The 57,671-nt window shown below is 62.4% G+C and carries 52 protein-coding genes (2 of these 52 running past the window's edge); 33 read left to right on the top strand and 19 right to left on the bottom strand.

Annotated elements, in window-relative coordinates:
• From HBF25_RS00930 to HBF25_RS00920, 3 genes are all read left to right on the top strand, one after another.
• Positions 1-840, top strand: partial view of a LysR family transcriptional regulator gene (locus HBF25_RS00930; protein WP_166945687.1) — the 3' portion only. The gene continues 69 nt to the left of window position 1, outside the view; 840 of the gene's 909 nt are visible here — the last part of the coding sequence; the start codon falls outside the window, past its left edge; the stop codon is at positions 838-840.
• Between the two features lie 48 nt (positions 841-888).
• Positions 889-2,421 (top strand): MFS transporter, encoded by a 1,533-nt coding sequence (locus HBF25_RS00925; protein ID WP_208392353.1) that lies wholly within the window; start codon positions 889-891, stop codon positions 2,419-2,421.
• A gap of 116 nt (positions 2,422-2,537) precedes the next feature.
• Positions 2,538-3,761 (top strand): MFS transporter, encoded by a 1,224-nt coding sequence (locus tag HBF25_RS00920; RefSeq protein WP_166945676.1) that lies wholly within the window; start codon positions 2,538-2,540, stop codon positions 3,759-3,761.
• 8 nt (positions 3,762-3,769) lie between these two features.
• Here HBF25_RS00920 and HBF25_RS00915 read toward each other — a convergent pair whose 3' ends face one another.
• The gene (locus HBF25_RS00915; protein WP_166945674.1) at positions 3,770-4,552 is read right to left on the bottom strand and encodes a winged helix-turn-helix domain-containing protein; all 783 of its coding nucleotides are present in this window, start codon (positions 4,550-4,552) and stop codon (positions 3,770-3,772) included.
• 146 nt (positions 4,553-4,698) lie between these two features.
• Between HBF25_RS00915 and HBF25_RS00910 the strand changes: the two genes are divergently transcribed.
• Positions 4,699-5,448: a hypothetical protein gene (locus tag HBF25_RS00910; protein ID WP_166945672.1), complete on the top strand. Its 750-nt coding sequence runs from the start codon at positions 4,699-4,701 to the stop codon at positions 5,446-5,448.
• Between the two features lie 9 nt (positions 5,449-5,457).
• Positions 5,458-6,615: a serine hydrolase domain-containing protein gene (locus tag HBF25_RS00905; RefSeq protein ID WP_166945670.1), complete on the top strand. Its 1,158-nt coding sequence runs from the start codon at positions 5,458-5,460 to the stop codon at positions 6,613-6,615.
• 246 nt (positions 6,616-6,861) lie between these two features.
• Here the strand turns inward: HBF25_RS00905 and HBF25_RS00900 are convergent, their stop codons facing one another.
• The 5 genes from HBF25_RS00900 to rpmH form a co-directional block, all read right to left on the bottom strand.
• Complete coding sequence (locus tag HBF25_RS00900) at positions 6,862-7,905, bottom strand: virulence RhuM family protein (RefSeq protein ID WP_166945668.1); 1,044 nt, start codon at positions 7,903-7,905, stop codon at positions 6,862-6,864.
• 274 nt (positions 7,906-8,179) lie between these two features.
• Complete coding sequence (gene mnmE / locus HBF25_RS00895; RefSeq protein WP_166945666.1) at positions 8,180-9,511, bottom strand: tRNA uridine-5-carboxymethylaminomethyl(34) synthesis GTPase MnmE; 1,332 nt, start codon at positions 9,509-9,511, stop codon at positions 8,180-8,182.
• A 52-nt stretch (positions 9,512-9,563) separates the two neighbouring features.
• A complete protein-coding gene (gene yidC / locus HBF25_RS00890) occupies positions 9,564-11,252 on the bottom strand; it encodes a membrane protein insertase YidC (RefSeq protein WP_166945664.1) in 1,689 nt (562 codons plus the stop codon).
• Between the two features lie 65 nt (positions 11,253-11,317).
• A complete protein-coding gene (rnpA, locus tag HBF25_RS00885; RefSeq protein WP_166945662.1) occupies positions 11,318-11,698 on the bottom strand; it encodes a ribonuclease P protein component in 381 nt (126 codons plus the stop codon).
• Positions 11,699-11,712: 14 nt separating this feature from the next.
• On the bottom strand, positions 11,713-11,847 hold the full coding sequence (gene rpmH / locus HBF25_RS00880) for a 50S ribosomal protein L34 (protein ID WP_045828244.1): 135 nt from the start codon (positions 11,845-11,847) through the stop codon (positions 11,713-11,715).
• A 192-nt stretch (positions 11,848-12,039) separates the two neighbouring features.
• Between rpmH and dnaA the strand changes: the two genes are divergently transcribed.
• The 9 genes from dnaA to HBF25_RS00835 all read left to right on the top strand — a co-directional run bounded on the left by dnaA (position 12,040) and on the right by HBF25_RS00835 (position 22,506).
• Positions 12,040-13,410, top strand: coding sequence for a chromosomal replication initiator protein DnaA (gene dnaA, locus HBF25_RS00875; RefSeq protein WP_166945660.1), 1,371 nt, complete (start codon positions 12,040-12,042; stop codon positions 13,408-13,410).
• A gap of 214 nt (positions 13,411-13,624) precedes the next feature.
• The gene (gene dnaN, locus HBF25_RS00870) at positions 13,625-14,725 is read left to right on the top strand and encodes a DNA polymerase III subunit beta (RefSeq protein ID WP_166945658.1); all 1,101 of its coding nucleotides are present in this window, start codon (positions 13,625-13,627) and stop codon (positions 14,723-14,725) included.
• A gap of 89 nt (positions 14,726-14,814) precedes the next feature.
• The gene (gene recF / locus HBF25_RS00865) at positions 14,815-15,897 is read left to right on the top strand and encodes a DNA replication/repair protein RecF (protein ID WP_166945656.1); all 1,083 of its coding nucleotides are present in this window, start codon (positions 14,815-14,817) and stop codon (positions 15,895-15,897) included.
• Positions 15,898-15,966: 69 nt separating this feature from the next.
• Positions 15,967-18,408 (top strand): DNA topoisomerase (ATP-hydrolyzing) subunit B, encoded by a 2,442-nt coding sequence (gene gyrB, locus HBF25_RS00860; RefSeq protein ID WP_166945654.1) that lies wholly within the window; start codon positions 15,967-15,969, stop codon positions 18,406-18,408.
• 277 nt (positions 18,409-18,685) lie between these two features.
• Complete coding sequence (locus HBF25_RS00855; RefSeq protein ID WP_243852912.1) at positions 18,686-19,978, top strand: tetratricopeptide repeat protein; 1,293 nt, start codon at positions 18,686-18,688, stop codon at positions 19,976-19,978.
• Positions 19,979-20,299: 321 nt separating this feature from the next.
• Positions 20,300-20,848, top strand: coding sequence for an energy transducer TonB (locus HBF25_RS00850; protein WP_425483421.1), 549 nt, complete (start codon positions 20,300-20,302; stop codon positions 20,846-20,848).
• A 60-nt stretch (positions 20,849-20,908) separates the two neighbouring features.
• Entirely contained in the window at positions 20,909-21,658 is a 750-nt protein-coding gene (locus HBF25_RS00845) for a MotA/TolQ/ExbB proton channel family protein (protein ID WP_166945650.1), read from the top strand.
• A gap of 20 nt (positions 21,659-21,678) precedes the next feature.
• A complete protein-coding gene (locus tag HBF25_RS00840) occupies positions 21,679-22,092 on the top strand; it encodes an ExbD/TolR family protein (RefSeq protein ID WP_166945648.1) in 414 nt (137 codons plus the stop codon).
• Positions 22,093-22,098: 6 nt separating this feature from the next.
• Complete coding sequence (locus HBF25_RS00835) at positions 22,099-22,506, top strand: ExbD/TolR family protein (protein WP_166945646.1); 408 nt, start codon at positions 22,099-22,101, stop codon at positions 22,504-22,506.
• A 196-nt stretch (positions 22,507-22,702) separates the two neighbouring features.
• Here the strand turns inward: HBF25_RS00835 and HBF25_RS00830 are convergent, their stop codons facing one another.
• Complete coding sequence (locus tag HBF25_RS00830) at positions 22,703-23,446, bottom strand: pyridoxine 5'-phosphate synthase (RefSeq protein WP_166945644.1); 744 nt, start codon at positions 23,444-23,446, stop codon at positions 22,703-22,705.
• A gap of 142 nt (positions 23,447-23,588) precedes the next feature.
• Entirely contained in the window at positions 23,589-24,206 is a 618-nt protein-coding gene (locus HBF25_RS00825; RefSeq protein ID WP_166945643.1) for a 4'-phosphopantetheinyl transferase family protein, read from the bottom strand.
• A 92-nt stretch (positions 24,207-24,298) separates the two neighbouring features.
• On the opposite strand from HBF25_RS00825, the gene HBF25_RS00820 reads away from it, so the two are divergent.
• Complete coding sequence (locus HBF25_RS00820; RefSeq protein ID WP_341778004.1) at positions 24,299-27,760, top strand: PAS domain-containing hybrid sensor histidine kinase/response regulator; 3,462 nt, start codon at positions 24,299-24,301, stop codon at positions 27,758-27,760.
• 74 nt (positions 27,761-27,834) lie between these two features.
• Here the strand turns inward: HBF25_RS00820 and HBF25_RS00815 are convergent, their stop codons facing one another.
• Both HBF25_RS00815 and acs read right to left on the bottom strand, forming a co-directional pair.
• On the bottom strand, positions 27,835-28,500 hold the full coding sequence (locus tag HBF25_RS00815) for a response regulator transcription factor (RefSeq protein WP_341778003.1): 666 nt from the start codon (positions 28,498-28,500) through the stop codon (positions 27,835-27,837).
• 11 nt (positions 28,501-28,511) lie between these two features.
• Positions 28,512-30,452: an acetate--CoA ligase gene (gene acs / locus HBF25_RS00810; protein ID WP_166945640.1), complete on the bottom strand. Its 1,941-nt coding sequence runs from the start codon at positions 30,450-30,452 to the stop codon at positions 28,512-28,514.
• Between the two features lie 189 nt (positions 30,453-30,641).
• On the opposite strand from acs, the gene HBF25_RS00805 reads away from it, so the two are divergent.
• The 6 genes from HBF25_RS00805 (at position 30,642) to HBF25_RS00780 (ending at position 41,168) form a co-directional block, all read left to right on the top strand.
• Positions 30,642-32,117 carry a hypothetical protein gene (locus tag HBF25_RS00805; protein ID WP_341778002.1) on the top strand — a complete coding sequence of 492 codons (1,476 nt, stop codon included), beginning with the start codon at positions 30,642-30,644 and terminating at the stop codon, positions 32,115-32,117.
• 12 nt (positions 32,118-32,129) lie between these two features.
• On the top strand, positions 32,130-33,788 hold the full coding sequence (locus HBF25_RS00800; protein ID WP_166945639.1) for an MFS transporter: 1,659 nt from the start codon (positions 32,130-32,132) through the stop codon (positions 33,786-33,788).
• A 174-nt stretch (positions 33,789-33,962) separates the two neighbouring features.
• Positions 33,963-34,673: an MgtC/SapB family protein gene (locus tag HBF25_RS00795; protein WP_166945637.1), complete on the top strand. Its 711-nt coding sequence runs from the start codon at positions 33,963-33,965 to the stop codon at positions 34,671-34,673.
• Positions 34,674-34,981: 308 nt separating this feature from the next.
• Positions 34,982-38,173 (top strand): TonB-dependent receptor, encoded by a 3,192-nt coding sequence (locus HBF25_RS00790; protein WP_166945636.1) that lies wholly within the window; start codon positions 34,982-34,984, stop codon positions 38,171-38,173.
• Positions 38,174-38,359: 186 nt separating this feature from the next.
• A complete protein-coding gene (locus HBF25_RS00785; RefSeq protein ID WP_425483419.1) occupies positions 38,360-39,424 on the top strand; it encodes a PA0069 family radical SAM protein in 1,065 nt (354 codons plus the stop codon).
• A gap of 238 nt (positions 39,425-39,662) precedes the next feature.
• Positions 39,663-41,168 (top strand): class I adenylate-forming enzyme family protein, encoded by a 1,506-nt coding sequence (locus HBF25_RS00780; RefSeq protein ID WP_166945633.1) that lies wholly within the window; start codon positions 39,663-39,665, stop codon positions 41,166-41,168.
• Positions 41,169-41,230: 62 nt separating this feature from the next.
• Here the strand turns inward: HBF25_RS00780 and HBF25_RS00775 are convergent, their stop codons facing one another.
• From HBF25_RS00775 to HBF25_RS00765, 3 genes are all read right to left on the bottom strand, one after another.
• Entirely contained in the window at positions 41,231-41,584 is a 354-nt protein-coding gene (locus HBF25_RS00775) for a hypothetical protein (protein ID WP_166945631.1), read from the bottom strand.
• Between the two features lie 562 nt (positions 41,585-42,146).
• Positions 42,147-42,803, bottom strand: a complete 657-nt coding sequence (locus HBF25_RS00770; RefSeq protein WP_166945629.1) for a glutathione S-transferase family protein — start codon at positions 42,801-42,803, stop codon at positions 42,147-42,149.
• Between the two features lie 95 nt (positions 42,804-42,898).
• Positions 42,899-43,867: a GlxA family transcriptional regulator gene (locus HBF25_RS00765; protein ID WP_166945628.1), complete on the bottom strand. Its 969-nt coding sequence runs from the start codon at positions 43,865-43,867 to the stop codon at positions 42,899-42,901.
• 115 nt (positions 43,868-43,982) lie between these two features.
• Between HBF25_RS00765 and HBF25_RS00760 the strand changes: the two genes are divergently transcribed.
• From HBF25_RS00760 to HBF25_RS00750, 3 genes are all read left to right on the top strand, one after another.
• Positions 43,983-44,384, top strand: a complete 402-nt coding sequence (locus HBF25_RS00760) for an MAPEG family protein (RefSeq protein ID WP_166945626.1) — start codon at positions 43,983-43,985, stop codon at positions 44,382-44,384.
• Positions 44,385-44,484: 100 nt separating this feature from the next.
• Positions 44,485-44,622, top strand: a complete 138-nt coding sequence (locus HBF25_RS00755) for a hypothetical protein (RefSeq protein WP_166945625.1) — start codon at positions 44,485-44,487, stop codon at positions 44,620-44,622.
• Positions 44,623-44,798: 176 nt separating this feature from the next.
• The gene (locus HBF25_RS00750; protein WP_208392352.1) at positions 44,799-45,704 is read left to right on the top strand and encodes a haloalkane dehalogenase; all 906 of its coding nucleotides are present in this window, start codon (positions 44,799-44,801) and stop codon (positions 45,702-45,704) included.
• 390 nt (positions 45,705-46,094) lie between these two features.
• Here HBF25_RS00750 and HBF25_RS00745 read toward each other — a convergent pair whose 3' ends face one another.
• Complete coding sequence (locus tag HBF25_RS00745) at positions 46,095-46,697, bottom strand: NADPH-dependent F420 reductase (protein WP_166945622.1); 603 nt, start codon at positions 46,695-46,697, stop codon at positions 46,095-46,097.
• A 203-nt stretch (positions 46,698-46,900) separates the two neighbouring features.
• Between HBF25_RS00745 and HBF25_RS00740 the strand changes: the two genes are divergently transcribed.
• The 4 genes from HBF25_RS00740 (at position 46,901) to HBF25_RS00725 (ending at position 50,083) form a co-directional block, all read left to right on the top strand.
• Positions 46,901-47,815 (top strand): LysR substrate-binding domain-containing protein, encoded by a 915-nt coding sequence (locus tag HBF25_RS00740; RefSeq protein WP_166945621.1) that lies wholly within the window; start codon positions 46,901-46,903, stop codon positions 47,813-47,815.
• 30 nt (positions 47,816-47,845) lie between these two features.
• On the top strand, positions 47,846-48,295 hold the full coding sequence (locus HBF25_RS00735) for a GNAT family N-acetyltransferase (RefSeq protein WP_166945620.1): 450 nt from the start codon (positions 47,846-47,848) through the stop codon (positions 48,293-48,295).
• A 102-nt stretch (positions 48,296-48,397) separates the two neighbouring features.
• Positions 48,398-49,171, top strand: a complete 774-nt coding sequence (dsbG, locus tag HBF25_RS00730) for a thiol:disulfide interchange protein DsbG (RefSeq protein ID WP_166945618.1) — start codon at positions 48,398-48,400, stop codon at positions 49,169-49,171.
• Positions 49,172-49,432: 261 nt separating this feature from the next.
• Positions 49,433-50,083 carry a winged helix-turn-helix domain-containing protein gene (locus HBF25_RS00725; protein WP_166945617.1) on the top strand — a complete coding sequence of 217 codons (651 nt, stop codon included), beginning with the start codon at positions 49,433-49,435 and terminating at the stop codon, positions 50,081-50,083.
• Between the two features lie 93 nt (positions 50,084-50,176).
• Here HBF25_RS00725 and HBF25_RS00720 read toward each other — a convergent pair whose 3' ends face one another.
• Positions 50,177-51,124, bottom strand: a complete 948-nt coding sequence (locus HBF25_RS00720) for a LysR family transcriptional regulator (protein ID WP_166945615.1) — start codon at positions 51,122-51,124, stop codon at positions 50,177-50,179.
• A gap of 91 nt (positions 51,125-51,215) precedes the next feature.
• Here HBF25_RS00720 and HBF25_RS00715 point away from each other — a divergent pair, with 91 nt between their 5' ends.
• Positions 51,216-52,091 (top strand): NmrA family NAD(P)-binding protein, encoded by an 876-nt coding sequence (locus HBF25_RS00715; protein ID WP_166945614.1) that lies wholly within the window; start codon positions 51,216-51,218, stop codon positions 52,089-52,091.
• Between the two features lie 140 nt (positions 52,092-52,231).
• Here HBF25_RS00715 and HBF25_RS00710 read toward each other — a convergent pair whose 3' ends face one another.
• The 4 genes from HBF25_RS00710 to gcvA all read right to left on the bottom strand — a co-directional run bounded on the left by HBF25_RS00710 (position 52,232) and on the right by gcvA (position 55,051).
• Positions 52,232-53,434: a DUF2252 family protein gene (locus tag HBF25_RS00710; protein WP_166945613.1), complete on the bottom strand. Its 1,203-nt coding sequence runs from the start codon at positions 53,432-53,434 to the stop codon at positions 52,232-52,234.
• 174 nt (positions 53,435-53,608) lie between these two features.
• On the bottom strand, positions 53,609-53,878 hold the full coding sequence (locus tag HBF25_RS00705) for a hypothetical protein (protein ID WP_166945611.1): 270 nt from the start codon (positions 53,876-53,878) through the stop codon (positions 53,609-53,611).
• A 29-nt stretch (positions 53,879-53,907) separates the two neighbouring features.
• Entirely contained in the window at positions 53,908-54,054 is a 147-nt protein-coding gene (locus HBF25_RS00700; RefSeq protein WP_166945610.1) for a hypothetical protein, read from the bottom strand.
• Between the two features lie 82 nt (positions 54,055-54,136).
• Entirely contained in the window at positions 54,137-55,051 is a 915-nt protein-coding gene (gene gcvA, locus HBF25_RS00695; RefSeq protein WP_166945608.1) for a transcriptional regulator GcvA, read from the bottom strand.
• Positions 55,052-55,191: 140 nt separating this feature from the next.
• Between gcvA and HBF25_RS00690 the strand changes: the two genes are divergently transcribed.
• The 4 genes in view from HBF25_RS00690 to HBF25_RS00675 are tightly spaced (at most 7 nt apart) and all read left to right on the top strand, a layout consistent with a single transcriptional unit that may run on beyond the window.
• Positions 55,192-55,548: a carboxymuconolactone decarboxylase family protein gene (locus HBF25_RS00690; protein ID WP_425483418.1), complete on the top strand. Its 357-nt coding sequence runs from the start codon at positions 55,192-55,194 to the stop codon at positions 55,546-55,548.
• Between the two features lie 7 nt (positions 55,549-55,555).
• Positions 55,556-56,209: a cupin domain-containing protein gene (locus tag HBF25_RS00685; protein ID WP_166945606.1), complete on the top strand. Its 654-nt coding sequence runs from the start codon at positions 55,556-55,558 to the stop codon at positions 56,207-56,209.
• A complete protein-coding gene (locus HBF25_RS00680) occupies positions 56,203-57,318 on the top strand; it encodes a flavin monoamine oxidase family protein (protein ID WP_341778001.1) in 1,116 nt (371 codons plus the stop codon). Before HBF25_RS00685 ends, HBF25_RS00680 begins: the two co-directional genes overlap by 7 nt.
• Positions 57,315-57,671, top strand: the 5' end (the start) of a protein-coding gene (locus tag HBF25_RS00675; RefSeq protein WP_166945604.1) for an SDR family oxidoreductase. The gene runs 384 nt beyond the window's last position; only the first 357 of its 741 coding nucleotides appear in the window; the start codon lies at positions 57,315-57,317; its stop codon lies beyond the right edge, outside the window. The genes HBF25_RS00680 and HBF25_RS00675 overlap by 4 nt, the downstream gene beginning before the upstream one ends.

Below are 57,671 nucleotides of genomic sequence, written 5' to 3'. Positions count from 1 at the left end.
GCAGGGGTGGAGCTGTCGCTGTCCACCTCGGCCATCAGCTATGCCATCCGCGGGCTGGAGGAACGCCTGGGGGTGACCCTGTTCCACCGCACCACCCGCAGCGTCTCGCTTACCGAAGCGGGGCAGCGCCTGCTCGAACGCCTGCAACCGGCCCTGCGCGACGTGGGCGAGGCGCTGGCGGAAATGAACGAGTTCCGGGGTACCCCGGCGGGCACCCTGCGGATCAATATGCCCAGCGTGGCCGGTCGGCTGCTGCTGCCGCCGGTGCTGCCCATCTTCCTGCGCCGCTATCCGGACATCCATTTCGAGGCGGTGGACAACAACGGCATGATCGATATCGTCGCGGATGGCTACGACGCAGGCGTGCGCTTCCATGAGTCGATCCCCGAGGACATGGTGGCCGTGCCCTTCGGCGGGCCGAAGCGCAGCATCTGCGTGGCCACGCCCGAGTACATCGCCGCGCGTGGCATCCCCACGCATCCCTACGACCTGCTGTCGCACGATTGCATCCGTTTCCGGTTTCCCAGCGGCCGTCTTTATCACTGGGAGTTCGAGCAGGGTGAAACGAAGCTGGAGGTGGATGTCCGCGGGCGCTGCACCTTCAATGCCTTCGAATCCGCACTGGATGCCGCCCTTGCCGGCATAGGCTTCATGCTGGTCTTCGAGGAACAGGTGGAAGCATTCATCCGGCAGGGGCAACTGGTCAGCGTGCTGGACGACTGGCTGCCGCCCTATCCGGGGTTCATGCTGTATTACCCGCGCCAGCGCCAAGTCACCTCGGCCCTGCGCGCCTTCATCGACCTGCTGCAGGAGCTGGGGCCAAGCTTAGGTAGAAGCTAACCAACTGCCACCCTGGCGGCAATGCGATGAACGTGGACGACTGCTGCAATGGGTTTCCCATCGCTGCACCTGCCGTCCATGAACCCCTCTGCCGCCCAACGCGCCCTGCTGATCGTCGCCTCCGCCGGCTGCGCGCTCACCGTGCTCGATACCAACGTGGTCGGGGTCGTGCTGCCCACCATCGCACACGACCTGCACGCCTCCTTTGCCGACATCGAATGGGTGATCACCAGCTACGTGCTGTGCTTCGCCTCCCTGCTGCTGCCTGCGGGCGCCATCGCCGATCGCTATGGCCGCAAGCGCGTATACCTGTTCGGCCTGACCGTGTTCGGCCTGTCCTCGGTGGCCTGCGGGCTCGCGCCGAGCGCAGCGGCCCTGTACCTCGCACGCGCCGTGCAGGGCATCGGCGCCGCCTTCCAGATTGCACCGGCGCTGGCCATCATCGGCCACGCCTTTACCGAGCCCCAGCAGCGCGCCCGCGCCTGGGCGGCCTGGGGTACGGTGATGGGGCTGACCATGGTGCTGTCGCCGCTGGCCGGTGGCCTCATCAATCGTTACGTGGGCTGGCCCTGGGCCTTCCACATCAATGCACCGATCTGCTTCGTGCTGGGCCTGGCGGTGCTGCCAGTCATTCCCGAATCGCGCGACCCGGTGCCACGCACGCTCGACCTGCCCGGCATGCTGCTGTTTTCCGGCGCCATGTTCTGCCTGACCTGGGCCCTGATCGGCGGCCCCGCCCACGGCTGGGCCAGCCCGACCGTGCTGGGACGGCTGGCGGCCGGTATCGCGCTGGGTGTCGCCTTCGTCGTCGTCGAACGGTATCGCGCCCACCCGATGCTGGACCTGTCGTTGTTCCGTGGCGCCCCGTTCGTGGGCGCGGTGCTGGCGATGTTCGCCTATGCCGCCGCCGCCCAGGTGATGGCCTCGCTGCTGCCGCTGTTCCTTCAGAACGCGCGCGGTGACGACGCCCTGGGTGCGGGGATAGGCATGCTCCCGTTTGCACTGGCCATGCTGGTATTCCCGCATGTAGGGCGTCGCCTCGGCCAGCGGCTGTCGGCTCACGACATACTGGCGCTGGGCCTGGTGGTGACGGCGATCGGCAACGCCATCCTGGTGCTGGCGGCCGGGGGCGGGGATGCCAACTGGCTCGTCACCGGCATGGCGGTGCTGGGCACGGGGGGCGGCCTGCTCAATGGCGAGACCCAGAAAGCCATCATGGGCACGGTGCCGGCCGACCGCGCGGGCATGGCCTCGGGCATCTCCACCACGGCCCGGTTCGCCGGCATCCTGCTGGGGTTCGCCACCCTGGGCGCCGCCCTGGCCTCCGGCGTGCACGACGCCGCCGTGCAGCAGTTCTCCCAGGCGGGGTTGGGCTTGTCGGGCATGGCGCTGGACCGGCTGGTGGTGGGCGACTTCGAACAGGCCCGGGCCGCGTCCCCGGCAACACCTGCCGCCACCTTCGACGCCCTGGCCCACGCCAGCTACGGCATCGGTTTCGCCCATGCCTTCCTGCTCGCCGGGGCGGTGGCGGCCCTCGCCGCCATCGTGGTCTGGACCTGCATGCGCCGACGGGATCGATGAGCCTGATTCACCCTGCGATTTAGCCCGTTTGACTCCGAAAAGCCGTATGCTTGACCGTGATGCACTGCAACATCGCATCACTATCCCCTGCGTACGCGCCTGCAACGAGTCCTTCGATGTCTTCCTCCCCTGTCTCCAGCCGGGCGGCACCGCCCGTTCGCGCGCCCCATGTGGGCCTGGTGATCCTCGCCCTGGCCGTCGGTGGCTTTGCCATCGGCACCACCGAGTTCGCCTCGATGAGCATGCTGCCGCTGTTTGCACAGGGACTGGGCATCGATGCGCCGACGGCCGGCCATGCAATCAGCGCCTACGCGCTGGGTGTGGTGGTGGGTGCGCCGATCATCACCGTGCTCGGCGCGCGCCTGCCGCGCCGCCGCCTGCTGTTGCTGCTGATGGCGATGTTCACGGTGTTCAACGGCCTGACCGGCCTGTCGCCCAATTACCACTGGATGCTGGTGTTCCGCTTCCTCGCGGGCCTGCCGCACGGTGCGTATTTCGGCGTCGGCGCGCTGGTGGCCAGTTCGCTAGTACCGCCGAACCGGCGGACCCGCGCCGTAGGCCAGATGTTCCTCGGCCTCACCTTTGCCACCGTCGTCGGCGTGCCTTTAGCCAGCTGGCTGGGCCAGGCCGTCGGCTGGCGCTGGAGCTTTGCCCTGGTGGCACTGCTGGGCATCGCCACCCTGAGCGCGGTGTTCGCTTTTGCGCCGGATACGCCGGCCGATGCGAAGGCCAGCCCCCTGCGTGAACTGGGTGCGCTGAAGCGCTCGCAGGTGTGGATAACTCTGGGGATAGGTGCCATCGGCTTCGGCGGCATGTTTGCCGTCTATACCTATCTCGCCGACATCCTGCTGCACGTCACGCACATGTCGCTGGACACCGTGCCCTGGGTGATGGGCGTGTTCGGTATCGGCATGACCCTGGGCAATATGGTGGTTCCGGTGTTCGCCGACCGGGCCCTGATGCGCACGGCCGGCGGCCTGCTGCTGTGGAGTCTCGTCATCCTGGCGATCTTCCCGTTCACGGCCGGAAACGTCTGGACTCTGGGCGTTACCGTCTTCCTGATCGGCATTGGCGGGGCCCTGGGCACGGTTTTGCAGACCCGCCTGATGGATGTGGCCGGCGATGCGCAGGGCCTGGCCGCCTCGCTCAACCATTCCGCATTCAACACCGCCAACGCGCTGGGCCCATTCCTTGGCGGCCTCGCCATCGCCAACGGCTACGGCTGGACCTCACCCGGCTGGGTCGGCAGCGTGCTGGCGCTGGGTGGTCTGCTGCTGTGGGGCGCGTCGGTGGCGGTGGATCGTCGCGACACCTCAGGCAACGCCATCGAAGCCTGTTGATAACTTTTTCAGGAGCGCTTGCCGAGGGCGATCAGCAGGTCGGTTGCCATGCGATCGGCAAGCACGCCCTGGAGAGGCACATAGTCGTTCGTGTCGGTGGGTTCGGCGAATTCTCCCGACCACACGATGCGTCCCTTGCTGTCATCCAGCAGACTTATGACCGCGACGGTCTGTTGCGGTGTCTGCCGCACGCTGACGCGGGCATGCAGGTCTGCACCGGCCGGATCGGTGGCGATGCTGTAACCCTCCGGCAATCCGCGACTCACCCTCGCTACAAGACTTTCACGCAGACCCGCGTTGAAGTTCGGAAACAGCACGTACTCGCACATGCCTTGCACGGGCTCCACGGCGATACGTTGCGACGACGTGCGCATAGCGGCATGGGCCCAGAGCACACCAGCGAGCAGGATCACGGCCGACAGACCGCCCATGGCCATGCGCGCGCCTGAAAACCAGGGCCTGCGTGGCGGCACGACCGGCATGTCGCCGGACAGCGTGCCGATAAAACGATAGCCCGCGCGAGGCCGTGTCTGGATATAGCGGGGGGCTTCGGCATCGTCGTCCAGCAGGGTGCGCATCCGGCGAATGCAGGTATTGAGGGCCGCATCCCCGCCGGTACCCGCACGTGGCCAGAAGCGTTCGAGCAGCTCGGAGCGCGGCACGATCCGTTCGCCATGGTGAACCAGGTAAACCAGCACCTCGACAACCTGGGGCGGTGCATCAAGCGGGACGTCGCCCCGGAACGCCTGCAACAGGACCGGGTCGAGCCGGATATCGTCAAAGCGAAGCATCGTGCCTACCCCCGCGTAACGCGTTGAATCCCTTGATGGTCACGACATGTCAGGCGAGTTCATGACATGTCGGTGGACCATTCTGGCAGAAGGCCCCAGGATTTTCCCGAAGCCACCCGTGGCACTTCTGCGAGGAAAACCCGCTCATGCGCATCCTGTCCGCCCTGGCCTTGTGCCTGCTTTTTACCCTGCTCGGTGTCGCCCGGGCGACCCATACCGAGGTGGATGTCCGCGTGCTGGCGCGCGGCGCCAAGTTCCTCGGCGGCTATGCCGCACCGGTGCGTGTGGTCCTTACCGATGCCGACACGGGCGAAGTACTTGCCCACGGGCAGACCGCCGGTACGACCGGCGACACCGCGAAGATCATGGGGCAGGGCGGAACGCGATCCACGGAGGGATCGGCCGTGTTCCACACGTCGCTCGATCTCGACCGGCCGCGCCGGGTCACCCTGAGCGTGACCGGTCCGCTCAGCCAGCCGCAGGCGACGACCACGGCAACCAGTACGCAATGGATCCTGCCCGGGCATTCCCTCACGGCCGGCGATGGATGGCTCATGGAACTGCCGGGCCTCATCGTGGACGTGGCCAGCCCCCTGGCTTATCAGACGGTGAAAGCCGGTACGACCGTGCCGGTGCGCGTCGGCGTGACGATGCTGTGCGGCTGCGCGATCACCGCCGCAGGGCCCTGGCGTGCCAGCGATACCGAGGTGCAGGCCTCGCTGGTCATCGATGGTGGGGCGGCAAGGATCATCCCCTTGCGCTTCGATGCCGCAGCGGGAGTCTTCGTTGCGGATATTCCTGCCGACTCACACGGACTCTACGAACTGGAAGTCAGCGCATGGATGGGATCAAGCAACAATGCGGGCGTCGCTCGTACTGCGTTCTTTGTCCATTGAGGATTCGTCATGCGAATCTTCGATAAACGATCGGCCAGGGCTCGCGTGGTCGCGACGCTCCTGCTCTTCATGGCAGGCATGGCGCCATCATTTGCCGCTGGTGAACAAAACGATCTTTCACAGCGACTGCAGGCATTGATGCGCTTAAATCGCCAGCATCACGGTATCGCGGGCCAGGCCCTGGTCGTGATGCACGATGGAAAGGTGATCTTCAGCGGCGTGGATGGGCAGATCGATATCGACAGCCATCGCCCCGTCAAGAACGACAGCGTGTTCCCCGCATTTTCAATCAGCAAGCTTTTCGTGAGCACGCTGATCATGCAGCTGGCCGACCAGGGCAGGCTCGACCTGGGCCGGCCGGCCAGCGAGTACGTCACGGGGCTTCCCGAACGATGGAAGCGCATAAGCGTGCGGGATTTTCTCGATCACACCTCGGGTGTTCCCGAGTACTTCGGGAGCGGGCAAGGCGAGGAACTGACCGCCGACACGAGGTTTCCGCCCGATATAACCGCGGTCTTTGCTTCCCTGGCGAACGCTCCACTACAGTTCGTACCCGGCACGGAGACCCATTACACGCAGACCAATTACCTGGTGCTGTCGGCCCTACTCGCCGCTTGCTATGGCAAGCCTTATCCACAGGTTGTCCAGCAACGCATCATCCGCCCGCTGCAACTGAATCACACGTGGCTGGGACCTTCCGATGCTCCACCAGAGCTTCGGGCAACGGCGTACACCGGCAAGAATGGCAGGCTTCAGAAAGATGCCGCCATTGCGTGGCCATCGTATGCGTACGGTCACGCTGAGCTTTATACGACCGCGAGCGACCTCGCACACTTCATGCAGGCTGTTGCGTCAGGAAAGCTCGTCAGCCAGGCAACGTTGCAGCGATCATGGCAACCCCGCGAGTTATCCACAGGCCAGCGTGGCTGGTTCGCGACAGGCTGGGACTATGGCGAGAGCCATGGCTATCGCGAAGTGGGGCATGATGGCGGCGCACGCAGCAGGGTCCGAATCATCTTCAAGGAACCGCTTGATGAGCGTGCTTACATCATCGTCTATCTCACCAACGGCAGTGCAAAGAACGTGTGGTCACGTACGCTGGTGGACGCCGTGATGCAGACGGTTGCTCCCGCTGAGTTCCCTGCGTCAGGGTTCAGCGGCTCCTGACGGATCGCCCGCTCGGCCGTTCTACCTGTTGATGCAGAAGTGACGCCTCCGATGCATCACTATTGTTGGTCAAAGTAGTTTTTAATTCCTTTAACATGCTTGGATCGATTCTTGAGTACAAAAACAAAGCTGTACTCCGGTAGCGGCGGATAGCCATCGATGGACGCTTATCGCTCTCCCGTTGGGCGCGATGTGTCGCGTACAACTTGATCACAGGCCGCCTCAGGCAGCAAGCGGACCAGAGGTTTATTTATCATCTCTGATGTTCGCCTCATCGGCTGCCAGTTTTTTCACTGCTTTGTCGAAGTCACTTTCAAACAGGCAATCCTGCACAATTCTGTACTTCTCAAATTCACTTTCCGCATGTGTCTGGGCAAGTTTCGCAGAAATCTTGCCGCTGTTCTGTAGCACTTCCCGGTCATCAAACTCTAGGAAGGCGTCCAGCCGCTTGGACCAGTCTTCCATGCTCATGGGAATCTTGCGGCGAGCACGATCCTCGGCCAGTTCCAGATAGGCGTTGACGATACGACCCAATGAATCCAACTCGTCCTTGGTCAGGTAGTTCTTGGCCACGGCCACGTCGGTTTTCAGTATCTTGCCTTCGGGCGCGCCCGCCCAGGACGTCAATCCCATATGTGGCTTGCTGCTATCGGCCCGCTTGCGGATCAACTCTGCAGCGGTATGGCTGTGGATGGCGTAATGCAGTTTGTTCTGTACTTTGGCGAAGAAGGCCTTGGTGGTCGGCGCGTCCTTGTTGTAGTCCACGCTGGTGGCATAGATGTCGGTGATCTTCTGGTAGAAGCGTCGCTCGCTGAGACGGATCTCGCGGATTTCCGCCAGCAGCCGCTCGAAGTAATCCTCGCCCAGGAAGCTGCCGTTTTCCATTCGCTGACGATCCAGCACATAGCCCTTGATGGCAAACTCACGCAGGACGCCGGTCGCCCACTGACGAAACTGTGTCGCACGTATGGAGTTGACCCGATAGCCGACGGAAATGATGGCGTCGAGGCTGTAGAAGTCCACCGACCGTGATACTTCCCGCTGGCCCTCCTGCTGAACTATCCGGAATTTCCGGATAGTTGCCTCAGGCATAAGTTCCTGACTGGCAAAGATGTTCTTCAGGTGCTCGCTGACGGTACGTACATCTATACCAAATAGCTCGGCGATCAGCTTCTGCGACAGCCATAGGGTCTGGTCCTCGTAGCGGGCCTCGATGCTCTGCTCGCCAGCCTGGCCAGTGAAGATCAGAAACTCGGCTGTGCTGTTGCGTATCAATTTTTTGCCATTCATACCGAGTATCTCCACGTGGTCTGTACGTCGACCAGGCACGCTTTAACGCCAGTTCGATAACTCTGGCCGGTTACATCTGCCCACCTACCCCTTGAATTTTTCGACGAACGCGGCGGTCTTCTGGAAGGCTATACAGTGAGCTGGGCCCCATACAGGGGCCCGAACAGCGATGGCTTTGACTGTATCACCGAATCACTCAGCAGACAGAAATCCCTTTATTTATGCGAATTAATGGCGCATCAGCAGACTTCAATGAATGTCCTTGAGCCCCACCTCACTTCCCGATGCAGAATGACCCGAAGATCGCTCCGAGCAAATCGTCCGACGAGTAGGTGCCGGTGATTTCGCCCAGCGCCTGCTGCGCGTGCCGGAGCTCTTCGGCGGCAAGTTCGCCGGAGCGGGTGCCATGCAGGGCGTCGGCCGTGTGGTCCAGGTATCCACGCACGGATTCCAGCGCAACGACATGACGGCGCCGTGCGCTGAAGGCGCCCTCGCCGGCGCCGGCCGTGGCGAGTTCCCTCAGGCGTGAGCGCAACGCATCCAGACCTTCGCCCGTGCGCGCCGAAATCCATAACGTATCGCCTTCACGTTGCGCATGACGACTCACAAGGTCGATCTTGTTGATCACGACCAGACGTGCGGCGTGTGCCGGAACACCATGAAAAAAGGCCTGATCGGTATCGGCATGTGCTTCGTCGGTGACGAGGAGGGCGACATCGCAGCGTTCGAGTTGGGCTCGTGCACGACGAATGCCTTCGCGTTCGACGATGTCATCAGACTCGCGCAGGCCTGCCGTGTCGGCCAGTTCGAGTGCGACGCCATCGATATGGATCGCTTCGCGAAGTACGTCGCGGGTGGTGCCGGCGATGTCGGTGACGATGGCGCGCTCTTCGCCGGCCAGTGCGTTGAGCAGGCTCGACTTGCCCGCATTCGGACGGCCGACGATGGCAACGGCGATGCCGTCGTTCAAACGGACGCCGCGTCGCGTTTCCGTCAGCAGTTCATCAAGATGATTGCGCAGCAATGCAAGCTTGTCACCGATGATGGGGTCTGCAAGGAAGTCGATCTCCTCTTCGGGAAAATCGATGGCCGCTTCGATATGCACGCGCAGTTCGATGAGCTCGGCGAGCAGGTCGTCGACACGCGCAGAGAACACGCCTTCCATCGAACGCAAGGCCGCACGGGCACCGGCCTGCGATGTTGCCGCGACAAGGTCGGCAACCGCTTCGGCCTGGGCAAGATCGAGCTTGCCATTCAGGAAAGCACGTTCGGTGAATTCACCCGGACGCGCGAGCCGCGCACCGAGCTCGATGCAGCGACGAAGCAAGGCATCGAGCAGTACGGCGCTGCCGTGGCCCTGCAGCTCCACGACGTGTTCGCCGGTGTAGGAATGCGGGGCAGGGAAGTGCAACAGGATGCCACGGTCGATCAGTTCGCCTGCCCCATCGCGGAAAGCCGCGAAGTGCGCATGACGAGGTGCCGGCTCGCGGCCAAGGAAGCGCGTGGCTATAGCCGGAGCGAGCGGCCCGGAAACACGAACGGCACCGACACCCGCCGCGCCGGCGCCTGTGGCGATAGCCGCGATGGTGTCGACGCCGTCGGTCATGCGATGTCCTCGATGACGAGGCGGCGCGTCGGAAGACGCGCCGCCCGGAAGGTCACGCGGTGCGTGCCTTCTCGTGCGCCTTGTCGACGCTGCGGTTGATCCACCACTGCTGGAGCAGGCTGGTGGCACCGTTGACGGTCCAGTAGAGCACGAGGCCCGACGGGAAGAAGGCGAAGAAGATACCGAACAGCAGCGGCATCACCTTCATCATCTTGGCCTGGGTGGGATCCATGCCCACCGTGGACATCATGCGCTGGGTAAGCAGCGTGACCAGGAAGTACAGCACCGGCAGCACGTAGAATGGATCGGGTGCCGAGAGATCGTGGATCCAGCCGAAGAACGGCGCGTGGCGCAGTTCGATCGACTCGGACAGCACGCGCAGCAGGCCGATGAAGATGGGGAAGGTGATCAGGATGGGCAGGCAGCCTGCCATCGGGTTGATCTTTTCCTTCTTGTACAGCTCCATCATCGCCTGCTGCATCTTCATGCGATCGTCGCCATAGCGCTCCTTGAGCGCCTGGACACGAGGCTGAAGCTTGCGCATGCGGGCGCCCGAGCGGAACTGCGCATCGGTAAGCTTGAGCAGCGCACCCTTGATGATCAGCACGAGCAGGATGATCGCCACGCCCCAGTTGCCGCTGATGGCGTGCAGCTGGGAGAGCAGCCAGTGCAGCGGCTGCGCGATGATGGTGAGCCAGCCGTAGTTGCTGGTGAGCTCAAGGCCCGGCGCGACGGCATCGAGGGTGCCCTGCAGTTTCGGACCGATGTACAGGCGCGCAACGCTGTCGGTGCTCTGGCCGGGCGCCACCTGAATGGCCGGGCCGAAGGCACGTACGAGATAGCGCGGCGTGGCCGAGGTCGGATCGACGATGCTGCTGCTATAGGTAACGGTCTGGTCGGCCGGCGGAATCCACGCGACGAAGAAGTAGTGCTGGATCATGCTGACCCAGCCACCGCTGAAGGCGTGGTTGAGCGGCTTCTTGGCGAAGTCGAGGAACGACAGCGAATCGAACTTGTTTTCCGGGCTGTACCAGGCGGCACCAAAGAAGCTGTGCTGCGCCGGATCGGTATAGGCCTTGAACCAGTTCGCCTTCGGCGCCGGCACGCGCTGCAACTGCTGGTAGGCGTTGCCGGTCCAGGTGGCGGACGAGCCGTTCTCGATACGCTGGTCGAAATCGACCACGTAGGTGGTGCGGCCCAGCGTATAGCGCTTCACCACCTTGATGCCCGACGGATCGGTCCAGGTCAGGTCGAGGCTGACGGACTTTTCGCCATCGGTGAGCTTTGCTTCGGTGGTGGCGGCCTGGAACAGCGCACGATGATCGGGCGCGGCACCCGTGTTGCTCACCAGGCCGTCCTGTGCGGCAAAGAAGTGCTCCGGGCTGTCGTCCAGCAGGCGTGCCGGCGGCGGCGTGGGATTCTTCTTAGTAACCGGCTCGTCCGGATAGGCGAGCAGTTCCGAACGAACGATGCTGCCACCACGCGTATCGATGGTGAGGCGCAGCACGTCGTTGGACAGGGTAACCAGCTGGCCCTTGCCGTCGCTGGCCGCCGATTCGTTCGGCACGTTGGCCGGGTTGGCCGCACTCGGGACGCTGCCGTCCGCGTTCTTGCCGGCGTCGGTCTGCGCGGCGGGCGTGGCAGCCTGGGGGTGGGGACCGTAGTCCTTTTCCCACTCGGTCCACAGCAGGTACGCCACGAACATGAGCGCGAAGAAAAGAAGCGTGCGCGTTTGATTCATTGCTTAGGCCAGATCCGGATGACGCCTCGGCCGGCTGGCCGGAGAAGGCGGGTGGGCTTGATAGATCAACGCGCGATTGTGCCGTCGGCACCCTCGCGCTTCAACGGCCGGATCCTGCGGAGCAGGGTGTCCAGCTCGGCCAGGAGGTTCGCACCGGTCTCTTTCACCGCCGTATCGCGGGCCATCACGAGGATATCCACGGGTGGTAGGTCCTCGCGCACGCGACGAAACGCCTCACGCGCCAGGCGCTTGATGCGGTTGCGATCGACGGCCCGCTTCGAACAGCGCTTGGAAATCGCCAGACCAAGCCGGGCCGTACCGGCTTCGTTGTTTCCGAAGCGCAAAAGAAAACAGCGGCCGCCGAGGCGACCGCTGACTGTTCGCAATGCGGCGAAGTCGGCGGCGCGGCGTAGCCGCGCATCGCGCGGCAGGGCTGCGGCTCGCACGACTGGCGAACCGCTTACGGGATCAGACGCTTGCGACCCTTCGCGCGACGCGCGTTCAGGATCTTGCGGCCATCGGCGGTGGCCATGCGAGCGCGGAAGCCGTGGGTACGGGCGCGCTTGAGCTTGCTGGGCTGGTAAGTACGCTTCATGGCGCTTACATCCGGGGTAAAGAGTGAAAAAGGCCCGAGAGTATGCGGGACAATCTTGAAGACTGTCAACCGCTTGGGCACGGGCAGATGGCGGAGCTACGCCGGGGCGAACTCCGAGTGGGGGACGGAACGCTGGTAGACTTGAGTGTCCACCCCGCGCGTACGCGCCCCTTTCCGTGGCAAGAATACCTGATGAGTGATCTGTGGAGGCGCTGTCTCGAGCGTCTTGAAGGCGAATTGAGCGCCGAGGATGTCCATACCTGGCTGATGCCCTTGCAGGCCCGGGAAGACGTCTTCGGACTGCATCTTTACGCACCTAACCCGTACTCGCTGGACACCGTCCGCGAGCAGTTCCTGGCGAAAATCCAGGCCATCGTCGTGCACCTGAGCGGCCAGGCCACGCCTGTACGCCTGGAAATCGGCTCGTTCGGCAGCAGCCGGCCGACACCGGCACGGCCGGCGTCTTCCGTGGCGCCACCACCGCCGGCACCGGCGCCCGTCATGCCGCGCGTGGAGGATCTGTCCCCGGCAGAACCTGCGCATGTGCATAACCTCGATCCCCACTACACGTTCGAGACCTTCGTGGAAGGCAAATCGAACCAGCTGGGCAAGGCCGCCGCCATGCAGGTGGCCATGAATCCCGGCAGGGCATACAACCCGTTGCTGCTTTACGGCGGCACGGGCCTGGGCAAGACGCATCTCATGCACGCGGCAGGCAACATGCTGCTGCGGAACAACCCCGAGGCGAAGGTGCTTTACCTTCGCTCGGAACAGTTCGTCAGCGGCATGGTGAAGGCCCTGCAGCAGAAGAACATGGACGACTTCAAGCGTCGCTTCCGCTCCGTGGATGCGCTGCTGATCGACGACATCCAGTTCTTCGCCGGCAAGGACACGACGCAGGAGGAGTTCTTCCACACCTTCAATGCGCTGTTCGAGGCCAAGCAGCAGATCATCCTCACCTGCGACCGTTACCCGAAGGAACTGGACAAGCTCGAGCCGCGCCTGAAATCGCGCCTGGGCTGGGGTTTGTCGGTGGCGATCGAGCCGCCGGACTTCGAGACCCGCGCGGCCATCCTGCTTTCCAAGGCGGCCGACAAGGAGATGGAAGTCTCCGAAGACGTCGCGATGCTGCTTGCCCGGCGTATCCGCTCCAACGTGCGCGACCTGGAAGGCGCGCTCAATACGCTGGCCGCGCGAGCCAACTTCTATCGCCGTCCGATCACCACCGATTTCGCCGAAGAGACCCTGCGCGACCTGCTGAACACGCATGCACAGGCCGTCACGGTGCCGAACATCCAGAAGACGGTGGCTGATTACTACCAGGTGCGTCTTTCGGACCTGCTGTCCAAACGCCGTGTGCGCTCGCTGGCGCGCCCCCGGCAGGTGGCCATGGCCCTGTCCAAGGAACTGACCGAGCACAGCCTGCCTGAGATCGGTGAGGCCTTTGGTGGCCGTGACCACACGACGGTGCTCCATGCCTGCCGCACGATCCGCGGTTTTACCGAGAAGGACGTGCGCATGAGGCAGGACTGGGAGCAGCTGATTCGCATATTGACGGGCTGAGAAGCTGTGGATAATAGGTGGATGGACGGAGGATGATTCTGGACCTTGGAGTTATCCACAAGACACCCACATGAAACCGGATGGTTTGGCTAGTCGATATTTTTAGCTAAGTTCATGAAATGATAAATTTTTTTGGACTTCTCAAGATATCCACCGGCCCTACAACCACTACATAAAATCTTTAAAAACATTTAAAAGCAGGAGTAGGGGACGCATGCAATTCAGCATCCAGAGGGAAGTACTGCTCAAACCCCTCCAGCAGGTTGTTGGCGTCGTTGAACGCCGTCAGACGTTACCCGTGCTGGCAAACCTCCTGGTCAGGGTCTCCGGCAACGAGGTTTCGTTTACCGGCACGGATCTCGAAGTCGAGATGATCGCCACCACTGCGGCCGACAAGGTCCAGGACGGCGAGATCACGATTCCGGCCCGCAAGCTGTTCGATATCGTCCGGGCTCTGCCGGACGGTGCGAACATCGACATCAAGTTGAATGGCGAACGCATCGCGCTGAACGCAGGCAAGAGCCGTTTCACGCTTGCCACGCTGCCCGCCAATGAATTCCCGACCATCGACGAGATCGAGCTGGTTGAGCGTGTGACGCTTCCGGAAGAAGTTCTGCGTGATCTGATGGATCGCACGTCCTTCGCCATGGCCAACCAGGACGTCCGTTACTACTTGAACGGCATGCTGCTGGATCTGCAGGAACACACGCTGCGCTGCGTCGCCACCGATGGCCACCGCCTGGCGCTCAAGGAAACAAAGCTGGAAAGCGCCGTATCCGCTCGTCGCCAGATCATCATTCCCCGCAAGGGCGTGAATGAACTTGTCGGCCTGTTTGAAGCCGGGGATGGCACCGTCGAGCTGGAATTCGGCCGTAACCACCTGCGTGTCCGTCGCGGTGGCGTGCAGTTCACTTCGAAGCTCATCGACGGTCGTTTCCCGGATTACGAAGCGGTGATTCCGCTTGGCGCCGACAAGCAGGCCACGATCGAACGCGATGTGCTGCGCAGTGCGCTTCAGCGTGCCGCCATTCTTTCGAACGAAAAGTATCGCGGCGTGAAGCTGGAATTGTCGGCCGGTCGCATCAAGATCGTTGCCCACAATCCTGAGCAGGAAGAAGCCCAGGAAGAAGTGGAAGCCGAGACCTCCGTGGAAGATCTGGCGGTCGGTTTCAATGTGAGCTACCTGCTGGACGCCCTGGGCGCCCTGCGTGGTGAAAAAGTTCGCCTGAACCTGCGCGATGCGCAGTCCAGCTGCCTCCTGCAGGAAGAAGGCAACGACGAGGCCCGCCACGTGGTGATGCCGCTTCGCCTCTGACCGGCGAACAAGGTAGAGTTCGGCCCACGACGCCGGGGATGTCTTCGACACCCCGGCGTTTTTCGTTACAGGCTGGGGATGTTCCGGGAATGAAGTTCGAAACGCTGAGGATCAATGGTCTGCGCTGCCTGGATGGCGTGTCGCTGACACCGGCGCCCGGTATCAACGTTTTTGTCGGTGCGAACGGGGCAGGGAAGACCAGCGTTCTTGAAGCCGCCTATCTGCTGTCCCACGGTCGCTCGTTTCGCGCGGGTTCCCGGGATGTCCTCCTGAAGCGCGGCGCATCATCGCTTTCCGTGTTTGCCGAGGTCTCTGCAAACGACGGCCGTACCCGTCGGCTGGGCCTGGGCCGTGAAAGTGGCCGGTGGCAGGCCAGGGTGGATGGGGATTCGGCCGCTTCACTCGGGGCACTTGTCCAGGAATGCGCCGTGGTGTGTTTTGAGCCCGGTTCGCACGATTTGATCGCGGGGGCTTCGGATGAACGTCGGCGATTCCTCGACTGGGGTTTGTTCCACGTGGAACATGGTTTTGTTTCACAGTGGCGCCGGTATCAACGTGCCCTGAAACAACGAAATGCCCTGCTTCGAAGCGGTCCGCCCATGGACCCCAGTCTCATGGATCCGTGGGAAAACGAACTATCAGGGGCAGGGGAATCCATTTCCGCCTTCCGGAAGGGCTATCTCGACCGGTTGCTTCCCCATATCCAGGGCTTCATGACCAAGGTTCTTCCCGAACTCGGCACCTTCAGCATCCGCTATAAATCGGGCTGGGACGAAACGACCGATCTGGCGACTACGCTTCTGGAACGGCGCCACAGGGACATGGGCCGCGGTCACACCACCGCCGGACCTCACCGGGCAGATTTTTCGGTCGCCTTCGAGCACGCGCCCTTGCGAGAGCACCTGTCCCGTGGGCAAGAAAAGCTCTGTGCCCTGGCATGCCTCCTCGGACAAGCGTCGCTTCACGCTGAAATCCGTGGAGAATGGCCCGTTGTCTGCCTGGATGACCTTGCATCCGAGCTCGATCGTACCCATCAAGAGTGGGTTGTGGCCCAACTTCTCGGGCGGGATGTCCAGGTCCTCATCACGGGAACCGAGATCCCCGTAGCCCTCGTCGACCAACCGGCCACTGTGTTCCACGTGGAACAGGGTGCCGTGACGGCTTTGCTATAATCGACCGACTGTCCCGAAGCTTCTCGCGCCGCAGCGGGGCAGCTCTCTGGCGCCATCACCAGGCATCGCATGAACGAACCTATCGATCCGACGAATTCGAACGCCTACGACTCTGGCAGCATCAAGGTCCTGAAGGGCCTGGAAGCCGTTCGTAAGCGCCCCGGCATGTACATCGGCGATACCGACGACGGTACCGGCCTCCATCACATGGTTTTCGAGGTGGTGGATAACGCCATCGACGAAGCCCTGGCCGGCTACTGCGATTACGTCACGGTCACCATCCACCAGGACGGCTCGGCCAGCGTCTCGGACAATGGCCGCGGTATTCCCGTGGACATTCATCCGGAAGAGGGGCGTTCGACCGCCGAAGTGGTCATGACGGTGCTCCACGCGGGCGGCAAGTTCGACGCCAATTCCTACAAGGTGTCCGGCGGCCTGCACGGCGTGGGCGTCTCGGTGGTGAATGCCCTCAGCGAAAAGCTCTGGCTCACCATCTGGCGTGACGGCAAGGAGCACAACCAGGAATACGCCCATGGCGAGCCGGTGGCTCCCATCTCAGCCACGGGCGACAGCCCGAAGCGCGGCACGATGGTGCGTTTCCTGCCCAGCAAGCTCACCTTCACCAACAACAACGAATTCCACTACGACATCCTGGCCAAGCGCCTGCGCGAGCTGGCCTTCCTGAATTCGGGTGTCACCATCGAGCTGGTGGACGAGCGCAACGACCGCAAGGACATCTTCGCCTACGAAGGTGGCATCAAGTCGTTCGTGCAGCACCTGGCTCACCTGAAGACCGCGCTGCATCCTACGGTCATCAGCTTCAGCTCGTTCTCCGAGGGCATCACGGTCGAAGTCGCCATGCAGTGGACCGATGCCTACCAGGAAACGATGTTCTGCTTCACGAACAACATTCCCCAGCGTGACGGCGGCACCCACCTCACGGGCTTCCGTGCGGCGCTCACCCGTACGTTGCAGAGCTACATCGAGAAGGAAGCCCTGGCCAAGAACGCCAAGGTAGGCCTGTCGGGCGACGACATGCGCGAAGGCCTCATCGCCGTGCTGTCGGTGAAGGTGCCGGACCCGAAATTCTCCTCGCAGACCAAGGACAAGCTGGTCTCGAGCGAAGTGAAGACGGCCGTGGAGCAGGTCGTCAACGACAAGCTCGCCGAGTTCCTCCTCGAAAACCCGGGCGAGAGCAAGGCCATCGCCTCCAAGGCGATCGATGCCGCCCGCGCCCGCGAGGCCGCCCGCAAGGCCCGTGAGATGACCCGCCGTAAGGGCGCGCTGGACATCGCCGGCCTGCCGGGCAAGCTTGCCGACTGCCAGGAGAAGGATCCGGCGCTGTCCGAACTGTTCCTGGTCGAGGGTGATTCCGCAGGCGGTTCCGCGAAGCAGGGCCGCAATCGCCGTACCCAGGCGGTGCTGCCCTTGAAGGGCAAGATCCTCAACGTCGAGAAGGCCCGCTTCGACAAGATGATTTCCTCCGCTGAAGTCGGCACGCTGATCACCGCGCTTGGCACGGGCATCGGCAAGGAGGAATACAACCCCGACAAGCTGCGCTACCACCGCATCATCATCATGACCGACGCGGACGTGGACGGTTCCCACATCCGTACGCTGCTGCTTACCTTCTTCTACCGCCAGATGCCCGAGCTGATCGAGCGCGGCCATGTCTACATCGGCCTGCCGCCGCTGTACAAGGTGAAGCAGGGCAAGCAGGAGATGTACATCAAGGATGACGCCGTCCTCAACGAGTACCTGATTGCCAGCGCGGTCGACAACGCGTCGCTGATGCCGGAAGAGGGCGCTCCGGGCATCGATGGCGTCACGCTTGAAAAGCTCCTGCGCGACTTTCAGACGGCCCTGGACCAGATCGAACGCCTCAATCACCGCTTCGATCCGGCAGCGCTGAACGCCATGATCGAACATGCACCGCTCCAGGAGGCCTTCTGGTCCGATGAAGCACGCATGCAGGCCTGGCTGGATGGCGTGGCGACGCGCCTGCGTGCCAGCGGCCTGGGTAAGCCCACCTACAAGTTGCGCTTCCGTCCGGCGCTGAACGAGCAGGGTGCAGCGGTGGAAATCGAGCGCATGCAGCATGGCCTCAGCCACAGCTGGATCGTGCCGCAGGCCTTCTTCAACGGCCTTGAATACCGTGCCATCCATGCCATGGCCGAGCAGCTGGCCGAACTTCGCCTGCAGCCGGGCGCCGTGGTTCGGCGCGGTAATGCGTCGCGAGGCGTCACGAGCTTTGCCGAGGTGCGCAGCTGGTTGCTCGACGAAGCCAAGAAGGGCCGCACCATCCAGCGCTTCAAGGGTCTGGGCGAAATGAATCCGGAGCAGCTGTGGGAGACCACGGTGAATCCGGAAACCCGCCGCATGCTCCAGGTGGGCGTCGAGGATGCCGTGGCCGCCGACCAGATGTTCTCGATGTTGATGGGCGAGGCCGTGGAGCCGCGTCGCGACTTCATCGAGTCCAATGCACTCAAGGTCGCCAACCTCGACGTGTAACACCGGCGACATCACGATGAAAACGAAGGCCCGATTGTCCTGGACAATCGGGCCTTCGCGTTTTCTGCGGTGCGTTCCGGAAGGGGGATGAAAACGGTGTTTTCAAGAGCCAAAAGACGCGATTCCGGACCCCTCACAACATTCTTCTAACAAGTCATTGTTTTGACAGTAAATTTTTGTGGCGCTGCGACTTGTTCTTAGGAATCGAATCGGGTTAACCTCTGTAGTCCCCCGGAGCACTACACCGTGCGACGAGTCCTTCAACAGAGGCCAGTCAATGAAACAGGGTTCCTTCAGCAAGATGGCGCTCGCTACCGCGATCGCACTTTCTCTTGTCAGCGGCGCAGTGGTTGCACGCGATACGCCGGCCAAGGACAAGAAAGAGGCGCTGTACCCGAACGCCACTCGCACGGAGCCCAAGCTCGACCTCAAGAGCGAGAAGGACCAGAAGGCCATCAATGAAGGCCTCGACGCCGCCAACAACGGTGACAAGGACAAGGCCACCCAGATCCTCACGCCGCTGGCCGACGGTTCGGGCACGAGCAGCAAGTACGCCCAGGCGCTCGCCCTCCAGGGCCTGGCCAACATGAAATACAACGATGGCGACATCAAGGGCGCCATCACCACGCTGAAGCAGGCGCTCGACATCGGCGTCATGCCGAACGACACCTACTTCCAGCTGAAGTACATGTACACCCAGTTCCTCGTGGCCGACGAACAGTACGCGCCGGCACTGCAGTCGCTGCACGAATGGCGCGACCAGGGCAAGAAGGAAACGGCCGACTCCTACGGCCTCGAGGGCAACATCGATTACCGCCTCGAGAAGTACCAGGACGCCATCAACGCCATCACCAAGGCGAAGGCCATGCCGGACGCCAAGCCGCAGGCCTCGTGGGACCAGATCCTGATGGCCAGCTACTCGGAAACCGGCCAGGGTGACAAGGCCGCCGCCATGGCCTCCGACGAGCTCGCGAAGAACCCGAACGACTCCACCGCGCTGAACAACGCCGCCTCGGCGCTGATCCAGGCGCAGAAGTATCCGGACGCGATCGCGCTCTACCAGAAGGCGCAGGCCGCCGGCGCCATCAAGGACGAAAAGCAGTACATCAACTTCGCCAAGATCTACCTGATCGACGGCCAGGAAAACCAGGATCGCCAGAAGACCAATGCAGGCAAGGCCGTGGCCGTGCTGAACGAAGGCTTCTCCAAGGGCGTTATCCAGAAGACCGCCGATAACTACAACCTGCTCGGTGACGCCGCTGTCACCGGTGACGACATGAAGGGCGCCCTGGCTGCTTACCAGCAGGCCGCCGCGGTTGCCACCAATGGCGAGCCGGCCCTCAAGGCCGCGCGCGTCCAGCTGCAGGAAAACCAGTACGCCGCCGCCCAGAAATCCGCGACGGACGCCATCAGCAAGGGTGTGCAGCATAAGGGCCAGGCCTATATGGTGCGCGCGGAAGCCAAGCGTGGTCAGAAAGACAAGCAGGGTGCTATCGCGGACATGAAGCTCGCGGCTCAGGACCCTGAAACTGCTGCCAAGGCTAACGCCTGGTTGAAAACTGCAAAGTAATCGGCAGGCATTTGTAAAGTGCCTGAAGGAGATCACATGGCAAGCCATAAATCTTCCCTTCAGGTGCTATACAAACGCCATATGCTGGTGTAACTTGCATATCTTTCCGCTTGCAGAAACCTGCGTTTTCGGCAATGTCAATCGCCGAACGCCGGAAGTGCAGTGCGGGTCTCACTTCCGCTTGATTAGCTCTTGATAGTGTGACTGATGGCCTCAAGTAACGAATCAACCGGCCAAGCGCCGTTCAGTTGGGGGCGCACCAGTGCGTTGGCAGTAGCCATCGCGCTGCACTCGTTCGCTTTCCTTGTGCTGGTCGCGCCCATGGCGCCGCCCAAGACGCAGGAGAAGCAGAAGGAGAAGGTGGTGCAGGTCGACTTTATCGAACCGCCGCCGCCCCCGCCGCCTCCCCCGCCGCCGCCGCCGGAGCCGCCGAAGCAGCCGCCGCCGAAGATCATTCAGCAGGTGAAGCCGCCGCCGACACCGCCGCCGCCGGCTCCGCCGCCGCCGGCAGTGGAAGAAGCGAGCACGAATGCCGTTCCGGCCCCGCCGCCGGCGCCTCCCGCGCCGCCTGCACCGCCGGCGGATATCGCGCCGAGCGAGAATCTGTCGTACCGTCAGCGCAACCCGCCAAAGTATCCGCCGCAGGCGGTACGTCAGCGGCATGAGGGTACGGTGGTACTTCTGGTCCTCGTGGGTGTCGACGGTGCGCCGAAGGACATCCAGGTCGACCAGTCGAGCGGTTTCCGCGAACTGGACAAGGCAGCGCAGGATGCGGCCAGGAACTGGCGATTCAACCCGGGCAAGCGAGGCGGTCAGGCCGTCGAAGGCTATGCACGTGTCCCCGTTACGTTCAACCTAAACCAGCTGTAAGTAGTCCTCACACTTACTTACATCTTTTAAGTTCACGCTTGACTTCCCAAGGGTAGCGTTATGTTGCAAGACACCTCCGCACAGCCTGCAAATCCAGGTCAGAACTCCAATGCCGACGCCCTCAAGCAGATGGGCTTCGACCACCTCATCCACAACTTCGACCCCCTGGGCTGGATTGTGTTCGTGGTGCTGGTCGTGATGTCGGTACTCTCGTGGTACTTCATCGTCGCCAACTTCATCCGTAACAGCCTGGTGCGCGCTCGCGCCGACAAGGTCATCCAGGGCTTCTGGAGCACCTCGTCCACCCAGGAAGCCATCCGCGTGCTCGAAGAGCAGCCGAAGGGCGAACCGTTCTCGAAGATCGCGCTCGACGCCGCTTCGGCCGTCGCTCACCACCAGCAGGCTGCTGGCGGTCGCCTCGCCGAAACCCTGTCGCGCTCGGAATTCATCGATCGCGCCCTGCGCCAGGCCGTGGCTCGCGAGAGCCTGCGTCTTGAAGGCGGCCTGACCCTGCTCGCCACGGTCGGTTCGTCGGCTCCGTTCATCGGTCTTCTCGGTACCGTGTGGGGCATCTACCACGCGCTGATCGGTATCGCCGCGTCCGGTTCGGCTTCCATGGACAAGGTCGCCGGCCCCGTCGGTGAGGCGCTGATCATGACCGCGTTCGGTCTGTTCACCGCTATCCCGGCCGTGCTTGCGTATAACTTCTTCATGCGCTCGAACCGCCTGACCTACGCCCAGTTCGACGAATTCGCGCACGACCTGCACGACTTCTTCGCCACGGGCGCCCGTGTCGAAGGCACGAAGTAATTAGCTAGAGGAATTGACCCATGGCTATGAGCAGCGGGGGCAACTCCGGTGGGCCGATGTCAGAAATCAACGTCACGCCGCTCGTCGACGTGATGCTGGTTCTGCTGATCATCTTCATGATCACGGCACCACTGATGTCCCATAAGGTCCAGATCGATCTGCCGAAGGCTAATCCGAACGTTAAGGATGACACCCCGGTGGAGCCGATGGATCTCGCGGTCAAGCCGGACGGCACGTACTTCCTCAATGACGGTGAAGTCACCGAGGCAGAGCTGAAGGCCCAGTTTGCGGTTGCGGCGGCGAAGTCGCCGCAGCCGGAACTCCAGATCCGTGCCGACCGCACCACCGAATACAAGGTGGTGAAGAAGATCCTTGGCGACGCCAAGGACGCCGGCATGGTCCACGTCGGCTTCATGTCGACTGGCAAGGAGTAAGCGAACATGGCATTCAGCTCAGGCAACTCCGGTGGCCCGATGGCCGATATCAACGTCACGCCGCTCGTCGACGTGATGCTGGTTCTGCTGATCATCTTCATGATCACGGCGCCGATGCTGTCGCATAAGATCAAGATCGATCTGCCGCAGCCGAACCCGAACATCGTCAACCCCGAGAATCCGCCGGATCCCGTCCATTTGCAGATTCGCCAGGATGGTTCGCTCTACTGGAACGATACGCCGGTCGACGAGCTGGGCCTCAAAGCTCAGATCGCGGTGATTGCCCAGCAGTCCAACCAGCCCGAACTGCAGATCGACGCCGATGACGCGGTCCAGTACGAGGTCGTGGCACGCGTGCTTTCCGACGCCAAGGGCCAGGGCCTGACCAAGATCGGCTTCGTTAACTCGAACTGATCGGTCGCTCGTCCGTAAGACCTAAAAACCCCGCCTTTTGGGCGGGGTTTTTTTATGCTCGCGGGAAGGATGTGCGTATCGCTTCGGGACGGTCGCGCGCAAGGCGCGCTCCTACAAGAGTCGCGCGCAGGGCAGCTTTTGTAGGAGCGCGCCTTGCGCGCGACCGATCAGGCGACACGCCACACCACACAAAACCTCAGGACAAAATCCGTAAATACGACTTCACGGTAGGCGTCAGCCCCTGATACAGCGCCTCGCTGATCAACGCATGCCCGATCGACACTTCAGCCAGCCCGGGAATGGCCGACTTGAACGTGCCGAGGTTGTCCTGGCTGAGATCATGCCCGGCATTCACAGCCAGACCCGCCTGTTGTGCACGCTGCGCCGTATTGGCGAAGGAAGCGATTTCCTTGCGCGCATCGCCATCGGCGAATGCCTTGGCATAAGGCCCGGTATACAGCTCGACGCGCTGGATGCCGATTTTCACGGCATCTTCGAAACCCTCGGCTCCCGCATCGACGAACACACTCACGCGGCAACCGATCTCACGAAACGTGGCGACCACGGGCTTCAGGATCTCGATGTCCTTCGTCAGGTCGAAACCATGATCGGACGTGATCTGTCCGTCGCCATCAGGCACCAGCGTGACCTGCGTCGGCTTCACCTCGCGGCACAGTTCGACAAGACCCGGATAAGCGCCGCGCGCGGCAGCGAAAGGATTGCCCTCGATGTTGTATTCCACGCGCCCGCGCAACAAGCCGGCCAGCGTGCGCACATCCGCCGGCGTGACATGGCGCATGTCCGGGCGTGGATGCACGGTAAGCCCCCCGCAGCCAGCATCAATGCAGGTATTCGCAGCAGTAGCGATATCCGGTTCGTTACCGCCACGCGAATTGCGAAGGACGGCGATCTTGTTGAGGTTGACACTGAGAAGGGTCATCGACGGTCCTGAACAAAAAAAACGCACGTCGCCAACGCGACGTGCGTAATGACTGTCTTCCCAGCATAACGCGCAACATCCATGTGGCGCACTCACGGCTCCACACACACGCAAGATCAGACACATCTCACGGCGAAAAGGTTCAAAGCGGATATGTGAAGACGCGAATCCGGCGTTCAGGGCCGCGCCAGGCCAATGCAGCCACCAGGCCCTCGCCAAGCGCCAGCGGCCGGACCTGCCAGGCCGCGGCAGGTGCCACCTCGCCATCAAAGGCCTCCGGACGCAGGTTGCCGTCATCGATACGGAAAGCGACGCGGTGCAATCCATAGGAGAGGCCCCCTCCTTGTGCCTTCAATACGGCCTCCTTGGCCGTCCACAGGTCCAGGAAGGCAGCCAATAGCGCGTCTGCAGGGAGTTGTTCCAGGTAGGCCGTCTCATCGGCAGCGAAGAACCGACGCGCCAGCTCCAGTGCACGTGGCCGCGGGCGCACACGCTCGACATCGATGCCCAGCTCGAATCCTTCGGTACCCCGGCCTATCGCGAACAACGCCGTATCCCGGCTGTGCGACCAGCTGAATCCCCATTGGCTCCACGGGGCGGGCCAGAGAGGCTTGCCGTGCTCGCCCCGGACGACCGCGGGCGCCCCGTCGCCGGCATAGGCCGTAAGCAATGACAGGAAGGGTGGCTCGGTGGTGCCGGACCATGGCATGCGCCAGACGTGGATTTCATCGGACGCGAGGGAAGGAACATCGGGATGCATGCCCGGATGCTAGCGCAGAAGATCTGTCGAGGCGCCCATCATCAGGATCGAAGCCCTAGAATGGCGAGGGGCTCCACGGGGAACGGATCGAAGTGATCGCAGGCTGGCTGCTGCTGCTGGTATCGCTGCTCTATGTCGGCATGCTTTTCGCGGTTGCCTACGTGGGCGACCGCCGTCCGCTCTATCCGCGCCAGCCGCGCCTGCGGCCCATCGTGTACAGCCTGGCCTTGGCCGTTTATTGCTCGTCGTGGACCTTCTACGGCGCCGTCGGTACCGCGGCACGCTCCGGCCTCTCCTATCTGCCCATCTATCTCGGCCCCTTGCTGCTCTTCGTGCTCGGCTTCGGCCTGTTCGAGCGGCTGGTGCTGGTAGCGCGCGAACGCAACATCACCTCCATCGCCGACTTCATCGCCGCGCGCTTCGGAAAGTCGCATGGGCTGGCAGCGCTGGTGGCCATCATTGCCGTCATCGCGATCATTCCCTACATCGCCTTGCAGTTCAAAGCAGTAACGATGTCCTTCAACGTGCTGGGCGCAGGTGATTCGACGGGCGACACCGCGCTGTGGTGCGCCGCGCTGCTTGCCGTGTTTGCGATCCTGTTCGGCACCCGCAGCATCGACGCCACCGAACACCATCACGGCATGATGCTGGCCGTGGCACTGGAATCGCTGGTGAAGCTGCTGGCCTTCGTCGCCATCGGCGTGTACGCGTGGATGCACGGCCCGGGCCTCACGGAAACCTTGCGCGCCCCGATGCTGCAACTGGAAAAAAACAGCCTGCCCGCCGGCTTCCTCGCGCAGACGCTACTGGCGTTCTGCGCCATGTTCTGCCTGCCGCGCCAGTTCCAGATCGGCGTCGTGGAGTGTGCGGACCCGCGCGACCTGCGTCGTGCGCGGTGGATGTTTCCCCTGTACATGGTGGTGATTTCACTGGGCGTGCTGCCCATCGTGAGTGCAGGCCTGCGACTACCGCTGGTCACGCAGGGCCATGTGGATGCCTGGGTGCTGAACCTGCCAATTGCGCTGGGTAACAAGGGCATCGCCCTTCTCGCCTTCGTTGGCGGCTTCTCCGCCGCCACCGGCATGGTCATCGTGGCGGCCGTGGCGCTGGCAACGATGATCAGCAACGATCTCGTCATGCCGATGCTGCTGCGTATCGAGCGGCTGGGCCTGGAACGGCGCGGTGACCTGTCCGGCGTGGTGCTGGCTGTTCGCCGCATTGCCATCGTCGGCCTCGCGGCGATGGCCTATGCGTATTACCGCATCATTGCCGGCGCGGAGAACCTCGCCGCCACCGGGCTGTTGTCCTTTGCCGCCGTCGCCCAGTTCGCACCCGCCATCGTTTCCGCGCTGTACTGGCGCGGCGCCAGCCGGGTCGGTGTCTATATCGGGCTGCTGGCGGGCTTCGCCGTGTGGGCCTATACGCTGTTGCTTCCCGCCATGACCCGCACGGGCTGGATAGCCTCACCCTGGCTGGACGACGGCCCCTTCGGCATCGGCTGGCTGAAACCGACCGAACTGTTCCATCTGAGTGGTTGGGAACCAGTCACCCACGGCACGTTCTGGTCGTTGCTGACCAATGTGGCATGCCTGGTCTTCATCTCACTGCGCTTCCGTCCGAGTGTGGCGGAACGTCTGCATGCCGCACTGTTCGTGGATCCCTTCGTACGTGGCGCCAGCGGTGCCGGCGACTGGCGGGGGCGCGTGACGGTGCGTGACCTGGGCACGATCGCCGGCCGCATCGTCGGCGAGCGCGCGACGGCACGTGCCTTCAGCGACTATGGGCAGCGCCACGGCGCCACGCTGGCCCCCGGCGATGCCGCGGATCGTTCGCTGATCCAGTTCACCGAACGCCTGCTGGCCAGCGCCGTGGGCGCGGCCAGTGCGCGGCGCATCCTGATGGGCGCACTCTCCGGTACGGGGCTCGACATCGCCGAAGCGATGGCCCTCATGGACGAAGCATCCCAGGAGCTGCGTTTCAATCGCGAGTTGCTGTCCACTACGCTTGAGAATGTGTCACAGGGCATCAGCGTGGTGGATGGGGAGATGCGCCTGGTCGCCTGGAACCGGCGCTATCTCGAGCTGTTCGATTATCCCGACGGCATGGTCTATGTCGGTCTGCCGGTAGCCGACCTCATCCGCTGGAATGCAGAGCACGGAGAGTGCGGCCCGGGTGAAGTCGACGAGCATGTCGCCAAGCGCATCCGTTATATGCGTGCCGGCTCCCTGCATGTGTTCCAGCGTGTGCGGCCGGATGGCACGGTGATCGAGATGCGCGGTCGCGCGCTGCCCGGTGGCGGCTTCGTCACCACCTTTACCGACGTCACGGCCTATAAGGCCGTGGAGCAGGCGCTTATCGATGCCAACGAGACGCTGGAACAACGCGTCGACGATCGCACGGCAGAACTGAGCGAAGCGCTCAATGCCACGGCCATTGCGCGGCGCGAAGCGGAAGCGGCCAACGCATCCAAGACGCGCTTTCTCGCGGCGGCGAGCCATGACCTGTTGCAACCACTGAATGCCGCGCGCCTGTTCACGTCGGCGCTTCGACATCATCCGAACCTGGATGGCGAAGCCACGCAGCTGGCCGAGCGCATCGATGCTTCGTTCCGCGCAGCCGAAGACCTGCTGGATGCATTGCTGGATGTATCGAGGCTGGATGCGGGTAGCTATCGTCCGGAAGTGGCGCCGTTCGCGCTGGCGGATATGTTCGATTCGCTGAAGCAGCAGTTCGCCCTGGTGGCGGAACAGCGGGGACTATCCTTGCGCGTCGTGCCAACGGCGATGGCGGTTCGCTCCGATCCGCAATTGCTGCGCCGTATCGTCGCCAACTTTGTGTCCAACGCTTTGCGTTATACCCGCGTCGGCGGTGTCGTGGTGGGTGTGCGCCGTGTAGGCGACGACGTGCGAGTGGAAGTCTGGGACAGCGGCCCGGGCATCGCTGAAGAACAGCGCGCACGCATCTTCGGGGAGTTCCAGCGCCTGGAGCGTCCGTCGCCCTGGGGCGAGAAAGGCCTGGGGCTGGGGCTCTCCATCTGCGATCGCCTCGCCGGCATCCTGGGACACCCGCTGGATCTGCGCTCGCGCATGGGTCACGGAAGCTGCTTTGCCATCACCGTGCCCCGGGCAAACGCCGTGGCACGCAAGCGCAAGGCATCCGTGGCACGACCGGGCGGCGAGCAGCTGCCGCTGACGGTGCTGTGCCTCGACAACGACGAGACCATTCTCGAAGGCATGCAGGCGTTGCTGGGGCGCTGGGGCGTGGATTGCCGCACGGCCATCGATGTCGAACAGGCCGAGGTTATCCTGCGGCAGACACGCGTGGACCTTATCCTGGCCGACTATCATCTTGCCGAGGGAAGCAACGGCCTGGATGCGCTGGCGCATCTCGCCTCCCGGGTGGGCACATTGCCGCCGGCAGCGATGATCACGGCCGATGGCAGCACGGAACTGAAACAGCGCGCGAGAGAGCTGGGTTATCCGTTGCTGCACAAGCCGGTGAAGCCGGCGGCATTACGCGCGCTGCTGGTCGCGCTGGCCAAACGCACCATGTAGGAGCGCGCCTTGCGCGCGACCGTTACGAAGCGAACCATGCACGGCCCTGTACCGGTCGCGCGCAAGGCGCGCTCCTACAGGGAGTCCGGAAACTCCGGCAGGGGTGTTTTTTCTACGTCGAGGTGGCTGGCGGCCAGGGCGACCTGGGTGCGATTGGAGACGCCAAGCTTGCGCATGATCGCGGTCATGTGTGCCTTGACCGTGGCTTCCGATACGCCCAGGTCGTAGGCGATCTGCTTGTTGAGCAGACCCTCGGCAATCATGTTCAGCACGCGGAACTGCTGTGGCGTGAGCGACGCGACACGTACAGCCATGTCCGCTTCGTCGGGCTTCAGTTCCGCCTGCCCGATCACCAACTGCGGCGGCAGCCAGACGTCGCCGTCGAGCACGCTGCGTACGGCCTCCACGATAGTGTCCACGGCCGCCGACTTCGGAATATAGGCCGAGGCACCATGCGCGATCGCACGTCGTGCGATCTGCGCTTCCTCATGTCCGGATACCACGATGGTCGGCAGCCCGGGATACTGGCCACGGATATGCGCCAGCGCAGAAAAGCCTCGCGCGCCGGGCATATGCAGATCCATCAGCAGCAGATCGGCCTCCGGCAGCGATTCGATGAGGGCGAACAGCGCGGGCACGCTGTCCGCCGCATGCACGGTCGCATCCGGCACGGCCGCGACCACCGCACGCTGGAGCGCGTCACGGAACAGCGGGTGGTCGTCGGCGATGAGAACCTGCACGGGGGGCCCCATTACTTCACGAGCCGTTCCTCGACGAGGCTGCGCACCACGCCGGGATCGGCAAGCGTCGAGATGTCGCCCAGCTGGTCCGGCTGGTTTTCCGCGATCTTGCGCAGGATGCGGCGCATGATCTTGCCCGAGCGGGTCTTCGGCAGGCCCGGCGCCCATTGCAGGTGATCCGGCGCCGCGATGGGGCCGATCTCCTTGCGTACGCCGGCAATCAGCTCCTTCTTGAGCTCATCGCTGCCCGACTCGCCGGCATTGAGGGTGACATAGGCATAGATGCCCTGGCCCTTGATGTCGTGCGGGCAACCGACCACGGCAGCCTCGGCCACCTTGGGATGGGCCACCAGCGCGCTTTCCACTTCGGCCGTGCCGATGCGGTGGCCGGAGACGTTGATCACGTCATCGACACGGCCGGTGATCCAGTAGTAACCATCGGCATCGCGGCGCGCACCGTCACCGGTGAAGTAGTTGCCCGGATAGGTCTTGAAATAGGTATCGATGAAGCGCTGGTGGTCGCCGTAGACCGTGCGCATCTGGCCCGGCCAGGAATCGGTGATGACCAGGTTGCCGCTGCACTCGCCATCCTGCGGCTTGCCGTCGGCATCGACGATGGCCGGCTTGATGCCGAAGAACGGCAGCGTGGCCGAACCCGGCTTCAGTTCCGTGGCGCCGGGCAGCGGCGTGATGAGGAAGCCGCCCGTTTCCGTCTGCCACCAGGTATCCACGATGGGGCAGCGCTCGTCGCCCACCACGCGGTGGTACCAGCTCCAGGCTTCCGGATTGATCGGCTCGCCTACCGTGCCGAGGATGCGAAGGCTCTTGCGCGAGGTCTTCTTCACCGGCGCGTCGCCTTCGCGCATCAGCGCGCGGATGGCGGTGGGCGCGGTGTAGAACAGCGTCACCTGGTGCTTGTCCACCACCTGCCAGAAGCGGCTGAAATCCGGATAGTTCGGCACGCCGTCGAACATCACCACGGTGGCGCCGTTGGCCAGCGGACCATACACCACGTAGCCGTGGCCGGTGATCCAGCCCACATCGGCCGTACACCAGTAAACGTCGTCCTCGCGCAGGTCGAAGGTGAGTTCATGCGTGAGGCTGGTGTACACGAGGTAGCCGCCACTGGTGTGCAGCACGCCCTTGGGCAGTCCCGTGGAGCCGGAGGTGTACAGCGTGAACAGCGGGTCTTCCGCGTTCATCGGTTCGGCCGGGCAGTCGGCGGACTGCCCTTCCATCAGCGTGTGGTACCAGCGGTCGCGCGGCGACTGCATCTGGATGGCGCCACCCGTGCGGCGTACGACGATCACCGTTTCCACGCTGTTGGTGTTCGGCCGGGTAAGCGATTCGTCGACATTGGCCTTCAGCGGGATCTTCTTGCCGCCGCGGCAGCCTTCATCGGCCGTGATGATGAGCTTGGCCTTCGAGTCGGCGATGCGACTGGCCAGCGAATCGGGCGAGAAACCGCCGAACACCACCGAATGGATGGCGCCGATGCGCGCGCAGGCCAGCATCGCCACGGCGGCCTCGGGCACCATCGGCAGATAGATCACCACGCGGTCGCCCTTGACCACGCCGAGGTTCTTCAGCGTGTTGGCGAACTTGCATACCTCGCCGTGCAGCTCGCGATAGGTGAGGCGGCGGGTCTCATCGGGATCGTCGCCTTCGAAGATGATGGCGGTCTTGTCGGCACGCGTCTCCAGGTGGCGATCGAGGCAATTGGCGGCCACGTTGAGCTGGCCGTCCTCGTACCAGCGGATATGCAGGTTGGCCGGGTCGTAGGAGACGTTCTTGATCTTCGTCGGCGGCACGATCCAGTCGATCCGCTCGCTCATGGTCTTCCAGAAACCGTCGGGGTTCTGGACCGACTCGGCGTACATGCGCTCGTAGTCGTCCTTGCGGACACGCGCCTTCTCGGCGAAAGCGGGGTCGACCGGGTACTTCTCGGACATGCGGGCTCCTGCGTGACGGGGTTTCGGCCGTGCCGAACGGTTGCGTGGGGCTTGGATCGTCGAGTTTACCCTTGCCGTGCGACGTAAGAGCGCACCCCCCGTTCGACTTTGGTCGAGTTTCGACCTTTGGCCAATGGAAGGCTTGCACGGGCCTGCCACATGCTCGGGCCGCCAATGGTTGGGGAGACCATGATGAAACCGATCCGTAATGGAGGCCGCAACGCGGTCGCCTTAAGTATCGCCTGCGCCCTGATGCTGCCGCTGGCAGCCCTGCCCGGACGAGCTCACGCCCAGTCCACCGCGAAGAAAGCCGCCAGTCACGAAGCCGAACTGGAAGCCCGGGTAAACCAGCTCGAACAGCAGCTGGCCGAGCTGAAGGCCATGATCCAGGAGCAGAAAGCCGCCACGAACCAGGCTGCAGCCACGGCCCAGGCTGCACAGACCCAGGCACAGCAAACCGACGAAAAGGTGACCAAGGTCGAGAAGACCGTGGCCTCGGTGCCCGCCAAGCCCGTGCTGAGCACCACGCCTGGCCTGTCGGTGGCCTTGCACGGCTTCATCAACGCCAGCGCCTTCTCGCAGAGCAAGGGCTACACCTTCGGCAACGGTGCCAATGCCGAGTATCCGATCCCCGGCCAGGGCGGCCGGGTGAATGATTCGCTCAGTGGCGTCGATGTCCGCAATACCCGCTTCTGGCTCGATTTCAGCGGCGCGAAATTCAATGAACACTGGACCGGCGGCGGCCGCCTGGAGATGGATTTCTTCGGTGGCTATAACGGCACCGGTGCCTACAGCCAGCAGCAGCCGATTGCCCGCCTGCGCGGTGCCTATATGGACCTCACCAATGTCGAGAGCGGCACCACGTTCCGCATCGGCCAGATGTGGGACCTGATGTTCCCCCTGGAATACATCCCGCAGTCGCTCTCGCACATCGCTTTTCCGTTGGGCTATGGCACGGGCGTGATCGGCTGGCGCTACCCCGGCATCATCTGGATGCAGGAGCTCAACCATCACTCCGACGGCGTGAAGTGGCGCTTCGACCTGGCCGCCTTCGAGGGCAGCTGGAATGGCCCGGGTCTCACCACCAACTACCTCACGGCCGGCAACGCAGGCTTCAAGCCACAGGTGGAGGCACGCCTGACCGCCAAGGGCGACAAGTGGCAGGCCTTCGCGGCCGCGCACTGGTCGAAGCTGGACCTGCACGGCGTGGACGGCGGGACCGTTACGCCGATCAAGAGCGACATCACCAGTTCCGCCGTGGAAATCGGGGGCATGTGGATGCCCGGCGACTTCATCTTCCGCAGTGCGGTGTACACGGGCAACGCCATCGGCCAGATCTTCGGCGGCCTGTCGCAGTTCGGCGACATCAAGGACAAGGGCGGCTACTTCCAGGCCGGCTACAAGTTCACGCCGAACTGGACCCTTTACGGCTTCATCTCGGCCAGCAAGCCCGACCGGGACGACGTGCTGCGCTGGCGCGCACCGAATACGGCCGGCCTGCTGAAAAACCGCCAGCAGGCGCTCAGCCTGCAATACACCGCCGGTGCCTATGACTTCAGCGTGGAGTGGATCCACTCCAACCTGGATTCCACCACTACCAACGGCCTCGGCCGGCAGAAGACCTCCGCCAACGAGTTCACGCTCAACGGCAATTACCGGTTCTGAGGGAGATAACGCATGGCAACGACAGCATCCGGCCTGCGTGCCGACGGCAGCATCGGCACGAGCCACAGGCGCGTGGTCTTCGCCTCCAGCCTGGGCACCGTGTTTGAGTGGTACGACTTCTATCTCTACGGCTCGCTCGCCGCGATCATCGGCAAGCAGTTCTTCACCGGCCTCAACGAGACGAGCCAGTTCATCTTCGCCCTCCTCGCCTTCGCGGCGGGCTTCGCCGTGCGTCCGTTCGGTGCCATTGTGTTTGGTCGCATCGGCGACCTGATCGGGCGCAAGTACACTTTCCTGGTCACCATCATCATCATGGGTACGTCTACCTTCCTGGTGGGCGTGCTGCCCGGCTATTCCACGATGGGCATGGCGGCACCGGTGTTGCTCATCCTGCTGCGCCTGTTGCAAGGGCTGGCGCTGGGCGGTGAATACGGTGGTGCCGCCACCTATGTGGCCGAGCACGCGCCGCAGGGCAAGCGTGGCCTGTACACCAGTTTCATCCAGATCACGGCCACCTTCGGCCTGTTCCTGTCGCTGCTGGTGATCCTGGGTACACGTCTGGGCCTGGGCGGCGAGACCTTCGAAGCCTGGGGCTGGCGCATTCCGTTCCTGGTCTCGTCGATCCTCGTGGGCGTGTCGGTATATATCCGCATGCAGCTGCACGAATCGCCCGTGTTCCAGCAGATGAAGGCGCAAGGCAAGCAGTCGAAGGCACCGCTCACCGAAGCCTTCGGCCAGTGGAAGAACCTGAAGCTGGTGATCCTCGCCCTGCTGGGTGCCACGGCCGGTCAGGCCGTGGTCTGGTACACGGGACAGTTCTACTCGCTCTACTTTCTTACCCAGAGCCTGAAGATCGACGCCACCACCGCCAACCTGCTCGTTGCCGCCGCGCTGTTGATCGGCACGCCGTTCTTCGTGTTCTTCGGCTGGCTGTCCGACCGCATCGGCCGCAAGACCGTCGTGCTCTCCGGCTGCCTGATCGCGGCGCTCACCATGTTCCCGATCTTCAAGGGACTCACCCACTTCGGCAATCCGGCTGCGGAAGCCGCCGCGGCCTCGGCGCCAGTGAGCGTGACGGCCGATCCACAGGCATGCAGCTTCCAGTTCGATCCGGTGGGCAAGAAAACCTTCACCAGTTCCTGCGACGTTGCCAAGAGCGTGCTGGCAAAGAAAGGCATTCCCTATTCGAATATCACAGCCTCGGCAGGCACGCTGGCCAGCGTGAAGATCGGCGATGAGGTGATCGCCTCGTTCGAGGGAAGTGCACTCGACAAGGCAACGTTCACCGCACAGAACAAGGACTTCACGACAAAGATCGACGCACAGCTGAAAACCGCCGGTTATCCTGCAAAGGCCGACCCGGACCAGGCGAATTACCCCATGCTGATCGTGCTTCTGGCCTTGCTGGTGATCTACGTCACCATGGTCTACGGCCCGATCGCGGCATGGCTGGTGGAGATGTTCCCCACGCGCATCCGCTACACCTCGATGAGCCTGCCGTATCACATCGGCAACGGCTGGTTCGGCGGCTTCGTTCCCACCATCGGTTTCATGCTGGTGGCCTGGAAGGGCGATATCTACTACGGCCTGTGGTACCCCGTGGCCGTGGCCCTCATGACCTTCGTGATCGGCCTGTTCTTCGTACGCGAAACCAAAGACCACCCCCTGTAGGAGCGCGCCTCGCGCGCGACCGGGTTCATCACCAGTCCTGGTCGCGCGCGAGGCGCTGCTGCAACGCATGCATTGCTGCCGTGCAACAAACGGCAGCAATAACGTTTAAACACTTAAATGTCCGCATGCACGAGGTCACACGCCCTATACCAGGGCCGGCTTAAGCTCGCACGGATGATCCATCCGCTCGATATCTTCTACCGCCTGGTCACTGCCGCGATCCTGAGCGGCATCATCGGCGCCAACCGCGGCAGGCTTGAATGGACCGCCGGCCTGCGCACCCACATGCTCGTCGGCGTGGGTGCGGCATTGGCCATCATCGTATCGGCCTTCGGCTTTAACGATGTACTGAACGAACAGCACGTGGTGCTGGACCCGTCGCGTATCGCCGCACAGGTCATCAGTGGCATCGGCTTCCTGGGCGCCGGCACCATTCTTTTCGTGGAACGCGACCAGATCGTGCGTGGCCTCACCACGGCCGCAAGCCTTTGGGCCGTGGCTTCTGTCGGCCTGGCTGCAGGCGGTGGGCTCTATACCGGAGCCATCATTGCCACCGTAGTGATCTGGGTGATTCTCGCCCTGCTCAAACCGCTTGAACGACGGCTGGTCGGAAAGAAAAACCGGCGCCCACGAATGACCGTCAGACTGAGTGGCACGACGGCACTGGCCGCCTGCGAAACCGCGCTGGCCGAACACCATCTCCCTTTCGCGAAAACCGTTTTGCGGCGCGACGCATCGGGCGATGACGTGGTCACGATCCTGTTTGCCCGGCCTGTCGGAAGGGAGCAACTGGCGTCACTGGCAGACTCGCTTCGCGACCTGGAAGGGCTCAGGAGCGTGAGCTACGACGCCCCGGATACCACGCATTCTTTCGAAAACGAATAAGCGTATTCGGCAAGTACGGCATGATCCTTCGATTTCATGCCCTGTGATATTGCGAATTAACCCCGTGTTTCGCATCGATTTTATAGCCATGTTCACGGGGATCTTTTTATAGATCAAGTGGATACGGCACGCACACCGTGATGTGAGCTGATTCGCAAATTGTTGCTAACGGAACTTTTCCCCGTTATAGACCTGTCAAGAGCGTGTGAGGGAACACGCTCTTCTTTTCGAAGCCACCCGGTTGGGGAACGCAAGGGTTGGGTGGCTTCGCTTTTGAACGTTCTGTTCTATCTGGGGAGTACAACCGAATGTTTTCGAACGAATCCTTCCGGGGACGCGTGGGGCGTCGCTCGGCTCTGAGCATCGCTCTGGGTACCTGCATCGCCGGCATGGCTGGCCAAGCCATCGCCCAGCAGAGTGCCGGTGCGATCTTCGGTACCGTCACCAACGCCGCTCCGGGTTCCACCATCCTGGTGGAAAGCGTGGACACGGGTGCCAAGCGTGAGCTGAAGGTCGACGCCGATGGTCGTTACCGTGCGTCACAGCTACAGGTCGGTACCTACCGCGTCACACTCATGGATGGCGGCAAGACCGTGTCCACGCGTGACAACGTCGCCGTGACCATTTCCGGCGCGACAGAAGTCGGTTTTGGCGGGAACACCTCGGCCAGCGGCGCACAGACGCTCGAAGGCGTCTCGGTCAACGCATCCGCGCTTCCGCAGATCGACGTTTCGTCGGTCGATACGCGTTCGGTGTTTACAGCCGAGCAGCTGCAAAAACTGCCGGTGGGTACCAGCGTCGGCGCGGCCGCCCTGCTGGCGCCTGGCGTCGTGGCCGGCGACTCGCGCTTCAACACCGACGGCAAGGCACGTCTGGCCATCGGCGGCTCGGGTATTTCCGAGAATGCCTATCGCATCAATGGTTACAACGTCACCGATCCGCAGTCGAACGAAACGTTCTTCGAAATGCCGTTCTTCGCGATTGACCAGGCCCAGGTACTGACGGGTGGCGCTGGTGCCCAGTTCGGCCAGAGCACCGGTGGGGTGGTCAACATCGTCGGCAAGCGTGGTACGAACGAGTGGAAGTTCAGTGCGCGTATCGACTGGACGCCTGAGTCGCTGCGCTCGGATATGCACAACCTCTACAACTCCAAGAATCCGGAAGATGCGGGTTTTGGCGACGTCATCGGGTACAACCACGGCGGTGCGGGTATCACCGAGCGCTTCGGCTCCGATGGCAAGCTGCGCCAGTACAGGAAGAAGACCAAGAACACCGAAACCCTGTACAGCCTGCAGTTGAGCGGTCCGCTGATCAAGGACAAGCTCTTCATGTACGCGGCCGCCAGCTTCCAGAAGAACGACGGCCAGGAAGTCACCGGTAGCGCTTCCTACGCGCAGAACGGAAGCCTCACGGCAGCCACGGCCAACAATCTTGCCTCGGGCTATCGCGATCGCGTTGTCAAGGCGGTGAAGTGGTACACCAAGTTCGACTGGAACATCACGGACAACCACCTCCTCGAACTGACGGGCATGCAGGACAACACTCGTCGCGACAACGAGGTCTATGGCTGGTCGTACGCTACGCTCAACAAGCTCGGTCGTCGTCCTGACCAGGACACCAAGAGCAAGAACAACAATCGCCTGTACATCGCCAAGTACACCGGTTACATCACGGATGACTTCACGGTCAGCGCCCTTTATGGTCGTACGCGGACGATCGATCCTAACCTGTCGGTCATTCCGAACGTGCCTTACGTGCGCGCCAATCCGGATAGCCCGGTCGTGAACCAGATCCACAACTATCTGTCCGACGCCAACCAGCGCCCTGCGCGCAACGGCGAGAACAAGACCGATGGCTGGCGCATCGATCTGGAATATCGCCTGGGTGACCATGACCTCAAGGGCGGTATCGATCACCAGACCCTGAAGACCACCACAGGTCAGGACACGGCGAATCTTGGCGCATTCGGTGGCGAATACCTGTTCGCTGCTGATCCTACCAAGACCTATCCGCAGGGTATCGTCCAGCAGACGCGTTTGTCGAACGGCGGCCACTACAAGCTCAAGCTGAAGTCGTACTATGTCGAGGACAACTGGCAGGTTTCGGATCGCTGGCTTGCTTATATCGGTCTACGTAACGAATCGTTCGAGAACTACAACTCCTTCGACAAGGTGTTCTTGTCCAAGAAAAACCAGTGGGCACCGCGACTGGGTGTGGCCTGGGACGTGAACGGCGATTCGAGCCTCAAGGTGTACGCCAACGCGGGCCGTTACTACCTTGCCCTTCCGACAGGTGTGGCCGTCCGCGGTGCCGGTGGTTCTCTGTTCACAACGCAGAACTTCTCTTTCAACGGCATTGATCCCAATACCGACATGCCGCTCAACCTCGTACCGCTGGGCCCGGTGGAGTCGGCCAACTCCGAATTCGGCCAGACGCGCGACCCACGCACAGCCCGCATCAAGGGTCTTCGCTCGCACTATCAGGATGAATATATCGTTGGCCTTGACAAGCAGCTTAACGATCAGCTGACGGTCGGTGCGCGTGCGATTTATCGTGACCTGAAGTCGCAGGTCGACGATACGTCCGATCCGCGTCCGGTATGCCGCTACATGGCCTCGCACTACAGCGATTTCTCGAGCGCGCAGGACTGCCTCGATAATTTCAACTATCAAGGTGTCATCTTCAATCCGGGCCGTGGCGCCGAATTTGACGTAAACGTTGCGGCCTCGGGTCAGCCCGCCGATCTGCGTCACATCAAGTTGTCCAAGGAAGATTTGGGCATGCCGGACCCTAAGCGAAAGTATCTGTCGCTGAATGTCTATGCCGAGCATCCGTTCTCGAACAACTGGTATGGACGAATCGATTACACCTGGTCGCACAGCTACGGCAACACCGAAGGACAGGTCAAGTCGGACATCGCCCAGCAGGACGTTGCAGCATCGCAGGACTGGGACTACCCCGAATTCATGCGCTATGCCAACGGTAACCTACCCAATGACCGTCGCCACCAGATCCGCGGTTTTGGTTACTACCAGCTGAATCCTGAGTGGATGCTCAGCGCGACGGCCACGGCCAACTCGGGTCGTCCGAAGAGCTGCATTGGCGCATGGTTCCGCGATGCGAACGGTGTCTTCACCGATCCGTCGAATGGCTACATGCTGCGTCCCACCGCCGGTGGCGCGTATCACGTCTGCTATGGCACGCCGTCGCCGCGTGGTGCGAAGGGCAATCTCCCCTGGACTTACTCGCTTGATCTCGGTGTAACCTGGACTCCAGCGTTTGCGGATCACAAGCTGGCGTTCACCGCTACGGTCTTCAACGTGTTCAACACGCAGAAGGTCACCGTGTACGAAGAGCGCGCCATGGGTGGCCCGGTTGATGACGGTACGCACAACAAGGCTGGCGTCCCGAACGGCGGTAACCCGCTTGCGATCTACAAGCGTGCGGTCGATTACTCTGCCCCGCGTGCGGTCCGCTTCTCGGTGCAGTACGACTTTTAAGTAGTAAGAAACCGATTTCACGGCTTCTAACAAAAAGCCCAGTGCAAACCCCCAATTACCGTTCCCGGCCGCGCATGGGCCGGGGGCGGTTTTTTTTGTTTTTCAGAATATTGAGCGACCAGCAGGGCTGTCTCGCATGATGAGATCTGGATAGTGTACATTTGTACAATGTCCGAGCCCATCCCCATGATCCGGGTCCACAAAGGCCGCGGTGCTGCCTCCAATCCAGAGGGGCGCTTCGAATCCACGCGCCACCAGGCCGAGGACGACGGCTGGTATCGCGAAGACGACGAGCACCGGCCCGTGACCGAGGTCCGCGAGGAACTGGCCCGAAGCGTAATTACCAGGAACGACTCGCCGGACATCGGTTTCGACCAGGCCATGAATCCTTATCGGGGATGTGAGCATGGGTGCGTTTATTGCTATGCCCGGCCATCGCACGGTTATCTCAACCTGTCTGCCGGCCTGGACTTCGAGACCAAGCTCTTCGCCAAAAGCAATCTGGCCGAGATCCTTCGCGGCGAACTGGCAAAGAAGAACTACGTGTGCAAGCCGATCAACATCGGCAGCAATACCGATCCATACCAGCCCATCGAGAAGCGGTGGCGGCTGACCCGGGCAGCATTGGCGCTGCTCAATGAGTGCAACCACCCTTGCACCATCGTCACCAAGAATGCGTTGATCGAGCGCGATATCGATATCCTCGCGTCGATGGCTGAGCGGAACCTGGTGCAGGTGTTCATCTCGATCAACTCACTGGATAACAAGCTGGCCTCGAAACTGGAGCCTCGCGCATCGGCGCCGCATAGCCGGCTGAAGGTCGTGAAAACCCTGTGCGATGCCGGCGTGCCGGTAGGCGTTCTCGTCGCGCCTATCATCCCTGCATTGAACGAGAAGGACGTGGAAGGGATCATCGAGCGCGCTGCGGCGAACGGCGCCAATTCGATTGGCTATACGTGTGTTCGTCTGCCGCATGAGTTGAAGCAGCTCTTTCGCGAATGGCTGGATATCCATTACCCCGATCGCGCCGCACATATCATCAGCCTGATCCAGCAGATGAACGGTGGCAAGGATTACGACAGCAACTTCGCTACCCGGATGCGCGGGCAGGGCGTCTTCGCGGACATCATCCGGAAACGAGTGCAGGTGGCTTCAAGAAAAGCCGGTCTATACCGTGCCTGGGATACGGTGTTGGATACGTCGCAATTCGTGCCGCCGCGTATTCATTCACCTCAAGGCGAATTGTTCTGAGCATGGCATGCCGATAGGGTTGTTTTTCGCCGGGTTCCGGTCAGCGAACGTCGCACATATGCATAACTACCATTGAGGTCTGGCAATGCGCTTCATTGCCAGGGCATGTCCCTATGACGAAAACATCCATGTTTCATGGAATTGTCCTAGGGATGAATAACCAAGGATTTTGATCTAGAGAGCCCGTTCCACACGTGGTCAAGTACGGCACACTTACCCCTGCCGGACGCCATGTGACATGAGCACCATCGACGATTCACCGGTCGCCGGACCCTTGCGGTCGCTCCTCGACTTTGCCCGTAACCACCCCGATGCCATCGCCATCATCATCGGCGATGAAGCATGGACGTATTCACGCCTATCCAGCGAAGTGCTGAAGCTTGCCCGCGGCCTGCGCAAGGCGGGCATCGTCAAGGGCGACCGGATCGTGACGCTGGCCAAGACATCGCCGAATGCTGCGATTTTCATGCTCGCCAGCGTGCTGGCCGGCGCAATCATCGTTCCATTGAAGAAAGAGCTGACCGTCGTCGAACTGGGTGAGTTCTTCCATCGTCTGTCGCCCTCGCTGATCTTCCACGATATGGACATGGGGCCATCCATCGCATCCGCGGGTGCCGGCCTTCCGTGTCGCATCGTGACGTCCGCCGATGAGGGCGACATCTCGTGGAGGAGTCTCTCGGTTGAACAGACATCCGATGCGCTTTTCACCGATCTGGAAGCAGTCTGCTTGCTTCTCGCCACGTCGGGTACCACGGGTGTCCCGAAACTGGTGACTTATAACCAGCGGGCGATTCACCATCTTGTTGAATCCATGGAACAGTGGGAAACCGGTCCGGGCATGCGCCTCATGGCCAACAGCCCCATCGCCCATGTGTCCGGAACGATGATTCTCTTCGTGGGCCTTTCCACCGGCTGTACGCTGGTCATGCCCGAAGGCCCCACTATCGATCATGTGCTGGATGCCGTCGAACAGCATGGCGTGCAGGCGATGTTCGTGGTGCCTTTCATCTGTCCCGTCATGGTGGATGCGCAGCTGCGCAACCCCCGCAATGTCAGCTCCTTGCGGATATGCGGCATCGGTGGCGATGCCTGTCGCTCCGAAGTGGCCCTCGATTTCGAGCGTGCGTTCAACGTGCGCTTAAGGAATACCTATGGCATGACCGAATGCCTCGGTAGCATGGACCTGGGTGATACCTGGGATGTCATGCGGCCCAGGCCGGATCGCGTCCGTCTGGTCGGCCCTGACGGGAATACCGTGACGCGAGGCGTGATCGGCGAGGTACATATGCGCGGTCCCAACACGAGCCTGGGCTACTGGGAGGCACCGGGCGTCGTCAGGACGCATCTCACGGACGACGGCTGGCTGGCCACGGGCGACAAGATGCGCGAAGACGAAGACGGGATGCTTCAATTCGTCTCGCGAAGCAAGGACATGATCCTGCGCGAGGGTTTCAACATCTCACCTACGGCCGTCGAAAACAGGCTTCTTCAGCATGCACTGGTCGCCGATGTCGCCGTGGTCGGGATACCCGACGACAGGCGTGGGCAACTCGTCGTAGCAGCGATCAAGCTGGCTCCGGATGCAGGAGAGGACGGCCTGGCATCGGTAATGACCTGGCTCAATACCCAGCTCGGTGCGTTCCATCTACCTGATCGCCTGCATACCATCGATCGTATTCCGCGCAATGCCATGGGCAAGGTACTTCGGCACGAAGTGGCAGGGGCATTGTTGAAGACCATCTGATCCGTGCGCTACCGAAGGATGGAACCCCCGGGATCATGCCTGGAGGTTCCATCCATCCATCGTCAGTAGTGGGTCACCATGACGACAGGGCTGCCGTTGGGGCAGTTACCGAGGACCTTGGGGCCATCGATGATGGCGCCCTTGTAGATCTCTCCCACGAAATCCTTGATTTCGCAGGCGGCCGCAAAGCTTTCCATCCAGTTGCACTTGTACGTGCCGCCGGTGTCTTTGAGCTTGCTCTGCAGGCAGAAGTGCGTATACGGACCGGCAAGTGCTATCGACGGGGCAGGGGTGATGCTCCTGACGCCATGGGAGAAGTTCAGCGACTCATCCTGTCCGGCATCCTGCGCGATGGCAGTGGCCGAAAACATCAGGAACATCGTACAGGCAGCCGCCTTGATTGCTTGAATTCGCACGTGTTGTCTCCTTGAGTGATTGAAGTATTGATCTCTACTCACTGCGTGGCTCTCTATAGCCTTCCTACGTTCTCCTCACACTTGTCGCCTGCATGAAGACGAGTGGCGATACAACGCAACGCGTCGCAAGCGACAATTCGAATGGCATCTGACAGGTAGCCCCTTTTCCGCCTTTGCACTCCTGTTGTGCCGTGTTTATCCGTGCAGGCCTGACGTTACCGACGCTGATTCAGGACATGTCGCACGGTGGTGCCTGCCGGCTTCGGGCCATGGCATGCGGAAGAAGTGCGGATCCCTTGAGCGTGACGCTCGACCTGTTGCGGGTCTTGACGTTTGCAGCCGGCTGCCCCGGCGCTTTGGTGGGCCCGATAATTCATGCGATCCATGAAAGAGCCGTGAAGTTGCCGCCGATTCGGCATGTTCACTGGTCAGTGCCGGGTGGAAAAGGGTATTTCCCGGTGAGCGGTCGCTCTATTTATGCCGTAAATGCGCATGAACTTGCGAAGGGAGTGCCCGAAACGCCGGCATGGCACCCATGATGGCTACGGCGGAGTCGCTCTTCCTACGCGCAGCCCGCATCAGGCCCGGCGTTGACGGCCCATTGCGCCGCATAAGCCCGACGGTAGGCAGGCCTGGCCTCACCCCGGGCGACATAAGCGGCCAGGGAGGGATGTTCATCCAGGATGCCCGATGGCCGCAGCCTCAGCATCACCGAGATCATCATCAGGTCGCCTGCGCTGAATGCACCATCAAGCCATTCAGCCTCACCAAGCCACATGGCGAGCTGGCGAAGCCGCTGACCGATGCGTTCCTTGACCAGTGGCATGCGTTCGGCAGTCCAGGGCTTGTCACCTTCGGCGAACCTGGCATTGCTTAGTTCGAGGATGGGTGGTTCCACCGTACTGAGGGCGGCAAACAGCCAGGTAATGGCGCGTGCCCTTGCATTGGCATCGTCGGGCAGCAGGCCCGCATGATGCGTGGCAAGATGGAGAAGGATCGATCCGGTCTCGAACAGCACCAGCTCACCTTCTTCGAAGGTGGGAATCTGCCCGAACGGATGGCGGGCCAGGTGTGCGGGCTCCTTCATCGTCTTGAACGATACGAAGCGCACCTCGTAGGGCAGCCCCAGCTCTTCCAGCGCCCAACGCACACGCGTGTCGCGCGCAAGTCCCTTGCCGCCATCGGGCGACCTGTCAAAGGCGGTGATGGTGATGGACATCGTCGGGCTCCTTCGGTGGATGGACCGTGCTGGCGCCTGCTGATACTAGACCCGAAGGCGTGAACCCATCGATGCCAAGGGCGCTGAAGCGAGTTTCAAGTACCCCGCATCGGTGACCGGAGCTCGCGTACACCCTTGCCGAGCTTGCGGCGAAGCAGGTTGCGCAGCGTGCCGGCATTCGCATAACCCACCTCGCTGGCCACGGCATCGATATGCATGCCTTCAGCCACCAGTTCCTGCGCACGCTCCAGACGCAGGTCCTGAAAGAAAGCCAGGGGTGATTTGCCCAGGACATCTTCCGTGCGTCGCTGGAGGGTGCGCGGATGGACATGCAGTTTGTCGGCCGCATCCTGCAATGAAAACCCCATGGCAAGATTCGCACGGGCCCAGCGGTCGAATCGCGCGACCATCGGGTCGGCCCGGGCCAGGTGATCGGGAATGACATACCGGGCCTGGGTGGCACGCCGGTCGATCAGCATATAGCTGGCAACGACGGAGGCGAGATCCGGGCTTGCCTGTTGCACGAGCCAGAGCGCCAGGTCGAGATGGCCCATCATCGAACCGGCCGTCACCGTCTTGCCCGAGGTAACCAGCATGCGCGAATGATCCAGGCAGACCTGTGGATATCTCTGCCGGAACAGCGGCGACAGTGCCCAGGTCGTCGTGGCATCGTGCCCGTCAAGCAATCCCGCTTCGGCCAGCAGGAAGGTGCCTATGCACGCTGCCGCCATACCGCAACCGGCATCATGCCAGGTACGCAGGCATTCGCTGGCGGCGATGACATCGCGTCGCTCCAGAACGGCCAGCAGGCGTTCGGGACGCTTTTCGTTGATGGCGGGAACCACGACCCAATGTGGACGCGGATGGGCCTGTGCGGCATCGACCTGCAAGGAAAACCCCAGTCCGGTCCTGATCCTCCGGCGTACGCCGACCAGCGCCACGTCGAACGGCCTTTTTCGCGCGCCGCCCTGGAGCGCGAGTTCGTTCGCGGTTTCCAGCGTATCCAGCAGCGCCGTCATGCCCGTATCGAAGACACCATCCAGGGCGAGGACGCAGATCTTCATGTCGTAAACAGTTCCCATTATGTCGTTCGCGACTCTATCGACCGGACAGGACGAGGTCTAGACTCGCCTCAACCTTGATCACCAAGGCATGCGATACCTACCGGAGGAACCCACCGTGACACTGACCATCGAACTGCGTTACCTCGCGATCACCGTCGTCGTCACGGCCCTGATGTGGGTGCCTTATATCCTGGGACGCATGGTGGCGCACGGTCCGATGGCGGCGGCCGCCAACCCGGATTTCGAGCGTCGCCCCGATCCGGCCTGGGCGCGCCGGGCGCGCGCGGCGCATGCCAATGCCATCGAGAACCTGGCGGTGTATGCGCCGCTGGTACTCATTGCTTCGCTGGTGGGTATCAGCACGGCAGGTACCGTGCTGGCCGCCAAGCTGTACCTGGTCGCGCGTATCGTTCATTACGTCGTCTATGCCGCTGGTATCCCGGGCATACGCACGCTGGCCTTCCTGGCCGGTGTCGTCGCGACCCTGATGGTGGCCTGGCCCATCTTCTCGCGATGACGGTGCCCAGTTTCCTGGTACTACCCTTGATCGTAGAAGCATCGGGGCTGATTGGAGTCCTGCCAGAGCGACTGGCGCGAAAGGCAATAAAACGACGGCCATGGCCGTGTTTGAGCTGCCCTTCGATGCCGAGCCAGTCACGTGCAGCATGCTGGCGTCCGCCGCCCTGATGCCGCATCCGGAAATGCAGTGGATGCAGCAACAACTCACCCTCGCCGCGGCCGAATCCGTCGCCTAGATCCCGATTGTCCGGATAGCGGTAACAGATCGTCCGGAGCGGACGGCTGTATAGCGTCTGTCGACCGGAATAGCCTGACCAAACGCTGATCGAGCGGGCCAGAAGGCCTGGATCGTTGAGGTATCGACGATCGGCTTCGTGACGCCGGATCAATCATTCATCGTGAGGGCTTCACCGTGTCAACCGCGCGTTCGACTTCCTTTTCCACCGATCCTGAGTCCCATGGCGACCGGCATCAGCGCCGTAGCGTGCCTGTACTCGATTCCAGCATGAGCTATGTCGATGTGGGTGAAGGTCGGCCCATCGTCTTCCTGCATGGCAATCCCACCTGGTCATACGTGTGGCGGAATGTCATCCCGTATGTAAAAGGAAACGGGCGCTGCCTCGCCCCCGATCTGATCGGCATGGGCCTGTCGGGGCTATCGCCTTCGGGCAGCTACCGTTTCCATGACCATGTTCGTTACCTGGATGCATGGTTCGGGAAAATGAACCTGGGCGAGAAGATCGTGCTCGTCTCCCACGACTGGGGCACGGCGCTGGCCTCGTACTGGGCGAGCCGGTACCGGTCACGTGTGGCGGGATTCGCCTATATGGAGGGGATCATCAGGCCATCGCGCTGGTCCGAGTTTCCGGATGGCATGCGAAAGATGTTCCAGGCACTGAGGTCGCCGGTGGGAAGGAAGATGATCATGGAGGAAAACCTCTTCATTGAAGGCATCTTTCCGCATACGGTCATTGAAAAGATGGACGACGAGACCATGAATGGCTATCGCATGCCCTATCGCGATCCGGAAAGGCGCGAAGCCATGCTCGCATGGCCACGAGAGCTCCCCATCAATGGCGAGCCCGAAGAAGTGGCGGATATCGTGACTTCCGCAAGCGAATGGATAGCGAGATCGGATATCCCGAAGCTGCTTATCGCCGGCGATCCGGGGGCAGCGCTTTCCGGCGCCGCGCTGGACTACGCCCGGAGCTGGTCGAACCAGAAAGAGGTGAAAGTGAAGGGATCGCATGTCTTGCAGGAAGATTCGCCACGTGACATCGGACAGGCGCTGTCCGAGTTCATCGGGAACCTTCCGTGACAGAACCCGGCAAAGACGCATTCCTGTGGTCACCGGTGCGAATGCATTCGTTGACGAACCATGCGGAGGCTTCCCGCGTGGCCGATGCGCACCGACCTTGCCCCGGACGCCACCTGACCCGTTCCCGTCAGTGAATAAACGAAATACCTTTAGCTCGAGGCAAGTATTGGCATGACGATGAACATCCTTGTTTCAGTCTGGAAGATCATTTTGTGGATTTCCGGGCTGGCGGGCGAAATGCTCGGCTAGACCGGATCGGTAGACTCATTTGCCCGGGAGCCAGATAACTGACTCCCGGGCTTTGTCGTGTGTTGCAACTACCGGCGCCGTTCCGTCGACTCCGGTTGATGCGATGCGCCAGGTGTCCCGGGCCGATGACGACAGACGCACTTAAGTGAACTGCACCAGATTGAGACCAGCAAGCGACCCGCCGGCCTGTTGCAGTCGTCCACCCTGTACCAGACTACCCAGATCCACAGATGCCCACCCCGAGGTGGCGATGATGGATTTCACGGTAGCCTTGGCGGTGGGATCGTCACCGGAGTAGAAAATCACCCTGCGGCCACCGCCCTTGCCCGGATTGGAACCCAGCATATCCGCCAGCAAGGTATTGAAGGCCTTGACGACATGGACACCGGGCAGCATGCCGGCGATGACTTCGCTCGAAGTCTTATCCCCGATATCGATGAGGGAAATATGTCCGTCTTTCTCCATGTAGGGGTTGGTCGTATCGATCACTATTTTTCCCTTCAGCGAGCCGAGCGAGGCGATGGCCTCGCCGGCATCCTCCCAGCGGACAGCCAGAACGATCACATCCTGTGCAGCCACCTCCGCGACGGAACCTGCGCGAGCACCAGGGCCCAGCTGGCCCATGAGGCGGGAAAGGGATTCTGGTCCACGCCGGTTGGCGAGCACCACCTGATGTCCTGTGCGCACCATGCGCAAGGCGAGTGCCGAGCCCAGACGGCCCGTACCGAGGATGCCGATTCTCATACTGGATTTCCTGCTTTCTTTTCGTCAGGGAACAAAGCCCCTATGGAGCCGGGGCATGTCGATCAGGTCTTGAGCGTCTTCGGGAACGGAGCATTCCCGGCCAACTTGACCATGCGTGGGAGGTTCCTACAGGCTAGAACACGAAAAAACGGGCATATAGCCGCCATAGTCGAACGCGCCGTTACCCCTGACCGGACAATCCAGTGAAGACCCAGGCGATCCTCGAAGATCTCAACGATCTCTACTATTTCGTGATGGTGGCCGAGCACGGTGGATTTTCCGCGGCCGCTCGCGTGCTGGATATTCCGAAGTCGAGACTCAGCGCCCGGGTTGCCATGCTCGAAGAGCGTCTTGGTGCACGCCTGCTTCACCGGACCACGCGGCGGGTGACATTGACCGAGCTGGGTACCCGGTTCTTTGCGCACAGCCAGTCTTCGATAGAACAGGCGTTGGCCGCACAGGAAGTCGTCGATGTGGCGAGCGCCAGTCCGGGCGGGCTGGTCCGCCTGAGTTGCCCCGCCCTGGCGACGCGGCTCTATCTTGCTCCGCACCTTCCGACGTTCATGGCCTCCTATCCGAACGTTCGCCTGGTGGTCGTGACCACCGACCGGCGCGTCGACCTCCAGGGAGAGTCCATCGATGTCGCGATAAGGCTCTATCGTCCTGACGACATGGAGCCCGATCTTGTTACCAAGCGGCTCGGAGTGAGCAGGCGCATTCTTGTTGCAGGCAGAAACTACGAACCACATACCGCGCTGTCGCATCCGGAAGACCTGCGCCAGGAGCGCACCCTCGTCTATGGGGCAGGAGACGGGTGGCAGGAATGGACGCTGGTCAATGCGACGGGCCAGTCGGCGATGGTTCGCCACCAGCCGGTGCTTACCTGCATGGATAGCGAAGCCGTCCTCAACGCCACCATGCGCGGGTTGGGTATCGCCATGCTGCCCGACGCAGCCTGCAAGGCAGCGCTGGATCGTGGCGACGTCGTCAAGGTACTCGAAGGCTGGAGCACACCGGAGCTGGTGCTGCACCTTGTCTTTCCGTCGCGGCGGTACATGCTGCCCTCTGTGCGGGCGCTGGTAGACTTTCTTGCTGACACGTTGCCTGCGCTGACCTGATACCCCACGCAGTTCCAGGAAAACTTTCGCATGTCTGATCACCTCATCATCCGGGATGCCAACACCGCCGACGAAGCTGCGTGGTTGGCCTTGTGGGCCGGCTACAACGCGTTCTACGAAGCGAGCGTTGCCCCGGAAGTCACAGCGAGAACGTGGCAGCGCATCCTCGGCACGGATTCCGCACTGACCTGCCGCGTGGCCGACATGGACGGCACCGTGGTCGGCTTCAGCATCAGCCTCCTGCATGAGGGAACCTGGGTAGTGGAACCGGTGTGCTATCTCGAAGACCTGTTCGTCGATCCGTCCTGCCGTGGCAAGGGCATCGGGCGAAAGCTCATCGAAGACCTCGTAACGTCAGGCAAGTCACAGGGCTGGTCGCGCCTCTACTGGCACACGCGCCAGGACAATCCGGCAAGGCGTCTTTACGACGAATTCGTCAGCGCCGATGACTTCGTTCGTTACAGCCTGCGGCTGCGCTAGGCTCTCAGCCAAAAGCTGATCCGGCGCCCCTTGGGTTTCGCATGTAAGGAAAACCGGCGAACATCGGTCTGTCCCTGAAGAACAACCGATGAAGGAATGCCCATGATCCGTTTGCCCCTGTGGCCCCGCGCCGTCCTCGCCATGGCCATCATGGTCTCGACCGGAGCCCATGCGGCCGATGGCAAGACCCCGCCACCCGTGCTCAAGGCCTTGCAGGCGCAAGGCCTCACCGACGTCCAGGAGTTCGACGCGGGCAGCAGCGTACGGGGTTTTGCAGGCATCGTCGGCGACGAGCCCATGTCGGTCTATGTCACGCCTGACGGCAATGCCATCGTCGGCACGCGCGTCGATGCCCAGGGCAGCCGGATCGATGCGAAGAAAATGGACGAGCTGGTGATCAAGCCGCGTGCGGCGAAGATCATGAAGCAGCTGTCCGAGTCGAAGTGGGTGCTGGACGGCAAGCCCAGCGCGCCGCGCGTGGTCTATGTCTTCACCGATCCGAACTGCCCCTACTGCCATGCGTTCTGGGAAGCGGCGCGGCCGTGGGTGGAAAGCGGAAAGGTGCAGATCCGTTATCTGGTCGTGGGCATCATCCGCGAGGACAGCCCGGCCAAGGCGGCGGCCATCCTCGGTGCGAAGGATCCGGCCGAAGCCCTTACCCGCAACGAAAAAGCGTTCTCCAAGGGTGGCATTGCGGCGGAGAAGACCATTTCGCCCGAGGTGCAGAAGCAGCTCGACGGCAACCTTGCGCTGATGATGTCGCTGGATATCCAGGGTACGCCGGGCATCGTGCAGCAGGGTGCGGACGGCAAGCTGTCGAAGTTCGGCGGCATGCCGCGCTCGGGCGGCCTCGAAAGTATCCTGGGCCCGAAGTAACGGCAGGAGCGCGCCTTGCGCGCGACCATCGTCATGATGGCTATGGCGAGGGAAGCGTTGTGCTGATGGGGCGGGCGGTGATCGCTCGCTTCGTCGGATCGGGTGTTTTACCTGGTTTGTCTTCGCTTGTGCGGTCGCGGACAAGGTTCGCTCCTACAGGGGCTTCGTAGGTCCTGTGGATAAGTGGGCTGGCCGAAGTCGTGTAACGGAAGTGGCGTGATTCACGGCACAATCGGGTTCTCCAAAGGAGCCGGTTGCCACATGTACGTCATCATCGTCGAAGAAGATCCACGCCAGGGCATGGCGATGAAGCGCGCCTTCGAACAGATGGCCTGTACGGTCTTGTGGATCAACGCGGGCAATAGTGCGTTGGAAGCGCTGCGCCAGCCCGATGCGGATCTCGTGGTAATTGCGTTGCCCGAGCCCGTGGATACCGGGTTGCTGCGTGATGCAAGGCGCGCCGGAGTACGCACGCCGATTCTCGTCATCGTGGCCTGCGACAGCGCCAGGGCGCGTATCGACGCCCTGGATGCTGGTGCCGACGACTGTCTTGCCACGCCCTTCGACCTTGACGAACTCACGGCACGGGCCCGCTGCCTGGCACGACGCCATGAAGGACAAGCCGACAACGGGATGCAGGCAGGCCCTATCCACATGGATATCGGCCGGCTCGAAGTCTCGCTGGAGGGACGCCGTGTGGAGCTTACCCGCAGGGAATTCGCCGTCTTGCGCGCGCTGATGTGCCGGCCAGGTCGCATCGTGCAGCGTGATGTCATCGAACGCTCGGTCTATGGCTGCGATTCCGACGTGGGCTCCAACGCGCTGGAAGTGCTGGTGCACTCCTTACGTCGCAAGCTCGGGCAAGAGGCCATCGGCACCGTTCGTGGCTTCGGCTACATGGTCAGGAAGTAAGTCTCAAGATTTGAGAATCATCTGTGTATCGCACCGCCGATGCATGTGGACTTCCCTGTGGATATGTATGCAGTTATCCACAACGACGTACATTCAGTCCGGTTCGATACCTCGGGTTTCCGTGACCGGAACCGCCGCTACGACGGCCATCAGCTGCTGGCGTAACCAGGCGGACCGCGGGTCGCGATGAGTCCTCGCATGCCAGATCATGGACAACGGGAAAGGCGCCAGTGCGAAGGGCAGTTCAAGCAGGGCCAGCGGTAGCTGGCGCGACAGGTACAACGCCAGGCGTTCGGGAATTACCGCAACCATGTCGCCCTGTGCCACCACCAGGGGGGCCGTAAGGAACTGGGGAAGACGCAACGCGATACGGCGGGAATGCCCCATCGATGCGAGCGCCGTATCGACGAGGCCCGGGCCATCGCCCGTGATGGTCGTCACGACATGAGCCAGCGACAGGAAGGCCGGGAGATTCCATGGTGCCTGACGAATCGGATGATCACGCCGGATCACGCACACCAGCCGTTCGTCGTACAGCTGCTTCGAGTGCATGTTGGCGGGTAGCGCATCGACGTCGAAACGACCGATGGCGACATCGGCATCGCCGCGCGTAACGAGGTCCACGTTGTCGCCCCGGGCAGGAAGCACGGCGACATCCACGTTGGGTGCAAGCTCTTGCAGGCGCGCCGAAAGGCCAGGTACGACCAGCGTCGTCAGGTGATCCATGCTGGCGACGGTGAAGCGGCCTACCAGTGTCCATGGCTCGAAGCGTACCGGCGCAACGATCTGCCGGACTTCTACCAACAGGCGTTCCAGCGGCTCCGCGAGTGACAGTGCGCGTGGGGTCAGTTCCTGTCCCTGCGGTGTGCGCACCAGCAGGGGATCCCCGAGCAGTTTGCGCAACCGCGCCAGGGCACGGCTGGCGGCGGGCTGGCTGAGGCCCAGTCGTACACCGGCACGCGTGACGCTGCCTTCCTTCAGCAAGGCGTCCAGCACCTTCAGCAGGTTGAGATCGAGCGAAGCGATATCCACCGGATGCATGTCGGCTATGTCTTTGCTGCATTTGGGGAGGGGGCGTGCGATCACCATTCTAGGCGGGTCGCCCGGTCCGGGCATGCATGTCAGGTGAATCATGTACGTCGTCACAGGTGTCACCGGTCGTACCGGCCGCGTCGTGGCCTTGCGTCTTCTTGCAGAAGGCGAGCCGGTACGCGTGGTGTTGAGGGATATCAGCAAGGCTGCGCAATGGCAGGAGCGCGGCGCGGAGGTCGTCGTGGCCGACTTCTCCGACGTGGAGGGCATGGCGGCTGCCTTTGCGGGAGCCACCGCAGCGTACCTCGTCAAGCCGCCGGGCTACGACCGCGAAGACCTCTTCGAGCATGCGCAGAGGACGACGGATGCCGTAACGGAAGCGATCCGTCGGGCTGGTCTGCCGAAGCTCGTCCTGCTTTCGTCGATTGGAGCGGATCGCGATGGTGTCGGCGTGATCGCCACCAACCGCATGGCCGAGCAACGCATGGCGACGCTTGGCATCCCCGTGGCCTTCCTGCGCGCCGCCTACTTCATGGAGAACTGGGAGCGGGTCTTTGCCGTGGCGGCCAGCGAGGGTGTGCTGCCCAGTCTGCTGGCGCCTGTGGATAAAGCGCTTCCCATGATCGCTACGGCCGATATCGGCGATGTGGCCGCCGACATGCTGCGGCAGTCGTGGGAAGGCCGTCGCATCATCAACCTGGAAGGTCCGCAAGCCCGCTCTCCGGATGAGATTGCCAGGGCATTGGGCCACGCGCTGGGCCGGACGGTAACGGCCGCGGCCCTCGATGAAAACGCATGGGAAGGCGTATTGGCGCAGAACCCGTTCTCACGAACTGCGATCAGGGGCTTCGTCGAAATGAACCAGGCGATCAACAGTGGCCATATCGCGTTCGATCACGAGGGGGCCGAACATGTGCGGGGCCATCGTTCGTTCGAGGACGTCGTGGCGGGCATGGCCTTACCCCTTTCGAGGTAAGGCTCTTTTCGAGCAGGGGATCAACCTGTGGATATGTGCTTTGTTATCCACAAGCCATGCGTAGCAGCACAAGCGCGCTTGTCGGTATGTCTGTGGATATCTACCGGGTTATCCACAAGGCGCCGGCGGGCGCACTCGCCTCAACGCAGTTCGTTGGCGAAGCGCCGGCAATGTTCCAGGTAACCACCCTCGTGCGCCTGGACCAGCTCGACGACGCTGCGCCACAGCCATGAGGGGGCATCGATGCTCCTGGGCCGGTTACGCGCCAGCTCGCCCAGCCAGCTCTTGCGTTCGGGCCATGAGAGCTGGCTCGCATGCGCACGGCCCACCACATTGCCGAGATAATGGGCGACGTCCATGGCTTCGGTGTCGGCCAGGCGCTCCAGGTCGATCTTTAGGTCCTGCGGGCGCAGCTCGCGCACGAACACCGTGCGGCCCTGGATGCGTCCGGTCATCATACGTTCGCCGAGGTTGGGGGCCAGGTGCAACGCACCCTGCTTCACGCGTTCGGCGTTATCGCGTGGCATGCCCGCATCGGCACTGCGGGGCGCGGCAGCCTTCAGGGCTTCCTTGACGTCGACCAGACACAACTCGTCCGGCGAACCCTTGGCGGCCAATCGCACGAGCAGGGCATAACGCAGGCGCCCGAGCGAGCTGCAACCCTTCACCCAGTACTTCGCATCCAGCAGTTCGATCGTGGCATCGTCGTCGCGGTGAACCAGCTGGGTCACCAGCGCACGCATGCCATCGGTGGCGGCAAGGCTCTCCAGTTGCGCCCGCTCTTCGTCGGTCACGGGCCAGAAGCGTTTACCCTCGGGAATATCGGGGCGCACGCCTTTCATGCGTTCCCGTGCCAGATGTTTCCAGCGGCGCTTGAGTGCCGCCTTCATCACCAGCCGGATGGTGTCCGGACGTGCCACCACGCGGTACTCCTTGCGACCGCCACCCATGCCGCGCTCGTATCCCGCGATCAGCTGCTCCACCATGCGGGTGGTGATCACGCCGGGCAGGTCGGAACCGCGTGCCGCGGTAGCGAGAGAGACCGCCAGCCGCACGATGTCGTGCGCGGGGTTGCCGATCACCGCCTGGTCGAGGTCACGGATCTGGATATCGAGCCCGCCCTCGCGGTCAGCCACCGGGCCGATATTGCTGACATGGCAATCGCCACAGATCCAGATATCGGGTCCCTTGGGCAGGGTGCGATCCGCACCTTCCAGCCACTCGTAGAACTGCAGGGTGTTCCCTCGCACGAAGGCATGCGCAGAGCGCGCCATCTTGAGATTGCGCAGGGCCGTGAGGTGGGGTTCGCGACGGTCGGGAGAGACGGCTTCGGAGCGGGACATGGATTTCGCAGATTCCTTCGCCCGGTGTGGAAGGGTGGGCGTTGGCAGCGTGTGCCCCACCAGGTGAAGCCAGCGAGATGCCCGCACACCATCGGCCCCCTGTAGGAGCGCGCCTCGCGCGCGACCGCTGTTAATGCCACATCCGCACCGTTGGGCCGCGCGCAAGGCGCGCTCCTACAGGGCGTCTTTCGATCCCAGTGCCACGACGGCGCCGTCACCCGCTTCCGCGCGCCGTACCGCACGTGGCACCGAAGGGGAGGTGCGTCCCAGCGTGATGTTCTTCGACGCGCGCACCTCACGGTTGGAGAAGGTCCAGATCTCCCCGGTCGCCGTGATGAACACCGTCCAGTACAGATCGGACTCCGGGCCATAGTCGATCAGGATATGGGCAAAACCTTCGCCCTTCGGGGTGTTCATCGGCAGCGGCGGGTTGAGCTGGAGCATCGGCGTTCTCCTCGAAGGTGCAGGACAGGTTATTTCTGCTGCTGGTTGTCTTCGCCCGAATCGTCCTTCGGGTCACCCGAATCGTTGGTTTCGCGCTGGCGCGTGGGGTTGCGCGGATGCTCCGGCGGATCGTTCTGGCCGGGGTGTTGCGGCGGACGGTTTTTCTCGTTGGCCATGACAGGACTCCTGAAAAGAGATTCCAGCCTTACCAGAAGACCTTGAACGACCCGTGCGTTGTTTGTGAGGACGCCTTGACGTTCAGGCGGCACGTGCCTCGTGCATGAGCCAGTCGCGAAACGCCAGCAGCTTCGGCAGCGAGGCGCATTCGGCACGATAGACCACGAAGTAGGCCAGTTCGGAAGCCTGCCCGATATGGGGAAACAATCGCACGAGCCTGCCGCTGGCCAGGTCGTCCCTCACCATGACACTGCGGGCAAGCGCGACACCATGGCCGTCGATGGCCGCCTGGAGCACGGCGGCCGAGTTGTTGATGCGCAGGCCACGCGTGGTATCCACCTCCGGCGTACCCGCGTGGGCAAGCCATGTGGGCCAGGATGCAAAACCGATATGCGTATCCACGGACTGATCGTGTATCAGCATGCGTGCCGACAGCGAGGATGGCTCGCTGACGTCCGGGTGCTGCCGAAGCCATTGCGGCGAGCATACGGGAAAGAGTTGTTCGTCCATCAGCTTCTCGGCTACGAGGCCTGGCCATTCGCCACGCCCATAGCGCACGCCGATATCGATGCCCTGAGCCGTGAAGTCCATCAGCTTCAGGCTGGTATCGAGGCGTACGTCCGTATCCGGGTACTCGGCCTGGAAATGTTCCAGGCGGGGCAACAGCCATTTGGCCGCGAATGCCGGGCTTACGGTCACGGTAAGGACACCGCTGGCTGACGACTCACGCAGGCGGCTGAGGCCCAGCGTAAGGCGGTCGAATCCCGCACGGATGTCGGGCAAAGCGCGTTCCGCCGCTTCGGTGGGCACCAGGCGGGCCTTGCCGCTGGTACTGCGATGGAACAGCCGGGTGCCGAGCCAGTCCTCCAGGCTGCGCACCAGCTGCCCCACGGCCGCGGGGGTGACGCTCAACTCGGCCGCGGCGGCCGAGAAGCTCTGGTGCCGGGCGCTGGCCTCGAAGGCACGCAGGGCGTTGAGGAAGACGGGTGATTTCATGGCGATAAAGAAATTCTTTATATGAGCCCAAGAATATACCGTTTGTGAGCCCGCAAGCCGGGGATCACCATGCTTCCCATAAAGCGAACCGAGCACACCGCCTTGCCGGGGTGTGAATAGTTTTTCTACCTCGATCACCCATGGGAAGCAACGCCATGCTGTATGACTGGAATACCTATCGCGACGAGCTGCATCGCACCGTCGGCGACTTCGCCAGGCTCAACCCGCCCGTGATGCGCGGGCTGTCGATGATGTCCAGCGGCGAGCAGGGCAACCACCTCAGTGCGAAGGTCCATGAGCTGATCGCCCTGGCGGTCGCCATCACGACCCGTTGCGACGGCTGCATTGCCACGCATGTGAAGATGGCGGCCGAACACGGGGCGACGCGCGAGGAAATCGCCGAGGCACTGGGTACGGCCATCGCACTCAATGCCGGCGCTGCCCTGACCTATACGGCGCGTACGCTGGATGCGTTCGACGCATTGCCGGCAGCCTGAGGCGGTCATGCGTATCCACGCCGATCTCTCTCAGCCGGCGATCGTTACACCAGGCGACTATCGCTGGGTGGATTCGCCGCAGCAGGGGGTCAACCGCATGATGCTCGACCGCATCGGCGAGGAATGTGCACGCGCTACCAGCCTGGTCCGCTATGAGCGCGGTACGTCGTTTCCTAGCCACGTCCACCCGGGCGGCGAAGAAATCCTGGTGCTCGAAGGCATCTTCCGCGATGACGGCGGTGACCACCCAGCGGGTTGCTACCTGCGTCATCCTTCAGGGTCGTCGCACGCACCATCCAGCACGCACGGCACGACGATCTTCGTGAAGCTTCGCCAGATGGATGAAGGCGATACGCGCGATGTCCGCGTGGACACGAGCGATCCATCGCAATGGGCGCCACGGCCCGGCGGGATGGTGTGCATTCTGCACACGTACGCGGATGAAAGCGTCGCCATACATCGGCTGGATGCGGGGTACGCGCTGTTCGACGAACCTGTGGATAACCTGGAGATATTCGTCGTCAGCGGTGAACTGCACGGCGAAACCACAGCTTATCCACAAGGTAGCTGGCTGCGGTTTCCTTCTGGGTGTCCCGTGCAATTCGTGGCGGGCAGCGAAGGCGTCACGGTCTACCTGAAAACGGGACACCTGCCGTGCTGATCCATCGCATCGTCATCATCGGTGCTGGCGTAGCCGGCCTGTATGCCGCTGCGCGGCTGCTGGAGCGTGGTCATCGCGAGGTCGTGCTGCTTGAAGCGCGGCAGCGCATCGGCGGGCGACTGCTGTCGTTTCCCGAAGGAGATCATGGAAACCGCTATGACCTCGGTGCCACCTGGTACTGGCCCGGCATGCAACACGAGCTGCACGAACTGGTTTCCCGCCTTGGCCTGATCACTATCGGTCAGCACGAGGCGGGGGACATGCTGGTCGAACGCAGCATCGGTCGCGCGCCGGATCGTTTCTCCGGCTTTATCTCTGCGCCTTCGTCGTTGCGGCTGGAAGGTGGCATGGTGGCCTTGGCCGAAGCACTGGCGCGGCGCATACCCGATGAATGCCTGTGGCCGGAGCACCGCGTAACACGTATCGCCACCGATGGAAAAACGGTGGACGTGCATGCAGTGCGTGGCGATGGAGCTTCGGTTTCATGGCAGGCAGCCCATGTGTTGCTGGCGCTTCCTCCACGTCTGGCGGCAGCCACGCTTGATCTGGTTCCCGCGCTGCCAGCCAGCGTGATGCGGCAGTGGCGATCGACGGGCACCTGGATGGCGCCCCACGCAAAGTACGTGGCCGTATACGACGAGCCCTTCTGGCGCGAACAAGGCCTGTCGGGCCATGCGCGTAGCAACACGGGGCCGCTCGTCGAAATACACGATGCGTCGCCTCGCGATGGCAGCGGCGCCTTGTTCGGCTTCATCGGCATACCGGCCACGATGCGGCGTCGCCTTTCGGATGAAGACCTGCGTATGCAATGCAGGGCGGAGCTGGCAAGGCTATTCGGCGAGCGGGCGGCCAAGCCGCGTGCCGAATACCTGAAAGACTGGGCATGCGATGCCCTGACGGCTACGGAAGACGACCAGATGGCCACGGGTCATCACGAACCAGCGGTATCCATCTCGCGTGTCGACGCGCCCTGGCATGCCGTCATGACCGGCATTGCCAGCGAGTGGTCGCCCTCGATGCCCGGCTACATCGCCGGTGCTATAGAGGCGGCGGACCATGGTGTCGACGTCGCGCTCGCTGGCATCCCCATAGCAGGAGTGAATTCATGAAACTCGAAGGCAAGACGGCGCTCGTCACGGGCGGCAGCAGTGGTATCGGGCTTGCGACGGCAGCATTGTTCGCTCGCGAAGGCGCACGTGTCGCAATCACCGGGCGCGATGCGGCACGGCTGGATGAGGTGGCAGTGACACTTGGCGATGCCGTGATACCCATCGTCGCTGACGTGTGTTCGCACGACGACCTCAATCGCATGCATCACGTGCTGCGCGATCGGCTCGGTGGACTCGATGTGTTCTTCGCCAATGCCGGCGTGGCCTTTGGCACACCGCTGGAATCCACCACGGAAGCTCGTTACGACGAGTTGATGGATATCAACGTCAAGGGCGTCTTCTTTTCCATGCAG

The sequence above is a fragment of the Luteibacter anthropi genome (assembly GCF_011759365.1).
Lineage (GTDB): Bacteria > Pseudomonadota > Gammaproteobacteria > Xanthomonadales > Rhodanobacteraceae > Luteibacter > Luteibacter anthropi.
The sequence above is the reverse complement of the archived record's forward strand: the minus strand, read 5'-3'. Positions and strand labels throughout refer to the sequence as shown.

What these genes read in the sequence shown, in the direction of transcription:
- HBF25_RS00925 (WP_208392353.1), top strand. Translation starts at nt 889, where the DNA reads ATGGGTTTCCCATCGCTGCACCTGCCGTCCATGAACCCCTCTGCCGCC.
- HBF25_RS00920 (WP_166945676.1), top strand. Translation starts at nt 2,538, where the DNA reads ATGTCTTCCTCCCCTGTCTCCAGCCGGGCGGCACCGCCCGTTCGCGCG.
- HBF25_RS00915 (WP_166945674.1), bottom strand. Translation starts at nt 4,552, where the DNA reads ATGCTTCGCTTTGACGATATCCGGCTCGACCCGGTCCTGTTGCAGGCG.
- HBF25_RS00910 (WP_166945672.1), top strand. Translation starts at nt 4,699, where the DNA reads ATGCGCATCCTGTCCGCCCTGGCCTTGTGCCTGCTTTTTACCCTGCTC.
- HBF25_RS00905 (WP_166945670.1), top strand. Translation starts at nt 5,458, where the DNA reads ATGCGAATCTTCGATAAACGATCGGCCAGGGCTCGCGTGGTCGCGACG.
- HBF25_RS00900 (WP_166945668.1), bottom strand. Translation starts at nt 7,905, where the DNA reads ATGAATGGCAAAAAATTGATACGCAACAGCACAGCCGAGTTTCTGATC.
- mnmE (WP_166945666.1), bottom strand. Translation starts at nt 9,511, where the DNA reads ATGACCGACGGCGTCGACACCATCGCGGCTATCGCCACAGGCGCCGGC.
- yidC (WP_166945664.1), bottom strand. Translation starts at nt 11,252, where the DNA reads ATGAATCAAACGCGCACGCTTCTTTTCTTCGCGCTCATGTTCGTGGCG.
- rpmH (WP_045828244.1), bottom strand. Translation starts at nt 11,847, where the DNA reads ATGAAGCGTACTTACCAGCCCAGCAAGCTCAAGCGCGCCCGTACCCAC.
- dnaA (WP_166945660.1), top strand. Translation starts at nt 12,040, where the DNA reads ATGAGTGATCTGTGGAGGCGCTGTCTCGAGCGTCTTGAAGGCGAATTG.
- dnaN (WP_166945658.1), top strand. Translation starts at nt 13,625, where the DNA reads ATGCAATTCAGCATCCAGAGGGAAGTACTGCTCAAACCCCTCCAGCAG.
- recF (WP_166945656.1), top strand. Translation starts at nt 14,815, where the DNA reads ATGAAGTTCGAAACGCTGAGGATCAATGGTCTGCGCTGCCTGGATGGC.
- gyrB (WP_166945654.1), top strand. Translation starts at nt 15,967, where the DNA reads ATGAACGAACCTATCGATCCGACGAATTCGAACGCCTACGACTCTGGC.
- HBF25_RS00855 (WP_243852912.1), top strand. Translation starts at nt 18,686, where the DNA reads ATGAAACAGGGTTCCTTCAGCAAGATGGCGCTCGCTACCGCGATCGCA.
- HBF25_RS00850 (WP_425483421.1), top strand. Translation starts at nt 20,300, where the DNA reads ATGGCGCCGCCCAAGACGCAGGAGAAGCAGAAGGAGAAGGTGGTGCAG.
- HBF25_RS00845 (WP_166945650.1), top strand. Translation starts at nt 20,909, where the DNA reads ATGTTGCAAGACACCTCCGCACAGCCTGCAAATCCAGGTCAGAACTCC.
- HBF25_RS00840 (WP_166945648.1), top strand. Translation starts at nt 21,679, where the DNA reads ATGGCTATGAGCAGCGGGGGCAACTCCGGTGGGCCGATGTCAGAAATC.
- HBF25_RS00835 (WP_166945646.1), top strand. Translation starts at nt 22,099, where the DNA reads ATGGCATTCAGCTCAGGCAACTCCGGTGGCCCGATGGCCGATATCAAC.
- HBF25_RS00830 (WP_166945644.1), bottom strand. Translation starts at nt 23,446, where the DNA reads ATGACCCTTCTCAGTGTCAACCTCAACAAGATCGCCGTCCTTCGCAAT.
- HBF25_RS00825 (WP_166945643.1), bottom strand. Translation starts at nt 24,206, where the DNA reads ATGCATCCCGATGTTCCTTCCCTCGCGTCCGATGAAATCCACGTCTGG.
- acs (WP_166945640.1), bottom strand. Translation starts at nt 30,452, where the DNA reads ATGTCCGAGAAGTACCCGGTCGACCCCGCTTTCGCCGAGAAGGCGCGT.
- HBF25_RS00805 (WP_341778002.1), top strand. Translation starts at nt 30,642, where the DNA reads ATGATGAAACCGATCCGTAATGGAGGCCGCAACGCGGTCGCCTTAAGT.
- HBF25_RS00800 (WP_166945639.1), top strand. Translation starts at nt 32,130, where the DNA reads ATGGCAACGACAGCATCCGGCCTGCGTGCCGACGGCAGCATCGGCACG.
- HBF25_RS00795 (WP_166945637.1), top strand. Translation starts at nt 33,963, where the DNA reads ATGATCCATCCGCTCGATATCTTCTACCGCCTGGTCACTGCCGCGATC.
- HBF25_RS00790 (WP_166945636.1), top strand. Translation starts at nt 34,982, where the DNA reads ATGTTTTCGAACGAATCCTTCCGGGGACGCGTGGGGCGTCGCTCGGCT.
- HBF25_RS00785 (WP_425483419.1), top strand. Translation starts at nt 38,360, where the DNA reads ATGATCCGGGTCCACAAAGGCCGCGGTGCTGCCTCCAATCCAGAGGGG.
- HBF25_RS00780 (WP_166945633.1), top strand. Translation starts at nt 39,663, where the DNA reads ATGAGCACCATCGACGATTCACCGGTCGCCGGACCCTTGCGGTCGCTC.
- HBF25_RS00770 (WP_166945629.1), bottom strand. Translation starts at nt 42,803, where the DNA reads ATGTCCATCACCATCACCGCCTTTGACAGGTCGCCCGATGGCGGCAAG.
- HBF25_RS00765 (WP_166945628.1), bottom strand. Translation starts at nt 43,867, where the DNA reads ATGAAGATCTGCGTCCTCGCCCTGGATGGTGTCTTCGATACGGGCATG.
- HBF25_RS00755 (WP_166945625.1), top strand. Translation starts at nt 44,485, where the DNA reads ATGGCCGTGTTTGAGCTGCCCTTCGATGCCGAGCCAGTCACGTGCAGC.
- HBF25_RS00745 (WP_166945622.1), bottom strand. Translation starts at nt 46,697, where the DNA reads ATGAGAATCGGCATCCTCGGTACGGGCCGTCTGGGCTCGGCACTCGCC.
- HBF25_RS00735 (WP_166945620.1), top strand. Translation starts at nt 47,846, where the DNA reads ATGTCTGATCACCTCATCATCCGGGATGCCAACACCGCCGACGAAGCT.
- dsbG (WP_166945618.1), top strand. Translation starts at nt 48,398, where the DNA reads ATGATCCGTTTGCCCCTGTGGCCCCGCGCCGTCCTCGCCATGGCCATC.
- HBF25_RS00725 (WP_166945617.1), top strand. Translation starts at nt 49,433, where the DNA reads ATGTACGTCATCATCGTCGAAGAAGATCCACGCCAGGGCATGGCGATG.
- HBF25_RS00720 (WP_166945615.1), bottom strand. Translation starts at nt 51,124, where the DNA reads ATGCATCCGGTGGATATCGCTTCGCTCGATCTCAACCTGCTGAAGGTG.
- HBF25_RS00715 (WP_166945614.1), top strand. Translation starts at nt 51,216, where the DNA reads ATGTACGTCGTCACAGGTGTCACCGGTCGTACCGGCCGCGTCGTGGCC.
- HBF25_RS00710 (WP_166945613.1), bottom strand. Translation starts at nt 53,434, where the DNA reads ATGTCCCGCTCCGAAGCCGTCTCTCCCGACCGTCGCGAACCCCACCTC.
- HBF25_RS00705 (WP_166945611.1), bottom strand. Translation starts at nt 53,878, where the DNA reads ATGCTCCAGCTCAACCCGCCGCTGCCGATGAACACCCCGAAGGGCGAA.
- HBF25_RS00700 (WP_166945610.1), bottom strand. Translation starts at nt 54,054, where the DNA reads ATGGCCAACGAGAAAAACCGTCCGCCGCAACACCCCGGCCAGAACGAT.
- gcvA (WP_166945608.1), bottom strand. Translation starts at nt 55,051, where the DNA reads ATGAAATCACCCGTCTTCCTCAACGCCCTGCGTGCCTTCGAGGCCAGC.
- HBF25_RS00690 (WP_425483418.1), top strand. Translation starts at nt 55,192, where the DNA reads ATGGGAAGCAACGCCATGCTGTATGACTGGAATACCTATCGCGACGAG.
- HBF25_RS00685 (WP_166945606.1), top strand. Translation starts at nt 55,556, where the DNA reads ATGCGTATCCACGCCGATCTCTCTCAGCCGGCGATCGTTACACCAGGC.